At 55.9% G+C, this 53,257-nt stretch carries 42 protein-coding genes and 8 pseudogenes; 18 read left to right on the forward strand and 32 right to left on the reverse strand.

All coding sequences use genetic code 11. The features are described from left to right. Positions 1–96: 96 nt before the first annotated feature. A complete protein-coding gene (locus HWX00_RS37225) occupies positions 97–855 on the forward strand; it encodes a hypothetical protein (protein WP_279612831.1) in 759 nt (252 codons plus the stop codon). Between the two features lie 509 nt (positions 856–1,364). Here the strand turns inward: HWX00_RS37225 and HWX00_RS37230 are convergent. Continuing rightward, positions 1,365–1,457, reverse strand: a pseudogene (locus tag HWX00_RS37230) (ESPR domain-containing protein); the annotation flags it as partial. Positions 1,458–1,850: 393 nt separating this feature from the next. On the opposite strand from HWX00_RS37230, the gene HWX00_RS34880 reads away from it, so the two are divergent. The 3 genes and pseudogenes from HWX00_RS34880 to HWX00_RS37500 all read left to right on the forward strand — a co-directional run bounded on the left by HWX00_RS34880 (position 1,851) and on the right by HWX00_RS37500 (position 3,489). Further along, a complete protein-coding gene (locus HWX00_RS34880; RefSeq protein WP_175028710.1) occupies positions 1,851–2,423 on the forward strand; it encodes a recombinase family protein in 573 nt (190 codons plus the stop codon). A 339-nt stretch (positions 2,424–2,762) separates the two neighbouring features. Continuing rightward, a pseudogene (locus tag HWX00_RS34885) lies at positions 2,763–3,406 on the forward strand (transposase); the annotation flags it as partial. 14 nt (positions 3,407–3,420) lie between these two features. Next, positions 3,421–3,489 (forward strand): hypothetical protein, encoded by a 69-nt coding sequence (locus HWX00_RS37500; RefSeq protein ID WP_367651045.1) that lies wholly within the window; start codon positions 3,421–3,423, stop codon positions 3,487–3,489. Positions 3,490–3,504: 15 nt separating this feature from the next. On the opposite strand, the pseudogene istB reads toward HWX00_RS37500, so the two are convergent. Further along, positions 3,505–3,717 (reverse strand): annotated as a pseudogene (istB, locus tag HWX00_RS34890) (IS21-like element ISBmu3 family helper ATPase IstB); the annotation flags it as partial. Positions 3,718–3,800: 83 nt separating this feature from the next. On the opposite strand from istB, the pseudogene HWX00_RS34895 reads away from it, so the two are divergent. Then, positions 3,801–4,612 (forward strand): annotated as a pseudogene (locus tag HWX00_RS34895) (IS3 family transposase); the annotation flags it as partial. A 224-nt stretch (positions 4,613–4,836) separates the two neighbouring features. Here the strand turns inward: HWX00_RS34895 and HWX00_RS34900 are convergent. Continuing rightward, on the reverse strand, positions 4,837–6,123 hold the full coding sequence (locus HWX00_RS34900; RefSeq protein WP_060011748.1) for an IS110 family RNA-guided transposase: 1,287 nt from the start codon (positions 6,121–6,123) through the stop codon (positions 4,837–4,839). 82 nt (positions 6,124–6,205) lie between these two features. On the opposite strand from HWX00_RS34900, the pseudogene HWX00_RS34905 reads away from it, so the two are divergent. The 3 genes and pseudogenes from HWX00_RS34905 to HWX00_RS37510 form a co-directional block, all read left to right on the forward strand. Continuing rightward, positions 6,206–6,535: pseudogene (locus HWX00_RS34905) on the forward strand (integrase core domain-containing protein); the annotation flags it as partial. 77 nt (positions 6,536–6,612) lie between these two features. Beyond that, positions 6,613–6,935 (forward strand): annotated as a pseudogene (locus HWX00_RS37505) (IS66 family transposase). A gap of 14 nt (positions 6,936–6,949) precedes the next feature. Beyond that, positions 6,950–7,186 carry a transposase domain-containing protein gene (locus HWX00_RS37510; RefSeq protein WP_367651043.1) on the forward strand — a complete coding sequence of 79 codons (237 nt, stop codon included), beginning with the start codon at positions 6,950–6,952 and terminating at the stop codon, positions 7,184–7,186. Positions 7,187–9,921: 2,735 nt separating this feature from the next. On the opposite strand, the gene HWX00_RS36655 is transcribed toward HWX00_RS37510, so the two are convergent. The 19 genes from HWX00_RS36655 to HWX00_RS35010 form a co-directional block, all read right to left on the reverse strand. After that, positions 9,922–11,025, reverse strand: coding sequence for a fimbrial protein (locus HWX00_RS36655; protein ID WP_208456752.1), 1,104 nt, complete (start codon positions 11,023–11,025; stop codon positions 9,922–9,924). After that, on the reverse strand, positions 11,022–13,580 hold the full coding sequence (locus HWX00_RS34925) for a fimbria/pilus outer membrane usher protein (RefSeq protein WP_175028712.1): 2,559 nt from the start codon (positions 13,578–13,580) through the stop codon (positions 11,022–11,024). Before HWX00_RS34925 ends, HWX00_RS36655 begins: the two co-directional genes overlap by 4 nt. A 72-nt stretch (positions 13,581–13,652) precedes the next feature. After that, positions 13,653–14,429, reverse strand: coding sequence for a fimbria/pilus periplasmic chaperone (locus HWX00_RS34930; protein ID WP_175028713.1), 777 nt, complete (start codon positions 14,427–14,429; stop codon positions 13,653–13,655). Between the two features lie 77 nt (positions 14,430–14,506). Then, complete coding sequence (locus tag HWX00_RS34935; RefSeq protein WP_175028714.1) at positions 14,507–15,046, reverse strand: fimbrial protein; 540 nt, start codon at positions 15,044–15,046, stop codon at positions 14,507–14,509. Between the two features lie 616 nt (positions 15,047–15,662). After that, on the reverse strand, positions 15,663–16,379 hold the full coding sequence (locus tag HWX00_RS34940) for a prepilin-type N-terminal cleavage/methylation domain-containing protein (RefSeq protein ID WP_175028715.1): 717 nt from the start codon (positions 16,377–16,379) through the stop codon (positions 15,663–15,665). 75 nt (positions 16,380–16,454) lie between these two features. Further along, positions 16,455–17,519 (reverse strand): hypothetical protein, encoded by a 1,065-nt coding sequence (locus tag HWX00_RS34945; protein WP_175028716.1) that lies wholly within the window; start codon positions 17,517–17,519, stop codon positions 16,455–16,457. Between the two features lie 9 nt (positions 17,520–17,528). Next, positions 17,529–18,614, reverse strand: a complete 1,086-nt coding sequence (locus tag HWX00_RS34950; RefSeq protein ID WP_175028717.1) for a type II secretion system protein — start codon at positions 18,612–18,614, stop codon at positions 17,529–17,531. A 96-nt stretch (positions 18,615–18,710) separates the two neighbouring features. Further along, positions 18,711–20,018, reverse strand: a complete 1,308-nt coding sequence (locus tag HWX00_RS34955) for a hypothetical protein (protein WP_175028718.1) — start codon at positions 20,016–20,018, stop codon at positions 18,711–18,713. Positions 20,019–20,061: 43 nt separating this feature from the next. Continuing rightward, positions 20,062–21,315, reverse strand: a complete 1,254-nt coding sequence (locus tag HWX00_RS34960) for a type II secretion system F family protein (protein ID WP_175028719.1) — start codon at positions 21,313–21,315, stop codon at positions 20,062–20,064. Continuing rightward, the gene (locus HWX00_RS34965; protein WP_226194342.1) at positions 21,312–22,967 is read right to left on the reverse strand and encodes a GspE/PulE family protein; all 1,656 of its coding nucleotides are present in this window, start codon (positions 22,965–22,967) and stop codon (positions 21,312–21,314) included. Before HWX00_RS34965 ends, HWX00_RS34960 begins: the two co-directional genes overlap by 4 nt. A 98-nt stretch (positions 22,968–23,065) precedes the next feature. After that, positions 23,066–23,632, reverse strand: coding sequence for a hypothetical protein (locus tag HWX00_RS34970; RefSeq protein WP_175028720.1), 567 nt, complete (start codon positions 23,630–23,632; stop codon positions 23,066–23,068). Between the two features lie 67 nt (positions 23,633–23,699). Continuing rightward, the gene (gene mshL / locus HWX00_RS34975) at positions 23,700–25,325 is read right to left on the reverse strand and encodes a pilus (MSHA type) biogenesis protein MshL (protein WP_175028721.1); all 1,626 of its coding nucleotides are present in this window, start codon (positions 25,323–25,325) and stop codon (positions 23,700–23,702) included. Between the two features lie 426 nt (positions 25,326–25,751). Beyond that, a complete protein-coding gene (locus tag HWX00_RS37515; RefSeq protein ID WP_367651044.1) occupies positions 25,752–26,087 on the reverse strand; it encodes a prepilin-type N-terminal cleavage/methylation domain-containing protein in 336 nt (111 codons plus the stop codon). Further along, positions 26,084–26,734: a hypothetical protein gene (locus HWX00_RS34985; protein ID WP_175028723.1), complete on the reverse strand. Its 651-nt coding sequence runs from the start codon at positions 26,732–26,734 to the stop codon at positions 26,084–26,086. Before HWX00_RS34985 ends, HWX00_RS37515 begins: the two co-directional genes overlap by 4 nt. A gap of 4 nt (positions 26,735–26,738) precedes the next feature. Further along, a complete protein-coding gene (locus tag HWX00_RS34990) occupies positions 26,739–27,056 on the reverse strand; it encodes a hypothetical protein (protein ID WP_175028724.1) in 318 nt (105 codons plus the stop codon). 188 nt (positions 27,057–27,244) lie between these two features. Further along, a complete protein-coding gene (locus HWX00_RS34995) occupies positions 27,245–28,624 on the reverse strand; it encodes a hypothetical protein (protein WP_175028725.1) in 1,380 nt (459 codons plus the stop codon). Then, complete coding sequence (locus tag HWX00_RS35000; RefSeq protein WP_175028726.1) at positions 28,621–29,178, reverse strand: hypothetical protein; 558 nt, start codon at positions 29,176–29,178, stop codon at positions 28,621–28,623. The genes HWX00_RS34995 and HWX00_RS35000 overlap by 4 nt, the downstream gene beginning before the upstream one ends. Before the next feature lie 12 nt (positions 29,179–29,190). After that, on the reverse strand, positions 29,191–30,000 hold the full coding sequence (locus HWX00_RS35005) for a prepilin-type N-terminal cleavage/methylation domain-containing protein (protein WP_175028727.1): 810 nt from the start codon (positions 29,998–30,000) through the stop codon (positions 29,191–29,193). Positions 30,001–30,065: 65 nt separating this feature from the next. Next, complete coding sequence (locus tag HWX00_RS35010; protein WP_404823877.1) at positions 30,066–31,094, reverse strand: type IV pilus twitching motility protein PilT; 1,029 nt, start codon at positions 31,092–31,094, stop codon at positions 30,066–30,068. A 1,439-nt stretch (positions 31,095–32,533) separates the two neighbouring features. Here HWX00_RS35010 and HWX00_RS35015 point away from each other — a divergent pair. From HWX00_RS35015 to HWX00_RS35025, 3 genes and pseudogenes are all read left to right on the forward strand, one after another. Next, positions 32,534–32,806 carry an H-NS histone family protein gene (locus HWX00_RS35015; RefSeq protein ID WP_404824026.1) on the forward strand — a complete coding sequence of 91 codons (273 nt, stop codon included), beginning with the start codon at positions 32,534–32,536 and terminating at the stop codon, positions 32,804–32,806. 1,118 nt (positions 32,807–33,924) lie between these two features. Continuing rightward, a complete protein-coding gene (locus tag HWX00_RS35020) occupies positions 33,925–34,842 on the forward strand; it encodes a prepilin peptidase (RefSeq protein ID WP_226194340.1) in 918 nt (305 codons plus the stop codon). A gap of 51 nt (positions 34,843–34,893) precedes the next feature. Beyond that, a pseudogene (locus HWX00_RS35025) lies at positions 34,894–35,801 on the forward strand (helix-hairpin-helix domain-containing protein); the annotation flags it as partial. A 341-nt stretch (positions 35,802–36,142) separates the two neighbouring features. On the opposite strand, the gene HWX00_RS35030 reads toward HWX00_RS35025, so the two are convergent. Genes HWX00_RS35030 through HWX00_RS35040 form a run of 3 tightly spaced genes read right to left on the reverse strand, consistent with a single transcriptional unit; the run spans position 36,143 to position 39,013 of the window. After that, a complete protein-coding gene (locus HWX00_RS35030) occupies positions 36,143–37,417 on the reverse strand; it encodes a TraB/TrbI/VirB10 family type IV secretion system protein (RefSeq protein ID WP_175028730.1) in 1,275 nt (424 codons plus the stop codon). Between the two features lie 7 nt (positions 37,418–37,424). Continuing rightward, positions 37,425–38,300, reverse strand: a complete 876-nt coding sequence (locus HWX00_RS35035) for a TrbG/VirB9 family P-type conjugative transfer protein (RefSeq protein ID WP_175028731.1) — start codon at positions 38,298–38,300, stop codon at positions 37,425–37,427. Further along, positions 38,297–39,013 (reverse strand): VirB8 family type IV secretion system protein, encoded by a 717-nt coding sequence (locus HWX00_RS35040; protein ID WP_175028732.1) that lies wholly within the window; start codon positions 39,011–39,013, stop codon positions 38,297–38,299. Before HWX00_RS35040 ends, HWX00_RS35035 begins: the two co-directional genes overlap by 4 nt. A gap of 2,065 nt (positions 39,014–41,078) precedes the next feature. On the opposite strand from HWX00_RS35040, the gene HWX00_RS35045 reads away from it, so the two are divergent. After that, positions 41,079–41,960, forward strand: coding sequence for a replication initiation protein (locus tag HWX00_RS35045; RefSeq protein WP_175028733.1), 882 nt, complete (start codon positions 41,079–41,081; stop codon positions 41,958–41,960). A 116-nt stretch (positions 41,961–42,076) separates the two neighbouring features. Here the strand turns inward: HWX00_RS35045 and HWX00_RS35050 are convergent, their stop codons facing one another. From HWX00_RS35050 to HWX00_RS35060, 4 genes are all read right to left on the reverse strand, one after another. Beyond that, positions 42,077–43,108, reverse strand: coding sequence for a ParB/RepB/Spo0J family partition protein (locus tag HWX00_RS35050; protein WP_175028734.1), 1,032 nt, complete (start codon positions 43,106–43,108; stop codon positions 42,077–42,079). After that, positions 43,105–43,764 carry an AAA family ATPase gene (locus HWX00_RS35055; protein ID WP_027791981.1) on the reverse strand — a complete coding sequence of 220 codons (660 nt, stop codon included), beginning with the start codon at positions 43,762–43,764 and terminating at the stop codon, positions 43,105–43,107. Before HWX00_RS35055 ends, HWX00_RS35050 begins: the two co-directional genes overlap by 4 nt. Positions 43,765–44,948: 1,184 nt before the next feature. Further along, on the reverse strand, positions 44,949–45,323 hold the full coding sequence (locus HWX00_RS37340) for a tyrosine-type recombinase/integrase (protein ID WP_226230474.1): 375 nt from the start codon (positions 45,321–45,323) through the stop codon (positions 44,949–44,951). Then, the gene (locus tag HWX00_RS35060; protein WP_226194338.1) at positions 45,211–46,536 is read right to left on the reverse strand and encodes a site-specific integrase; all 1,326 of its coding nucleotides are present in this window, start codon (positions 46,534–46,536) and stop codon (positions 45,211–45,213) included. Before HWX00_RS35060 ends, HWX00_RS37340 begins: the two co-directional genes overlap by 113 nt. 140 nt (positions 46,537–46,676) lie before the next feature. On the opposite strand from HWX00_RS35060, the gene HWX00_RS37095 reads away from it, so the two are divergent. From HWX00_RS37095 to HWX00_RS35090, 6 genes and pseudogenes are all read left to right on the forward strand, one after another. Then, positions 46,677–47,081 (forward strand): hypothetical protein, encoded by a 405-nt coding sequence (locus HWX00_RS37095; protein WP_226194337.1) that lies wholly within the window; start codon positions 46,677–46,679, stop codon positions 47,079–47,081. Positions 47,082–47,549: 468 nt separating this feature from the next. Continuing rightward, the gene (locus tag HWX00_RS35065; RefSeq protein ID WP_226194336.1) at positions 47,550–48,191 is read left to right on the forward strand and encodes a hypothetical protein; all 642 of its coding nucleotides are present in this window, start codon (positions 47,550–47,552) and stop codon (positions 48,189–48,191) included. Continuing rightward, on the forward strand, positions 48,188–48,979 hold the full coding sequence (locus tag HWX00_RS37100) for an ATP-binding protein (protein WP_226194335.1): 792 nt from the start codon (positions 48,188–48,190) through the stop codon (positions 48,977–48,979). Before HWX00_RS35065 ends, HWX00_RS37100 begins: the two co-directional genes overlap by 4 nt. A 176-nt stretch (positions 48,980–49,155) precedes the next feature. Continuing rightward, positions 49,156–49,719 (forward strand): annotated as a pseudogene (locus HWX00_RS35080) (metallophosphoesterase family protein); the annotation flags it as partial. A gap of 22 nt (positions 49,720–49,741) precedes the next feature. Next, the gene (locus HWX00_RS35085; RefSeq protein WP_208456753.1) at positions 49,742–50,008 is read left to right on the forward strand and encodes an AAA family ATPase; all 267 of its coding nucleotides are present in this window, start codon (positions 49,742–49,744) and stop codon (positions 50,006–50,008) included. A gap of 201 nt (positions 50,009–50,209) precedes the next feature. Beyond that, positions 50,210–50,884 (forward strand): ATP-binding protein, encoded by a 675-nt coding sequence (locus HWX00_RS35090; protein WP_244131213.1) that lies wholly within the window; start codon positions 50,210–50,212, stop codon positions 50,882–50,884. On the opposite strand, the gene tnpC is transcribed toward HWX00_RS35090, so the two are convergent. Genes tnpC through tnpA form a run of 3 tightly spaced genes read right to left on the reverse strand, consistent with a single transcriptional unit; the run spans position 50,797 to position 53,150 of the window. Then, the gene (tnpC, locus tag HWX00_RS35095) at positions 50,797–52,368 is read right to left on the reverse strand and encodes an IS66 family transposase (protein WP_175029420.1); all 1,572 of its coding nucleotides are present in this window, start codon (positions 52,366–52,368) and stop codon (positions 50,797–50,799) included. The genes HWX00_RS35090 and tnpC overlap by 88 nt on opposite strands. Before the next feature lie 51 nt (positions 52,369–52,419). Then, positions 52,420–52,767, reverse strand: a complete 348-nt coding sequence (gene tnpB / locus HWX00_RS35100) for an IS66 family insertion sequence element accessory protein TnpB (RefSeq protein WP_038785480.1) — start codon at positions 52,765–52,767, stop codon at positions 52,420–52,422. Further along, on the reverse strand, positions 52,764–53,150 hold the full coding sequence (gene tnpA / locus HWX00_RS35105) for an IS66-like element accessory protein TnpA (protein ID WP_226194389.1): 387 nt from the start codon (positions 53,148–53,150) through the stop codon (positions 52,764–52,766). Before tnpA ends, tnpB begins: the two co-directional genes overlap by 4 nt. Between the last annotated feature and the right edge of the window lie 107 nt (positions 53,151–53,257).

Raw genomic sequence — 53,257 nt, forward strand, 5'->3', positions numbered from 1 at the left:
CTCAGCGACGTGACCGTGCTATTGGTCGTGCTCAGGCCCGTCGAGGCAGACGTCGACAGCGAGGTCAGGCCGTTGAGGGTGGCGGTTGACAGTGAAGTGATCGCACTGTTAGCCGACGACAGGCCGGTGGACGTCGACGTGCTCAGCGACGTCACCGTGCTATTGGTCGTGCTCAAGCCCGTCGAAGCCGACGTCGACAACGACGTGATCGAGCTGGTGGCCGAGGACAGACCCGTAGAGGCCGACGTGCTCAACGACGTGACCGTGCTGTTGGTCGTGCTCAGGCCCGTCGAGGCCGAGGTCGACAGCGACGTGATCGAGCTGGTGGCCGACGACAGACCCGTAGAGGCCGATGTGCTCAACGACGTGACCGTGCTGTTGGTCGTGCTCAGACCCGTCGAGGCCGAGGTCGACAGCGACGTGATCGAGCTGTTTGCCGACGACAGACCCGTAGACGCCGACGTGCTCAACGACGTGACCGTGCTGTTGGTCGTGCTCAGGCCCGTCGAGGCCGAGGTCGACAGCGACGTGATCGAGCTGGTGGCCGACGACAGACCCGTAGAGGCCGACGTGCTCAACGACGTGACCGTGCTGTTGGTCGTGCTCAGACCCGTCGAGGCCGAGGTCGACAGCGACGTGATCGAGCTGGTGGCCGACGACAGGCCGGTAGAGGCCGAGGTGCTGAGTGACGTGACCCTGCTGTTGGTCGTGCTCAGACCCGTCGACGCCGAGGTCGACAGCGACGTGATCGAGCTGGTGGCCGACGACAGACCCGTAGACGCCGACGTGCTCAGCGACGTCACCGTGCTGTTCGTCGTGCTCAGCCCTGTTGAAGCTGCGGTCGATAGCGAGTAAAGTTGGCCGCCATTAACCGCGTAAGTGCTTGTTGACGTAAGCGCTTGGGATGCGACTCCACTAATAGTGACACCAGCCGCTGCCGTTACAGCATCAGTGCTTTGCTTAAAGGTAATATAACTTGACCCGCCTGGACGAAGAAAAACAGACGATAAAGTATTGTCCAACACGAACGCAGAGGCCGTGCTGGACCCATCCACAGAATTCATACCCGTAGCAAAATCGGTGTTCGCCATACCACTAAAACCGGCCAAACCCACAGCCGAATTACACGCACCCGTATTTACCCCAGTACCAAGTATGTAAGTTCCACTACCAGATCCACAAGTTACAATAACACCAGCCCCACCACTCGCCCATACAGATTCCGATGCACTCACCAACAAAGTGGCAAAAAATGCCGCAAATAGAACATTAACTCCTTTCGAAATTTCAGATCGCATGCCTCGGAAGCGTTCATCATCGATGCAGATTTTGGTGAATATTCCAGACGAACACAAAGTTGACGTTTGCGATTTTCCCGACGCTGACGCAACAGATTCCGATACCACAACCCAACACGCACGCAATTTATTCCAGATAATTTTGTATATCTTGTTCATTACTCACCCCAAAAGAAAATGTTTATTTAAATCACGAGTCGTGGAGCGTCGCAAAAACGGTCGTTTTGGCTATCCTCGGATCGAGGACGCTAAAAATTTCGTAACTTGTTGTTTTTTCAAGAGGTTGCTGGAGGCGGTGAGTGATCGGACAAAAAGGACCGTTTTTGTCTAGTACAATTGAGGGGCTTCTTACAAAAATTTGCGTTCCCGGTGCACGATGGACTGCCGATTGGTTTACGGCTTTGCCAAGTCGAAAACGCAAACGTTTGCTTTTGTCGAGGCTTTCCTCTCTGCAAAGTCGGTCGAGTTCCTCACTGAATTCCTCACGCACGCAATACATCGGTCCAGTCGGGGATGTGCCATCCCGGATTGGCCCTCGATAGGTACAAAGTCATGAAAATTGGTTACGCACGCGTCTCGACTGACGAACAAAATCTCGACTTGCAAAAGGACGCCCTACGGCGCGCCGGCTGTCAGGTCATCTTTTGCGATCAGGGTGTCTCCGGCGCGACCTTCGATCGGCCCGGGCTCGAGCGCGCCCTGCGCCGCCTCAAAAAGGGTGGCATCCTTGTCGTATGGCGCCTCGACCGATTGGGACGCTCTCTTGGCAAGCTCGTCGACCTGGTTACCTACCTCGAACAGCAGAATGTCAAGTTCGAATCGCTCACCGAAAATATTTCAACCGACTCGTCCAGCGGCGTCTTGCTTTTTCATATGATGGCCGCCATGGCCCAGTTCGAACGGACCCTTATCAGTGAACGCACGAAGGCCGGAATTCAAGCTGCAAAAGCACGTGGGAAACGGCATGGACGCAAACCCGCCTTAAGTGCGACTCAACAAGAGCAAGCACTGGCTCTCATGAAGACAGAAACGATAACGTCTGTCGCTAGCCGCTTCGGCGTCAATCCGCGCACGTTGGTACGTATGCGCGCCCGATTCGCCAACGAACAAACCCAAATTCGATAAATTACAGATAACCAATAGCGTCGTCCGATTCTGCGATCCAAGGTCGGACGACGCTGGCGTCTGTGAGAGGTGGCCGCGCAAATTCGGACAGGCGGATAAGTGGGGCGGCCGGGGCCTTGAGCCAGCGAGAATGCTGGCAAAGGAACCGGAAAGATGACGAAGAGAACCCGACGGACGCACTCAGCGGCGTTCAAAGCGAAGGTGGCACTGGCAGCGGTCAAATGCGATTCAACCCGTCGATGCAACACACTAGACGCTGCGTATGCAGTGGTGACCTGCCCCCTGCAAACAGGGCCAGCCGGAGTCTAGTAAAGTTCGTTCTCGGAGAAGAAGACGAACATGAAGAAGCGCTTTACGGAACAGCAAATCATCGGGTTTCTGAAGGAAGCCGAGGCCGATATGCCGGTCAAGGAACTGTGCAGGAAGCACGGGTTCAGTGATGCGTCGTTCTACACCTGGCGTGCGAAGTTCGGCGGCATGGAAGTCTCGGAAGCCCGCCGGCTCAAGGACCTCGAGGTGGAGAATGCCCGGCTGAAGAAGCTGCTGGCCGAAGCAACGCTCGATATGGAAGCGTTGAAGGTCGTCGTCAAGGGAAAGCCCTGAGCCCGCAAGCCAAACGCGAAGCAGTATCGGCGATTCGGGAGAAGGTCAACATCTCCGAGCGCCGCGCCTGCCGGCTTGTCGGGCTTTCTCGCAGCGTGCTGCATTACGACGCGAAGCCAGACCACGAGAATGAGGTGCTAACGGCGCGTCTGGTGGAGTTGGCACACGAACGTCGTCGATTCGGCTACCGCCGATTGCACGCTCTAGTGGAGCGCGAAGGCACGCACGCCAATCACAAGCGCATCTATCGCCTGTACCGTGAGGCAGGGCTGGCTGTGCGGCGCCGTCGCAAGCGCCATGGCGTCATGATTGAGCGCGAGCAACTGGCATTGCCGGGCGCCCCCAACGAGGTGTGGTCAATCGATTTCGTGATGGATGCGTGCGGATTTCGGTGATGGTGATCAGCCGTTTCGGCGAACGTGATCATTTTGGAAGGTGGTGTTGCGCGGTCAATGGATTATAGCGAAGGTGATCGCGATCAGGATGCGGAGGACTGCTTGGCGTTGGTCTTCCGCATCGATTCGCCCTTCAACGGTAGCTTGTGGGCCTGATGGACGAGCCGGTCGAGGATCGCGTCGGCGAGCGTCGGGTCCTGCAGCCAGGCGTGCCAGTGTTCCAATGGCAGTTGGCTGGTAATGATCGTGGAGCGCGTGCCAACGCGATCGTCGAGCACTTCGAGCAGATCGTTTCGGGTGACCCTGACCCAAGAAATAGTCCGGTGCAAAGGTAGAGAAATTCGGCATGATGTGTCCACGCGGACACGAAGGCCATGCCATGAAGACGAGCAAGTTTACGGAAGAGCAGATCGCATTTGCCCTGAAGCAAGCCGAGCTGGGTACGAAGGTCGAGGAGATCTGCCGCAAACTCGGAATAAGCGAGGCGACTTTCTACAACTGGAAGAAGAAATTCGGAGGGCTGGGGCCTTCTGAGTTGCGCCGCTTGCGCCAGCTCGAAGAGGAAAACACGAAGTTGAAGCGGCTCGTGGCGGACCTGAGCCTGGACAAGGCCATGCTGCAGGACGTACTCGCAAAAAAGCTCTGAAGCCTGCCCGTCGGCGCATGTTGATCGATGAATTGCGTGATCGCTATCGAACCAGCCTGACGAAGACTTGCGCGTTGTTTGGCATGTCTCGTTCGCTGTATCGGTATCAGTCGGTTGCGCGTGATTCGTCGGCGCTGCTCATGCGTATCAAGGAGATCACCGCCACGCGCGTGCACTATGGGTATCGGCGCGTTCACGTGGTCCTGCGACGGGAAGGCTGGCGAGATAACTGCAAGCGCGTCTACAGGCTGTATCGGGCGGAGGGACTCTCATTGCGGCATAAGCGGCCACGACGCAACAAATCGGCTCGGCTGCGACAGCCCAAGCATATCGTGACCGCGATCAACGAAATTTGGAGCATGGATTTCGTTGCGGATGCACTGTTCGATGGGCGACGCCTTCGGACTCTGACCGTCGTCGACAACTACACACGGGAATGCCTGGCCATCGAGGTTGGACAAAGCCTGAAGGGAGAGCATGTGGTCGAAGCGCTGACGCGTATCACCGCCATGCGCGGGCACCCTGCCACGATCAAGGTCGACAACGTTCTAAATGCAAGCGGAATGTGCAACGCAAGGTAAAACGGGGCCGCGCACACGGCGAGATGCAGTGCGCGAGCTGTCAAAGAGCGAATGACAACCAACCAGTGGTCTTCCGCGGCATCGGGGAGACTTGCTGACCATAGTGGACACAAGATTCATCGCACACGGCGTGATCTTCACCGTACCTAAAACAGCATAGAAGCCCCAGCGGAAGGTCCGAGCATTATCTACGGGGTCGCCTGCGCCCCAACGGCAGCCGAGAGAGGGATCGATCCACTGGGTAAACCGAGTTCGAAGAACTGCCTATAAGGCTGGTTCTTCTTGATCATGCTGTAAGCCACGCGAGCCATCTTCGCTGCCACGGCGGTAAGCGCCTTGCGCTTGAGGTCAGCGTCGTCCGGATCTGCATGGACGTAACGTTCATATTTCGAGCGGAATGAGTTCTCCTTCATGCGCACGGCAGCCATGCCTGCCATCCAGAAGGCCAGCCGCAATCGTGCATTGCCGCGCTTGGAGAGTTGCTCGCGCCCCCGCTGGGTACCCGACTGTATCTTCGCCAGGTCGAATCCACAGTACTTCAGGAACTGACGGTGGTGACCGAAGCGGCGCAGGTCGCCGGCCTCGGCGAGGATAGTCATGGCGATCACCGAGCCGATGCCAGGCAGCGTCTTCAGATGGGCGAAGTCGATATTGTCGTGAAGCTCCGCCTCGGCGCGCGCCTCGATTGCCGCTCGCAGTACGTTGAGCTCCTGGTACCGGCGAAGGGTAATACGGAATGTCTCGACAGCCAGGCAATCCGGCGCGTGAGGCAAGGCAGCGGTGTGTGCAGCTGTTTCCCATATCTCTTCGAGTTTGGCGCGTTTGTTCACCTTGCGGCCGACCAGATCCCATGCAGCAGCCACAAAGCTCTCGCGATCCAGGGCGCGTACATGCGTCGGCGTCGGAAACTCGAGCAGGAAACGCACGAACCATTCGTTGCGGGTGGTGCACCAGTAGCGGTGCATCTCCGGGAAGTACAGGGGCAGGCTGTGGTTGATCAGAGAGTGCTGCACCTTGGTGCGTGCGCGGGAAACTTGGTAGTAGGTCTTTGCAAGTTCCTGCAGGTCATGATGGCCGGCGATCTGCGGGTCCACGTAGCGCTGATAGGTGCCACGCCTGAGCATTTCCAGGATGACCTGCGCGTCCTTGGGATCGTTCTTGTCCCAAGAGTTGAACATCGCTTCGCGATACCGCGCCTGTGCCACGGAATTGATGCTGACCACCTCGTGCCCAGCTGTGAGCAGGCGGTGAGCCAGCGGGCGATGGTAGTCGCCGGTCGGCTCAAGCGCTACCCGGCAATTGCCGGGTAGCGCTTGAAGGTAACTCAACAGCCGGTCGAAGTCAGGAGCGCTGTTGGTCATCCGGAAGCGCTGACGCTTCCCGTCCGACAACTCGATCAACACAGCGTTCGAATAACGGGCGATGTCGATTGCAACCAGGTTCAGGGGCAGCGTACCTTCCAGCAAGTCGGCCATTTCGGTTTCCTCCGGCGGGCGGTGAACGGGCAATCCAAAGGATGCCCGTTACCCCTGATGGCTGACATTCTGCATGTACTACGGCAGCGAGTTCATCTCGAAGGCAATGGATCGCTGGGCGTATGAACATGGCGTCGAACTGGATTTCAGCCGGCCGGGCACGCCTACTGACAACGCCAAGGTCGAAAGCTTCAACGGGCGCTTCCGGCAAGAATGTCTGAACGCGCATTGGTTCTTGTCATTGGCCGACGCGCAGAGCAAAATCGACGACTGGCGCACGTACTATAACGAGGTGCGTCCCCACTCCGCATTGCAGTGGATGACGCCCGCCGAATTCGCCCGTCAGGCAAGGGAATCCGCCTCGCCTGACAACTCAACCAAGCCGGAAATCTCCACTTCCGACCGGGACTAATTCTGGTTCAGGGTCAAGATGCCTTCGCCGGCTAGGCCGAGCTTTACAAGAGTGGGCGGATCCATGAAGCAGCCTGCATGGCGCACGCCCGACGCAAGCTGCACGACCTGCATGTCGTGAGGAAGTCGCCGATCACGACCGAAGCGCTCGAGCGCTTCGGCGCGCTGTACCAGATCGAGGCGCAGATCCGCAGCAAACCACCTGACGAGCGTCGGCGAATCCGGCAAACCCATGCGGCTCCGCTGCTCGACAGCCTGAAGCTGTGGTTCGAAGCCACGCTCAGACGCTGTCGGGGAAATCGGATACCAGCAAAGCGATTCAGTACGCCCTGAACCGCTGGGCCGCGCTCGTCTACTACTGCAGCGACGGTCGAGTGGAGATCGATAAACTGCCGGCCTAACGCGCGCTCACGGGGTGGCGATCGGCCGCCGGAACTATCTGTTCGCCGGTGCGGATTCCGGCGGCGAACGCGCGGCGGCGATGTACAGCCTCATCGGTTCCGCGCGCCTGAACGGGATCGATCCCGAGGCCTACCTGCATCGCGTCATCGACCGCATCGCCGATCACCCGATTAACCGCATCGACGAACTGCTGCCGTGGAACGTCGTGTCGCTGCTGCCGGCGAACGCTCGTACCACGCCGGTTCACTGAACCGCACATCTCCGTCCGTCAACTCCTGCCGCTACGGTACGAGTCGCACGCTTACAATTCAAGAGAACTAATAGCGTCGTCCGATTCTGCGATCAAAGGTCGGACGACGCCGGCGTCTGTTATCTATGATTTGTGGTTGCGTGGTATGGGCGAAGATGCGGCCAGTCTGATAAAGCGCGCTCGCGCGGCGCCGCTGTTTGCTAATGCCGCAGATTTCGCGCCGGGGGCGGCTTGATTGTCACGACCTGCAGGTGCTCGCAAACGAAGGAACTTCTCTCACTCAGACGGCAACTACGTGAGGCACCTTGGCTCGCGGCGGCTACCGTGCCCGATCGAGATCAACTGCACGGCACCGAAAGCGACGACGCGGTGCCGGCGCTGCTTCGACAGGAGGTAACGATCGTGCCAATCTATCGCGGGATGGACTTCATGCTCCGCCGGCATCGGAAATGGCACAACCAGCTTCGGCGCCGTCAATCTCACTAGGTGACCATAGCCTGGGGCACGCTTGCCCAGTAACGCGCTCCAGGTCATGCTTTCGGACCGATCACACACAACGGCAACTGCGCAATCAATGCGCTCCACTAGCTGCGGGATATAGTGACCTGGTCGACGCCGCTTTGCCGGCCTCGTCCACGTCGAGATCTGCAAACACGTTCTTAAGATCGACGCTGCTGCCCTCGGATGGAGAAGAGCTCTTCATTCCGCTAGATTTGACAGAAGGAATACGAATCCGCACTTCGACACGACATTCTCGGCCCGGGGTTGCTCATTGTTGGGGAGATTGGCTATCTGCCACTCTCGAGCGATCAGGCTACCCACTACTTCCACATCGTCGCTAAAATCAACGCTACGAGCGCAGTCCAATGATCCTGACCAGCAACCTGCCGACGAGGACTTCGGTGGCAAGCACCACTCCGATTGCAGCAATGCTCGACCGCATCCCTCACCACGCTACAAATTATGGCTCGAAGATACATACAAGAAACTGACGAGTCCATTACGCCAATTTTGGATTGGTATGAATTATCCAAGTCTCAAACTGGTAATTTCGACAGCTAGCGTACAAGGTTACGATGCTTTAATCTCAAATTGCTCTTGAAGCACCCAAGCCTGTCCCGCCCTTGCTTCTGCTAATGTTGCGGAAACAAGCCGGCGGGATTTTTTTATTTGGATCCATTCTTAAAATATTGTCTCAGGTAAACGCGACAAGCAGCGGAGTGACGGCCAATATACGAATACGCCTCATGGCGCTGTTGCATATGTATGCCATGAGGACGACGGAGTGCCTCTATTTAGATCTCTGACGATGCGGACTGACGTTTGCCCAACGGCGTTGTGATTGATCTGGAGTGCTCGGTCCAGGACGCCGCCATGGCCAAAGCAACAATCGTCGCGTTGGGAGCGAGTTGACGCTCCACCGCGACAACGATCTGCGGATCTATCTGCAATGCCAGTCGATCGACATCCCCCGGACCGCATCCGCCTGTGACGACGGTCGAACAGTCGATGCAGTTCGATCCACCGGCACAAGCCATCTTTGAAACCCACACCCTGGAAGGGTGTCGCATAGGCTGCCTCTCTATGATCGGCTCGGATTCTGGCTGATGCCGAATCGCCGCGAGTTCCGAGCGGCCCCGTCACCAGCAGGCGGTGATCGAGCTCACGGGCAACCGAATCCACTTGCTGCTCGACGGCGTCGATCACGACGCATTTCATCGGTTTCCGACACGACAGTACCGTTTCACGAGTTGAGGATCGGTATCGCGGACGTTGGTTGTGGATTCAATCCGTCGATGCAACGAATTGACGATAGAGGCGGCAAAGAGGGTACCACCGCGGTTCGTCGTCCAAGAACGCGGCGTACAGCTTCAAGACGCTCACGGGTCCGTGCTCACAGCACAACGTACTTGATATTCATGTCCTTGAAGTTGCCGTCCAAGTGGACGAGCTCAACAGCTGGACCGCGCTCGCCCGCGGTCCATCCATTTCGTCTGAGATCGCGAACAAAGGCACCACTTCGTCTCCATGCCTGATTTATTCAACAGCGTCGTTCACTTACCCTGATTTACCATGGCAAACATTGCCGCCTGAACGACCAGATCGGAGGGAACCCAAGTATCTTTTGACGGATTCCGCGAGCGTGAGCGTGATTTAACAAGCTTCTCTCGATGAACTCCTGCCTTATAAATCCGAGCCTGGTTAACTGACGAAAACCCACAAACGTGTATTTCGCCTCGATCAATCAGTCTCAGCAATATTCGCCGCATCTGCCCAATGCTAGCTGACACCTCAGCGCAAATCTCAGATGCAGTTCGCATTTTTTTATCGGCCATCAATTCTATCACGACACTTTCAAGATAATCCCCGCTAAATCGTGGCGCCATCATGACTCACCCCCAAATCACTCTTCCATGAATTTACACGTATGCGAGCAATCGCGAAGCAACATATTCTCTATACAAAAACACGCTCACCTACTCTCAGCGACATATTCGCGAGACGAGCGCACCCAAAAAAATCATCAATCACTTCGCTACTCAAGGCCCATGTGCCGTTGAATACGCCCCTCCAAACGCATCTGGCGATTACGACACGGCGACCGATTCACCCCAAGGCAACACAATCATGCGCCAACCCGCTCACACGGGAAATAAATACCGGAACGCATTCAGTTTCACATTCTATGCAGCAGGGCCCATCGCTATCTCAATTGAGAAATACGCACCCCAGATCTAATAATAGCTCATAGTGAACGTCATCAATGTATTGGCTAAGCCCGGCGTCACCGGGGCACTAGTCTGATAGTACCGAGCCCGGAAAGGAATTGTATAATTACCCCCAGATGCCGAATTGTATCCATTGAAAACTACCGGATTACCCAGTGGAACAGGGTTTCCAGAGCCATCGAGCAATTGCACCCCGATACCACCTGCGGTGGATGATGAGTCGAGTGCAACAACGGAGTTCGCAGCATTAACGATGGTCGTGACGGCATCAATTTCATAGTCCACCTCGCTCATACCGGCCGGACAATTAGTCAACGCTATATTGAATCCCACCGATGAACTGACGGAATTAACCCCTGTGAATTCAGAACTCATGTGCGTACCGAGAGCAACAGGAATATTGTTCGGGGTAGTACACGATGCCACGTTGAACGTCGGGTTGCCAACCGCGAAGACGTTTAATTGATTGGATACCGTTGATACCGGCCGTTCTGATATTGCGACATTGGCGATCGGACCGGACCACGTAACCATGCCCGGTGTAATCGGTCCTGTCTTCACGAACGCAAAGTTCATGCTTACGCCAAACACTACATTGCTGAACCCGCCTGAGCGGGAATAGGTACCACCAAAATTCCACCCAGTTGTACCGATAGCGTACTTGATGGGATACCATGCGGTACCCACGTAGCTATTGATCGCCATAATGACACCCACACCCGCGAGATTCGTATTAAATACTTCATATGTGAGCCCCGCCTCGGTGTACGTTTGCCCGGAATCTACCAATGCAGCCTGATAGATCGGGCCCAAAAACGCGTTGGTCGTTTCAGAACATGTCCATACATTTTGATTCTGCTGAACACCGATAAACGGCGTGATTCGAGTTCCAACCGGCGTATCACGCGGCACTGTATAGTGTCCATTCGGAACATTAAAGCTAAGTGCCCCACCACTATGTGAACAGTTGAAACTGGCAAAAGCAGGTTCACAAAACATCGCGCATAGCGCCAATAGCACTGCGCATATGTTTTGTGCCGCATTTCTGCAGCCCAACCATCTGTAATTGATCACCAGCGAAAAAAATTCCGTTCGATTCACAAGTTTCATTTGCAGACCATTCCTTTCGCCGAATATAGCGTCGAGCCTGCGACAGGCTTGTCAGGCAAGTTATATGTAACAGAACAGCGCTCGGATGGTGCATCGCCCCACTTCACTACCAGCTCACCCGTATTGGTGTAAAGCTTACGGGCAATAATCCGTCCAGACTGCGTCACGATACCAACACTCTGCCCATTACCATCCAATACATCGGCACCAAAAGGTAGCGGCTTCCCATCTACAGTGTGAGTTTCGAAGACTGCGGTATGCCCGACATTCTCAGTGACAAATTTCATTCGCACGATCGCGCCGGCAGTCGGTGCAACATGCTGCTCGGTCGCCTTGAGCTCAACCTGTATCGGTAGTCCCTTGGGATCGATTTCAATCGCGTTGCTTGCAAACGGCGTCAGACTCGACACAAGTGTGTGCCCCCACCGATCGATACGTAGACCGCTGCCATTGGCAATGCGCGCGCCGACGGCATCCTTCGCTTCTACGATCGCCATGGTCTCGCCCATGCTGGGCGTAAAGACTATCCCGTCTGAATATGCAACGATCCCGCCGGAAAGACCGGCTCCCACCTGGTTGTATGTGCGACTCGTGCTAGCATTAGCGGTAACCGTTGTCACGGGCGACAAATATGAGACGTTGCTGCCCACACTGGTATTCGCTCGAGAGCCATTTCCACCGCTTTGATCCGCACGCAGCCCGTATGTGAATGCATTATCCACGCCCAAGGAACCGGTGACCGATTGCTGAAGATCAAAGCCGCCGTGCGTATCACGCTGCAAACTTGTCGTCGAATACGGTGCGTGTGACCCGATCCCAAGCGGGATACCGACATTAATGAGGAACCGGTTGTCCCACCGTGATGCCGTCAAATCGAATTGGCGTGACGCGGATATCCCATACGTTATACGTCGAAAACTGTTATTGTAACCAATTTGAAATTGAGTATTTGTGCCGGAGCGATTCCAGTAATTCTGTGTGCTTCCTGACAGATAGAACGACCCATATCCTTGCGGTAACGGCTGACTCATCGTCAGTTGTAGTCGATTTCGCTGGATCCCCGTTAATGCAGCGTTTGATGTGTTGTTTTCGGCGTTGCTCAATGCCAAGGCATCAGTCAGACTGAGGTATCCGCTACTCGAATACCGGTAAGCAGCCAGAGCAAAATTGGTACCGGTCATCTCGAGGAGTTTGCTATATGCGAGGCGAATACTTGATCCATTCCGATCGCCCTGTCCTGGCAGGCGCGCCCAAGCTTGCGTCACATCCAGTCCGAACGCACCAACGCGCGTGTTCAACGCAACGCCAATCGCCGCAGATACATAGTCTTGAGCTGACAATACTCCACCGTACGCGGTGAGCAGGTTCGTCAAGCCGTGCTGAACAGTGGCCTGAAACATTAATGGACTGCGCACGGCGCCGGTGCTGCGATATTGCCCAGCCGTGACCTCGTAGCGTGTCACTCCGGGACGCAGAGCGTTGACAGCAGCCGCATATGGAACTTGGGAAATATGCACACTGCCATCCGCCTCGGTTACCACGACCTCGAGGTTGCCACCGTAGCCCGTCGGATAGAGATCGTCGATGACAAACGCACCAGGAGCAACTGTCGTCTCGTAGATCACGTTTCCGTTCTGACGCACCTGGACCCGCGCACTCGTGTTGGCTATGCCGTGAATTGTCGGTGCATAACCTCGCTGAGAATCGGGATACATTCTGTCGTCACTACCAAGTTGAATACCCCGAAAACCCACACTATCGAATACGACTCCATCGGTAAATGCATCACCCGCCGTGAATCGACTCCTCAGATCAGCAAAGCTTCTTTCCAAATATGTCTGGATAATCTGATAATGACTTCCATATCGACTCTCATAGCCCAGATTACCCAGATGTCTAAAGCGCCACGCCCCAAAATTGAACCCAGCGTTCAAGCCTAAATATCCAGATGTTGCCGATTGACCCTGCGACGAAAAGCTATAAGCGTTGAAGTTATACTGCAGCCGAGCCGCTGTAATCCCGTTATCCCAGTATTGGGGATCGACGTACCCTCGTGCGCTACGGACGAGCGACGCCTGCGGTAAGCTTATATCAAGCCGCTGCTCTCCCGAATCGAACTCCGCTACCGCCGCGGGTACCAAGTCAGGCAATGGTGCGCACCCCTGTGCAGCCAGGCGAGCCAACGCGTCGACCGACAACTTCGTCAAGTCAACACCCATGCGCTCTAGCAGGGGCCGATCAAAGCAGGCTTGAGCATTGAGCGCACTACCCTCGCCGGCGCGCATGAGTACTTCTGCACGACCGAACCAAACCTGGTTGAAATACAAGTCTGCACGGTAAGTTCCTGGAAGGACGACATTGCCTTTGTTAAAGCGGCTCACGTCGACGCGAACGCCCTCCATGGGATGCAAAAGTTGATCATTGAAATCAACCTCTGCTGTCGAAACCGTCGATCCCATCGACGCACCGCTTGCTGTCAAATGAATGGATACCAACACGCCAAGCAGAGCAGCATTAAGCGCTTTTAATTTAATGGAGGGCGAACGCAATAGCATTTGATGGCACCGCGCAAATTTAAGGCGTACGTAACGCTAAAGAAATTTAGCGCAGCACATGGATCATTTATATTATTTCGACGTGGAAGACGTCGATTCGTTGACGTCGACATCTCCTTCCGTCGGGCCGCCGAAATCATTGATTGCCCGATAATGCAACCGAATTGGTTGACCGGAAGGAATCTCACCAACGAGAGGAAAAATCTTGGTACTTTCTGGATCGATCATCCCGCCGTCGGCGACATGAGAAGCTTTCCCGTTTCTCGTCACGCCCAATTCAGAAATCGATACATGAAACGCGGTCGAATTTTTCGCCTCAACTGCGTAACGATTGCCCTCTTTCATCAATCGCCATTGCACCTTGGCTGGAGCGTCAGCAGCGTTCCCGACGAGACCCGAAGGTCGGTAAAACAGTTTAATTCTGGTTCGAAACGCCAATTGAAGATGGTTGATACTCGCTTCGTCGCCCGACGGTTTTGGCGGCACTTCCACGACATTTAACCAAAACACAGATTCCTTATCTCCGGGGAGCGAATCCCCTGTATAAAGTATCCGAAGCGTCTGCGCCTTATTGGGATCCAATCGGGCGAACGGCGGTGTCACCGTGAACGGTGGAGGCGCTACATCTGCGGGCGCCATCGAGGCCTTGCCGTCATCGATCCAAGTTTGAAGCAATGTAGGCTTGTCGCATTCGTTACTACTGATCTTGACGGTAACCTCGGACTCGCCCTGAACGTATATCAAGCGCGTTGCCCCGATAACGACACACGCTGTTGCAGCATTCGTGAGGAAAAAGGAGATTGCGACCCCCGCTGCAATAACGCAGGCTCGTCCGAACAATGTCTTCATCATAGGTAACAAGATAAGCGGTTCAGAGAAGCGGAGCGACGATGGTGTCGCCCGCCTCCCATTAAGGTGCTTACGATTTAGTTGTAAGCCAGCGTGTACATCACGCTCGTGGTGACGTTACCCGTGCCGGAAGCACCATTTACAGCGACATATTGCACGTAGTATTGCAGATTGGCGGATCCAGAATTAATCGCAACGGCCTTGGAGTTTTGATTAGCATCCGCATAGCCAGCGTTAATCTGACTGAAGTCTCCATTCAGCAAACCGAGCTCGAGATTGGTCACGCCAGTGCCGCTCAGATAACCAGTCGACAAATCAGTCGTCGGGCCCGGTTCAAAATATACGTGGACGTTACCCGAATTGGGTGTGCAGTTTGTCAGAGAGATCTCGAACGGCGTACGACCTGCCGTTTTACCCGCGCTCGACAAGCTCGAGGTGGAGACGGTCGGCAGCGTGACCGTAAAATTACTCGAACCGGTTCCGTTTCCGTTGATCGTGCAGGTTTGAGCGGTAATTTGACCGTTGAACGTAATCGTACCGTCAGCGGCAAATGCGCCGTGAGACGCGACGACAAGGCCCGCCGTAGCCAGACCAGCAAGCAATTTCCCCAATTTCATACGTATTCCTAATTAATTAAATTAAAATTTGTGACATTTTACTTGCCACACCTTTGCGCCCATCACGAATGACGTAACGATCGCGCACCGCCTTTCACCCGTCTTTTCGCCACATCGATACACTCAGCGAATCGAACAGACAAATGAAAAACAACTCCGAGAAATTTCCTTATCGGATTCTTATCGATGCATCATGACAGCCGAGATAAACCACAACATTACCACAGTAGAGTTTTGCTTCAAATCTGTTGAAGTAAAACTAAGCCCATGACGTTGCGAATTTCCCACATAGATAAAAACCGTTCAGAATTGTCAATTACCCTTAAATGCGAAATTCAATTTAATCGCAATTCGGACGATTTATAAACAACGCTTCACTCCGAGGATTTTCATAAAATCCAACCACACTCCACCACATAGCGGACACACCAGAAGAAACATATGCGAGCGGCATCACCAGTTGTGCCAATCGACAATTCCGGTCAATCGCAATTCTCACGAAGATCACCGATCCACTTTGATGCCTGGATTAGATATCAATCTAATTTAGTTAATTTTAATTTCAATAGCCACAACGGATACTAAAACTCCCTGTCAACCCAAATCACCGTTATCCCTAATTCAATAATAGATAGGCCTCCAGTTCGGCGGCCTGCCCCTCTCCAGATTGTCCGTCAAAAGTTGCATTTGGCGTCAGAGACCATGGCAATACAACGCCATTAGTATCCGCCGCCAACGTCGCGTCTCTCAAACTGCCCATGTTGCCCGTCACCGTTGGATCGATGACGCTGTCAAACTGCAACGCAAGGTCCGGCGTGAGACCGCGTATATCGAGCACATTTTTTTGCACTATCACATACGTGCCCACCGATGCACCCGGTACAGACCAATTCACCGTGGCAAAACACACCTGCATCTCGTGAGGGAAGCCGTTTCGATCTTCATATACATATTTAGTCGCATTGCCCGGACCACGACCTTGAGGGAGAGACACACCTTTCGACAACATACTATTACTCAGAAATGCGCCAGCCTGGCTGTCACACAGTACCGGCCCGCCATCAGGGCCCACAACCCGACCGATGGGATTCCCCGGATCGTCGCCTGGTTGAGCCTTGACCGCTGTCACATAACTTGTATAACTTGATACCCATGGTTGAATAAAGTCGGTGTAGGCTTTAATGCCTTTCGCACTTCGGTACAAATTAACTCCGACGGTCGAGATCGATACGATTACTGCGATAACCACCAGCACTACACTCAGTTCAAGCAACGAGAATCCACGCTGCCGACAAGGATTTTCGGAATAATGGTGCGAAACGCTATCATCCATCACAACCTCGAATTACGGTTATATTTCTTCAGAGCCAAATTATTTTTACTCGTCACATCTATGTTCATGTAGCCACTAGGGGGTATACACACCGCCAGCCGCACTTTCCATTGCTCGATTCTGGACAGCATCGAGCTGCGCAGCCACCTGAGCTGTCAAAGCTGTCATGGCAGACATGTTTGCCGAAGCGTTGCCTTGATTGATTACATAACGCGCCAGCCTTAGCGCGTTTAGCGTTTCATAGGCTGACTCTGTAGCCAAATCAGTTGCCGCAAACCCAACCGCACCGCATTTCGATGAGTCGACCAAACAGACACCGGTCGCCGCCTGAACTTGGGCCTTTTTGACATCGACCTTCATCGGTCCACTGGTTGAAACGATAAAAATTCCATATGCCAAATCTGTATTTGCAACCTGTAGTCCAATATTTTCAAAGTTCAAATAATCTTCGAAATTTCGCAATGTTGCTGCGAATGCAGCGACAGTATTGAAGTAGCCACGTGCTGCGCTGGATACCAATGCACCGCACGCCATTCGTGCCGCAAGGTCGTCCACCGACACCGAATATCCCGGAACAATACCGAATCCACTAGAAACTGAGACGCGAGATAGGCTATATGCTAAAGCGCCGCCGGAGCCGGACGCACGCGGCCGAGTCAATGCTTCGCAAAGTCCGAGCAAATTGAAACTTCCGCCGTTCGGTCCGCTTCCCTTCAGTGGAACAACAGATGCAGTTGGCTGATCGGACATCCGGAACTGCAAAACCCCAGGTACCGCGGTTTTACTCAGGTCAACGCTTGATCCATCACTGGCTGTGTATGCCTTGAGTGAATATGTAATACTTGCAGCCTCATAGTTTGGCAATCCAATCGTCAAGTACGGGACCTGCCCGGTCGTTGCCCCCGAGCAGTTCTCTACGCCACCGTCATCGGTGGCGGGGCAAGGCAAGCGATCATTCAATTGCGCAAACGCGACAATAGCCTCGTCAATCCTAGTGTAAAGGTCAGTTACATTCGATACCGCGTTGCGTTGACTAGTCGCCTGCTGAATCGTGGCGAATATCGCCGTCAGTAGACCGGCCACCATGACAGCTACGGCCATATCGATTAAGCCAAAACCTCTTTGATGAATTTTATTCATACCCCATCCTCAAAGACCGAGTAACGACCAAGAGTACGATAATTGCGCGTTTCTCAACGCAAACGCAGCATTATCTTGTACAACACTGGCGGCATTGACCGCCAGTTGGTCGCTCGCGACCCCGGACGGCAAGGCCGAAAGCTGTGCCTCAATCGTTACGATCTGGTCAGAGACCGTGGCGATATTTGCAGCCAGAACGCCAATCCCGACTATGGCGTTAGCCGCCTCGGCGGCACTCACTAGGGACCGCGCATCAGGCAAACTCATCGCTATCTGGACGGTCGTACTTATCATGTCTGCTCCAAGTACGGACAGCGTCGCTATTGCCAAGCCGAGTCGTAAGTTAGTACTGAAATCGCTTTGCTGATCCGATGCAAGTTGCACGGTCCGGTAATTCATAAGATCCGCTGCCCATGCCTGCAAGTCCGTCGCGATTGCGATTGATCTCATATTGGCGCTAACTGCGCTGAGTATCCGCGGGCAGTGCAGTTTTTCAAGTAACTCCCCTGGCCCCTGAGCGGAAACAGAAAAGCCTTGTGCGGCTAACTGCAATGCAGCAGAACTCCCCGGCAACGGTAACGTGGCCGGAACTGTCGCCCCACCTCCCGGGCTCAACGTTGCTAACACCATCGCAACGGGCACGCCCTGGATAGATCCGTTCGGGGATTGCTGAACAGTCTTGAGGGCGCCGCACAAATCAACCAAACTGAAAATTTGCCGTGATGGCAGATTGCCTTGTGTGAGATTGTCCGGGTCGGGTGTGTATGGGCTTGGATCAAGCAACCTCGAATCGATCCAATACCACGCTTTCGGGCTCGTCGCCATGCCAACGTCATTGGCCGGAAGTTGCCCAGGGATGAGCCCATTGATATCGATAGGCGCCGCCCCCACCGGAGAAGGAAAGACAAAATTGGCCAACGCAAATCCGACCACGGAGCGATCGGCCTCAGTTAGAGTCGCTTCCGCCGCAGTTTGACCAGTGGTCGACACCGGATTTGTCGACGCGTTCAACAACGTCACGATGACGCTAATGAGCGTACCGAACGTGATCAGAGCAAGCGTCAGCTCGAGGATAGTAAATCCACGTTGCCTCATTTCGACGTCCCTCAAGCAAATAAAAATTAAAGATGACCGTTTATCGATGCACCGGGTTAACATGGATATGAACCTGAAACCGATGGCAATCGAAAATCAGGGTGCGATAATTTGAAAGGTGGTTCCCAAAGTGTCAGCCTGTTCGAGAATATTAAGTCCGCCGTGCCAAACATTAGCCTGGCTAGCCTGACCAACGTAACTGGCGTAATCATTTTGGTACCACGCATCCGCAATCACCACCAGAGTTTGTGCCGCCGCATTCATCGTTGCTTGAATTACGCCATTCAAAATACCAAGACCCGCAAGGTCCAGCCCCATTTGCACGAAATTTAACGCCAAGCCATCTGCAGTTGCATCCGCGCCTGCATCTGCCGCTTTATAGGCTGCAATTGCCATTTGATTAATTCTGAATTGCGCGAAAATTGTGTCTTCGGCAACAATCTGAGCTACGAGATTATTTGCGATTTGAAGCAAGCTGACTAATCCCGATTTGGTATTTGCGTTATCATCCTCAAACGATAAAGCAGTTGCCAATACATCCATTGACTCGAGCGTCTGTGAGCACTGCATGCGCCGTGCCGCCGTCGGGATACTTACAGCCCAAACCTGGTCGCCATAAGCAGCACCAATGGGAGCCAGTGGAGATTCTGCGCCGACACCCGCATCGCCATTCAGACCGGCGAATGTCCCTGATCCGAAGCCGTTGGTACTTCCGGACGCTACGATCGCATACGCGACCTGTCGCGGTACGGCCGCTGAGTTCGATTGCGCGTAAGCCGAATCGGCTTGCACGAAGGCGCGCGAGGACGTTGATGGTGATGAAGCCGTGCCCAACGCCGTCCAAGGATCGTCCGATTGACGCAACGCGGCCAATTTTCCACAAAAGTCGAGATTACTGAGCGTCACCGGATAGCTGGCTGCACTGTCCCCCGGTAACATTGCGCTACTTGGGTTACCACTAATGTAATCAGCGATCGTAGTTCCGTTCGGCAACCGAGGGATATAAGCGTCCGTCGTGGTCGCCAAATCAGGATCGTTGTGCGTTCCAACGCCGCGATAAACAACATACTTAAGCGGCAACCAAGAAGAAAACGAGGCGGTACCGGGTAACAGCGTCGACGTCGGAAACCACCCTTTGGTTTTGATCCCGCAATCTTCAACGCCATTGACCGTCGCCGATGGGCACGGGTATCGCCCATTCGCCTGAGCAAATTGCCCGAGGAGACGATCAGCATTAGCCAACGCATCATGTTGATCCGTTGCGATTTGCAACCGACCACTCGATGATGTCGCCACGTAGACGACCCCGGCCAGCGCCATCACGGCGAGGATTCCAGCCGCAAAGCCCATCATCCCGAACCCACGTTGCCGTCTAACGCCCACCATTTCGCTAGTTTGATACACGAATTTTCTCCAGAAAGTGCAACCGATTTTACGCTCGCGACTCTCAGTAACGATTTATCATCGCTTGTTTCACAAGATCATATATTGGAAGCAACAGCGCGATAATGATCACAACAAAAAATGCGCCCGCCACAACGATAATCAACGGCTTCATTAACTCTGACAATGAACCGATTATTCTATCCAGACGTGATCTGTATTCTCTTGCCAAGTGTTGTAGTTGACGGTCAAGTGACCCAGAATTTTCGCCTACCGCAATCATTCGCACGATCATGCTCGGGAATCCACCTACACGCCGCATGGCTGCCGATATCCGCTCACCTCGCTCAACCAGATAACGGATCTCAATAATACGAGCCTTGTAATATTCATCCGTTATAGTTCTTTGCAAGATACTAAAGCTTCGCACAATATCGAGACCGGCACCGATCAGGATGGACAGATATTCAGCAAAAAATGCCAACCCGGAGCTTCGCAATATAGTCTTAGATATTGGCAATTTATGAAGCCCAACATAAACCAACCGCCTGAATCGGATACTGAACTTCCACGCCGAGACCAATAACAGCAATCCCGCCGCTACGATCCCAAGAATTAATGCTCCATTTTTTACGCACCAATCGGCGAACCCGAGCACTGCAATCGTCAACTTGGGCAACTTCACATTCATCTGCTTGAACAACCCAGACAAGTTCGGAATTACGTAGTAAATCCAGAATGCGGCCGCACCAATAATTGCAGAAAATACAAACGCCGGATATATAAGTGCCTGTTTTGCGCTCGAGCGCATGCCGATAATCCGCTCCAAGTGATCCGCCGCCTCGAGCAGACGTTTATCCATGGAGCCTGTCTCATCCCCAATAGCAATCAAACTCCGAACCGTATCCGAAAAAATCGCCGCTTGTCGATTGAACGCTTCTGTGACAGATACACCCGCTTCGAGGTCGTGCCGAATTTCTTGAATACGCGCATACATCGATCTGTTTCGGCTCATTTCCGTGTCGTCGAGGCATGCCGCGATTGACTCGAGAATTGGAATGCCGGCAGATGCCATCAACGCCAAATCTCTCAAAAAACCAGCTACGTCATTTCTCTTGATTCCAGGGAGAAAAATATCTCCTACGAACCGATAGATCGAAGCAACCCAAAGCGGGATCTGCCTCAATTTCACAACGATTCCCTTGTAACGCGCCTCCAGCCAGGTTCGCGCTTCGAAGTCGTCGCTCACGGGAATATCCGCCATCGCTGCCACGGTCACACCGTCATCGAAGAGAATGCGATAGTAAAAGTAGGTCAATGGAACACCCCTTCGCCCAGCACACGGACAGTCTCTTCAAAGGTAGTCTGGCCCAACAACACGCGTCGACGTGCAACTTCTGAAATACCGAGAAACCCCCTATTTATCGCAACGTTTCGAAGCTTCTCGCGTGGCACATTTTCGGCAATCGCATTCGCGAGCTCATCACCGACCGATAGAATTTCGTAGACCGGCAAACGACCGAGATAACCGGTTTGACGGCAGTTCGAGCACCCGTATGAGCGAGCCGACAAACTGTCGGCGTCGGGGTTAAGCAGACGAGCTTCCTGTTCCGACCAGGGCACCCGCACGACACAATGAGGGCAGTTTCGTCGAACCAAGCGCTGATTAATCACGATCACGAGATTCTCGGCGATAATCTGCGGACTAATTCCGAAAGGCAGCAGGCGCGGGAGCACGCCAAACACGGATGTCACATGCAAGGTCGACAAAACCAAGTGCCCGGTAGTCGCTGCTTCGAACGCAGCTTGTGCGGTTTCGGCATCTCGCATCTCGCCGACCAGAATCACATCCGGGTCATGACGCAAAAAATGTCGCAGTGCGGAGCTGAAGTCGTATCCCGCCCGTCGGTTGACCTCTGTCTGAGCTGCACCTGGGACACGATACTCAAGTGGATCCTCGACAGTAAGTACATTGCGTTCGATCAGGCGTTGCATTCGTAATCCCGCGTGCAAGGTACTGCTTTTCCCGGAGCCCGTGGGGCCCGTGATCAGGACCAATCCTGACGGATTGGCCATGCACGCATTAATTTGTGCAACATCGTCGGCAAAAAAACCAAGCTCTGCTAGGCCCTTGAGATCGTGTGCTTCTGGGAGCAGTCGCATTACCACGCGTTCGCCATGTTCGGTAACGATCGTGGATACGCGAACAGTAAAGTTGTCGTCGAGAATAACGGTGCGAAAGCTACCATCCTGCGGTCTGCGTTGCTCCGCAATATCCATCTCGGCCACCAGCTTGATATAGCTGATCAGTCGATCATATGATATTGGCAGTGCCTTGACTGGACAAAGTACACCGTCGATACGAAAAAGCACGTGGTAAACCACGCCACTCGGCGATACGTGAATATCGGTCGAGCGTTCACGAACCGCAAAGTGCAACAGGTGATTAAGCAAATTTTCAGGGCTAAGTGACCGACTGCTATCCGTCGACAAAAGCTTTATTTCGGCGTCTAGAAGTTTTTCCGGCGGATGCTGCTCGAAATAGAATCGATGCAGAATATGCCGTCTGACCGCGGAAAACTCCGAAACCAGTAGGCGACACCGACACGAGCAGCGTTGCATAATAGCTTCAGCGATGCGAACCGGATCTCCGTCGCCGATCACTGCAACAAGGGTTTGTTCTTCTCGATACAAGGGCAGGAAATTCAAGCTTAGACACTGCTCCTTTCGAAACAGTTTTAATACGTTTGAATCGCTCGGCGGCATCAAATCGATGTCGACAAACTCGAATCCAAATACGTCAGCAAGGACTTGTGCGACACGAGTCTCACTGGCCAGTCCTGTCTCGACAACTGTTCTCCACAGTGCTTCATCGACGACCGCGTTACGCTGTCGCGCGTATTCGAGCTGCGTCGAATCGAGCAGCCGCTGCTCCAACAGCGCATCACTGAATGCGTCCGATTTATTCATGACTCTCTATGACCACCCAAGAAGAAGAGTGCTGTCGCGTTGACCTGCACAACCTCTAATAACTCTTTATTGATTTATAATCGCAAGAAGCTATATTTCTAAAAGCCGATATGATCGCTATTGGATTCAGACGAGCGACGCATGACTGCCTCTACACGTTCAAGGTTGCGACGTGCATTTTCGTCGTCGGGCGCTACCTCCAGGACGCGGCGCAGCTTGGCCTGTGCCGCACGAATATCGCCCTTCTCTGCGGCATACATTGCTTGCAACTTCATGTAATCGAGATTCTCGACCGATTCGAGCGGCTTCATGGCATTAATCAGGCGTGCCGCTTCGTCGACGTCATGCCGTTCAAGGGAGACGAGAAGTGTTGCAAGAGACTGTGCCGAAATACTCTCGTTTGCCCGTGCGTTGCGTACTTTGACCGAAAAATCCTTCTCGGATCCACTCCTCACATTACCGCTACCTCCTTGGTCGGCGACGGCACTTGTTAGCGGCAGTGAGCCATCTCTCATTTCGGGCGGCAACGGTGGCAGCGGGGGAACACTCGCTGCCGCGCCAACTGGCGTAATGGAATCGTTCGCTGCCCACGCGTTAGGTGCGACGTACATCAGTACGAAAATGGCCCCATAAATAACTATTGTCGCGTTTCGGATTTTGATCATGAAGTCCTCCGACACGAAACCAAAAGACAAAATCGGTTGCTCTTATCGAGGTCTAATTGAGAGATGGTCATACCGAACGTGCTCGAATTACCAATATCAATTCGCGATTGGCCCGGCTCGATGAAGCATTGTCGAACATGTGACCAACAATCGGTATATCAGCAAGCCCCGGCAGCCCGTTGTTGGACGTCGTGGAATTCTCGTCGATCAGCCCTCCAATAACGATTGTGTCGCCATTGTTGAGCGCCAGGTTGGTCGTCATACCCTTCATATCCACGATAGGAAGCGTCACCTTATTTCCGCTCCCAACATCTTGCAACGCCAGGGTCGAGGCTTGAACTTGCGTCTGAATCGGTCGGACGAACAGCTCGATTTTTCCATCGTCGTTGATTGCGGCGGATACCCCAATCACGATTCCCGAAAACAACGAATCCGTGTCGACATTCAGCGATGTGACCGATGATGACCCACCGAGGTTATTGACTGAGCTATCGATACGCGATACGTACCGAATGTTCTGCCCAACACTTAGATACGCTGGCACGCCATTTCGTACTCGAATCACTGGATTGGAAAGCATTCTGACGGTACCAAACGTTCGCAGCGCATCAATCGTGGCCGAGAAATTCCCTTGCCTGAATGAGAGCCCACCGCTACTCCCATTGATGACTGCGCCAATATTTTCCTGAGGGAGCGTAATGCTTCGCCCTGCTAGTCCAGCTGCATCTGTCACCGAGGCCGCCGTTGCCACCCCTGAGCCAAGGTGACCGGCAAGGTTTTTAGTCAGGACATTCCAATCCACACCTAGCTGATACTGGTCATTTAATTGCACATCAATGATCTGGGCTTCGATCTGGACTTGTCGTCGGCGCGCTGCTTTACTGGAGGCGACAAACTCCTCGACCGCCCGCATTCTCGACGGCCTCGCCGTCACAAAAAGGGCACCAGTCAGATGATCGAGCGTAAAAAATCCCCCACTATCGACGCCGTCCTTGCCTGAAGCCTTCGCGTCGGACAGCAAACTCTGCAGGACCCGCGACAACTCCTCATAACCTTCGTCTTTTGACCCCACCTCCTCCTTAAACGTCGTCTGACCTTTGAGCTGAGCGCTATTCTGAGTTTGCTTTCCAAATCCACCGAATACGTCGCCGCCTTCATCCACATTAAGCGACGCTCTCGCTCCGAGCGAGCCAACGTTGAATGATTTTTTTTGCATCAGCGACACATAGACCTTCTTACCCAGCACCGATCCAGTGATATCGAAGGTATGAAACACATCTTCAAGCACTGTCTTTGCCGACGTTCGGTGCATCACAAACGTCGCTCGATCGCTCAATTTAGCGACCGCTGGATCCAGGACCAAATTGAGATGCAATTGATCGGCCAGCGCGCGCAGAACATCCGACACAGCAGCGTCTGCAACGCTGATATCGACGATCTTGTCGGATAAAGTATCGAGCGTCGGAGGATCGAGTTGCAATACAGGTTCAAGCCGTGGCGCCAGTTTGGTCACGCGTTCGTCCAACGTATCGCGCTCAGCCAGCATGTCTGCACTAGCCTTGCTTGCCACTTCAACTTCCTTGGAGCGAAGTCGCGCCTCCTGTGCATCGCTAGGCAGCTTTGAAGCGCTATTCGGAAAGTGCGAGCAACCAGCAAGCACGCAGGCCATCATGCAGATACTGAGCGTTTTCATTCAAAATCTCTCTTTTACTGAGCAATGCGATTCACAAAATCCAGTAGCTCTGGCACGCCCACCCAAACGTCTTGCTGAGTAAAGCACAATGGCCCTTTCGCACCCTTGGCGAGCGAGGAAAGCGACAACGCGAACGCGGGATTGAAGGCGGGTTGGCGGCATCCTGCGTTGGCGTCGCCGATAAACGGTAGGCTTGATGTGGCGGTTTGCGACACCCATCCGCGTATGACGGCCATCAACTCTAGCGTCCCGTCCGAGACAGTTCCCGATTGACTGATTGCGTCAGACAGTGGGCCTGTAAGACTTGTCGGCCGCACAAGATCCGCGTTCACTCCACGCAACACCGCATAGCGAATGGCCGGCGACGCCGTAGTAATGGTCGGCATCGTCAAGCCTAAGCTCACATATGGCAACGTTCCGGATAACTCACCATTTTGACAACTTCCCTCTCGACCCGATCCATTGGTGTCTGGACAAGGCAAACGCCGCTGCAGCCTCACGAACTCCAACAACGCGGCGCGTGCTTGCTGCAAACTGGCCTGTCCTGTCGTTTGCTGGACAGCAACCTGGGTCCCGCTGAGCAACTGCGCCCCCCCCAACCATCACTAAAGCTATGACCACCAGCACCACCGCAACCTCCAATAACGTGAAGCCCGCTGCACGTTTTTGATGCTGTGTGAGGTCGAACTTGATCTGTGAACTATCGCAGTACACGGTGACACACTCCACGCTTAAAGATGACCTTAACTCACCTCGAATCATTCCGACTTACTTTCTCCGATCGGCTTTTTCTGCACCACCGCATCGGGTCGCAACTCACTCGAAAGGTTCATCAGCTCGGCTCTCTTCTTCGCCAGACTCGCCTCCACCTCGGACGATGGCACACTGGCCGTTGCACTTTGCATTCCCTGCAGTTGCGAAGAAAGCTCCTGGATTTTGCTCACCACGATGAGGTTATGCTTGAGCACCTCGAGATCAGTACTGCCGAGAATGGTTGATCCGTTGGCGACCTCGAGTTTCTCCACGGCTTTGGCCACCGCGACTGGGTCACGCCGCTGCGCTTCGGTCATCCCTTCGAACTGGCTTATCGCGTCGTTCATCGCGCGACTCCTGCGTTCCGTTGGCGTGAGCTCGCGTTTCGGCGAAGACGCGGCACGCGCGGCCGAAGCAGCCGCCAGTGCATCACTTGCACGAAATGATGGCAAAGGCGCTACTACGTTCACGTTGAGGCCGCCTGAACTCGAGCTGTCGCTGGACGAATCGGGAGGCGAAGCAACATGAGGCGCTGTCTCAGACCTCGGAGCCGGCAGTTCGCCGACGTGTCGAGCGGTATGCCGCTGCCAGTAAATCGTGCCGCCGGCCGTCATCGCCGTTACTGCCAATATGAACACCACTGCCTTGCTATCCATCGCCTCACCTCTCCTTAACTTGCTGCTCAGGGAACAGCCGAGTTTCTGCTGCATCGCGTATGATCGACTTGACTATGGTCCCGCTGCGATCAACCGTCACCTGGCGAGGTTCAATGCGGGCGATCACGCTATTTGCGTCCAAATGGTCGCCTTGATGAACCAGTTTTCCATTGACGATCGCCGAAGCATGGCCCGGCGCCCATACGATTGCACTCACGGTTAGATCGGTCGGCTCTGTTTTTGGCAGTGGATCACTCTGAACGAGCGGCGGTTCGGGTACTGCAACGGCGCCTTCTGGTGTATTAGCGAGAATCGTTTCCACTTCGGTCAATTTGTGCTGAAGCACACTTGGATTCAATTCGTCAGGTGGACGCAAGCTTGGTATAGCCGCAGCCGAGCCTGAGTGCATCGGGACCGGGAACAACCCTGGGGCCATGATCATCAGTAGCACGCAAGATGCACAAACCGTCCATAGGAAAATCGGCGCGTACCTAGACTCGATCCATTGCCTCATGGCTGTTCCTCGCGGGTCGAAACCGGCACTTGTAACGCGTAAGTGAACATACGCGCTGCCTGGCCGGAACTACCCGGCGACGGCGGTGGCGCTTCGGACGATACGTCGTAACCTCCGGCGCGAAGAGCATTCACGAATTTTGCAAGACTGTCTGTTTCACTTACGCCCGCTCCCGACCCAAGCAACCCATCCACGGCGATACGTCTCACATCTGCCCCTTTTGACTGGTGTCGCTTCCCGGATTGGAGCGTATAGACTCGCACGACACGGATTCCACTTTCCGCTGCCGCGTGACTTACCACATTCATCACATGATTTAAATCTATGTCGTGAATTACGGAATATTGCGTATCAATCAACTTCGCCCATTCTTGGAAACCCACCGGAAATTTCGCTTTTGGCTCCAATTGGTGACGTTCGTGGTCCATTCGGACTACCGAATCCGCCATCCGCGCTACGTCAGCGTGGATTCCGTACGCTTGAAGGTATAATGTCAGTGCATAGACGAATCCAACGATGGCCATCGGCATCATGAAATACACGCACTCCCGAAGATAAGCTCCGGCCAGCCAAAGCACGCGGTCCTTCAGCGAAGACAGTGATCGAAAAAATAAGCTTCGCTTCACCCAGTTGGGCAATACCGAAATCCAATGCCCGTCCTTGAAATTGGTGATGAAGATTTTTCCGACATTTCCGGTCACGGTCAGTTGATCGAACAGCTTTTCAGCGACGGCAACCTCGTTCTCATAGCGCCAGTGCTCCGGACGTCTTGCAAGCATCGGGGCCCACTGAATTTTGAGTTCGGCAGTAGCCGTGAGCGCATCGCGCTCAGTTATTGATGCACGAACACGTTCGACCAATGCCATGCAGGCTGCCTCAAGATCTTCCTGCGTGTCACTGAATGCTACGGTCGACGCATAAATTACTTGACCGGATAATTTCGCCAAGAATAATAAATTATTTCCTATTTGACTTACCACGCCCTCCGATTCCTTAACTCGCTGCCAAAGGAACGACATTGCGTCTACAACCAAAATACTGCCTTTCTGATTTCGAACCCAAACTGAAATATGACTTAAGTCACTGCGTGGAATAGCAGAATAAAACACCCGATACCCAGACCCAAGTTTCGTGACCTGATGCAAGATGACATGAACAGGGCCATCCACGTCGCCCGCAAGCGACAACTTGCGCTCAATGATGGCGCTTGCGTGCGATCGGGCTCCACTCAGGTCCATCGAACCAGATATCGTACCGTCGAAATGAACAAGGACCACATCCGCTAACGCCGATTTCAGTGGGCCGTTGAGTTGTTTAAGCCCGGTTGTTTCAATTTCGAACCAGTCGGAGCTCGTCTTGAATCGAAAATGGCTCATTTCTCGCCCGCCGTACGGAAATACATCAGCGCGTTTAAACTCACCACAACGTCCTTGTCACTTGGCCGCGGTGTACCGAACAAACCCGCATCCGTATCGCGGGTTGCAATGTCGAATTCGCTCGCGCCGAACAATCGGTCCTTAGAGCGAACCGACTCGGAAAGGATCTCATTCAAGGAACTGCGCGTCATGATTGTCTGAGTCATTGCCAAGCGCCGAAAACTCCACGCACCCACCGTCAGAGAGTTGGCCTCTGCATCGTTCATGAGTGTCCGAGCCTTTTGGGCACGTACGACCTGCAATCGCGCGTGTGCGAGTTGACGCTCTGCCTCCTTCACCCTGGCCGTCTCTCGACCGAGAGAGTCGTAGGCATGCTGAACACCAGCACTGGCCCAGACCACCGTGCCAGCAGCAGCAGCAAGGGCAATCGATATCCCGAGCGCCAATGCAACCAGACGCCGCTCATCGCATCTGCCAATAAAATCCAGCTTCTGCAGCACCGATATAGAGCCATTCCCGGTATTTTTCCGTAGACGGAAGGTTGGCATTTTCATCGTGACCGCTGCTTACTGGATCATTTTGTAGTTGGCCACGAAGGTCAAGACTTGGGCTTCGCGTGTTCCCGCGGTGACCGTCGTCCCGTTAGCAACTTGTTGCCCATACGCTTGGGTATTGTTGCCTGTCCAATCGAGGGCTTCGCTATCTCCCGCGCCCGATGTCACACCCTCTTGACGGAAGCTACCGTTGCTTGAGCCGCCATTTCCGTTGATGGCCGATGCAAGCGAGCGTGCCAAATCAGCTTCCAGCCCGGTAACGACCATGACGTTCCCCGAACCAGACCGAGTGAGAGGCGCATTCCATTGGAAGCACACTTGAAGTTCTTGCGGGTTGCCGTTGGTGTCGGTGTATACATATCGGTCTTCTAGGCCTTGCTCACGCCCAGCAGGCAATTCAATACCGGCCTCCAACACCAAATCCCGCAAATCATAGCCGGCGGCTGTTTCCATTGGCCGCGCCATGCCGGGCCCCGAATTCTGATGGCAGATTGCGTTCGGTGGCGTTACTCCGGTCATGTTGCCGCCCGACAGTTGATTGCCATTGCCGGCAAAGTGGGCACCGTTTACCATCAACCGCGGAGCCTGCATATCGTCCCCGATCGGAACGCCCGTGCGTTGAAGATAGGCGTCGTAGACTTCGGCCCATTGATTAATGAAAGTTTGACGAATCTTGACGTATTGCGCATTGCGCTGCACGTCGCGCCCCACCATTACGGCTCCAAGAATCAGGCCAATAATGACCAATACAATCGCCATTTCGACGAGCGTAAAGCCACCCTGCTTCGCAAGGCGTTGACCTTGCCGCTTACTTGTGCTCATTTAACACCCTTAATTTATAAGTAGATAGTTAATGCGATGCAAAAAAAGATTAATTCACCTCGCGATCACCGCTTATATCCGCGCTTACCCACTGCCTCAATCACGCCCTTCTCCATCCGATCTTCCATGCACTGCTCCATCGTCAACATTCCGTGCTCTGCGCCCGTCTGAATAGCGGAGTATAGTTGTGCAGTCTTTCCCTCTCGGATCAAGTTACGCACCGCCGGCACGCTCACCATCACTTCCCAAATGGCCGTCCGTCCACCGCCACGCTTCTTCACTAATGTCTGACACACCACGCCTGCGAGGCACTCAGCCAACATTGCTCGCACTACCAATTTTTCCTCTGCAGGAAACACATCGACGAGCCGGTCAATCGTGTGTGCCGCCGAATTGGTGTGCAGTGTTGCGAGCACGAGGTGTCCCGTCTCGGCCGCAGTTATAGCCAAGCGAATGGTTTCCAGATCCCGCAGCTCCCCCACCAGAATGCAGTCTGGATCTTCTCGAAGGGCCGAACGCAGTGCGCCTGCAAAACTCTCGGAATGAAGGCCAACCTCTCGCTGATGCACGATCGACCGATGATTGGCATGAACCACCTCGATCGGATCCTCAATAGTGAGAATGTGAAGTGCATGGGCCTTATTGAGGTAATCCACAATCGCGGCCAGCGTCGTCGACTTGCCTGATCCCGTTTCCCCTGTCACCAGAACCAACCCCTTGGTTCGATTCGCCAGCGTTTCAATGACCGCAGGACACCCGATCCGCTCAAGTGACTGAATTTCAGGGGGAATCAACCGGAACGCTGCAGCCGGCCCGCGCAGTTGCTGAAATACGTTCACCCGGCATCGCGTTCCTCGATCTATTTCTATCGAAAAATCAAAATCGAGCGATGCCTTGTATCTGTCGAGCTTCCGAGCGTCGACGAGCTCGTCCAACATCGTCTGAACGTCTGCTTCTGACAACGATTCTCCAGTATCGAAGACGATATCACCGTCAATCCGGAAAGCAGGCGCAGCACCAGCCGACACGTGCAAATCAGAAGCCTTACGCTCGATCGCCCGATTGAGCCACGGGTAGATTTTCGTATCGGAAATTTTCACTACGCTCTTTCCCAAGCAAAAACTTTGCATAAGTTATTTTAATTATTCGCACATTAATCCAAATGCAAAAAAGTGCAAATTAATTAATATAAATCGCAATACTTTTGTGACTTAAATTCAAACGCAATAAATAAAAATGAGCTTATAATGCCAAGACAAATCTCATTGGTCATTCCATAAGACCACGCACCCACCAAGCTCTAGCTATTTCGTTCCGCCATTGCATTAACTCTCATTCTACATGAATGAGGCTATCCGTGGATATACCAATCAAGAGTGATCCAAGGCTCACTTTTAGACGTTATTTTAAATAAATCGATAAATTGACTGCAGAAATTAATTTATAGATTTATTGATTTGTTGAATTTTGACATTTGGATGCAGATTCACTTGCAAGCCCTGTCGTGCTGCTCATAATCATCATCCTGAGACCCCATCCCAGGAACTCAGCGTCAGGGAGAACAGGGAGAGTGCGGTTCCTGGATCAAGCTTGATGGACCGCTGCCGTCGGGCCCAACACGTTTCATAAGATGGCCTTTTTTGGTGGAAAAACTGCGCTGTAGCTACAAAGGATGGCGACATAGATGCGCGCGACGCCATGCTCTGGGCGGTCGAGAACCTTTTCCAAGGTGCGTTGCGAACGGACGACGAAATCGACTGGCTGAGAGAAAATGGTTATCACCACATTGCTGAACAGAGACTCAGCCTCTCGAGAGACGTCGGCCTGAATTACGTCTCGACACCGTCAAACGTCCGCGGAGCAACGGCACAGTCGAGACCTTCGCCAATATGGCGAAGCGTGATTGCGCGCCGCGGATGCGCCAAGTGAGACATCCGAATGGCTGCGCAACATCCGCCCATTGTGCTCCGCTACTGCAAGCAGTCGCGGCGACGCCGCGGCTTGAAGTGCTGTTCGCCGCCCGTGTTGTCCCAGTAAGCCAATTCTCCAATTTTGCGTGAGCTCGCGTCGGGTCATCTCATGGCAGGTCCATTGGGCGTGTTCTTGGAACCGTTTCTTAGGGACAGTACCACCCAAGGCAGGCGCATGGATTTCAGAATTTTTTTGTTCGTGGCGCGATCTTGGGGATCGACATGGCGCACGTTGAAATGGAAGAATGCTCATTTCTATTATTAATAATACATAAATATTGTTTTTATAAATTGACCTTTTATTACATCCGATTCTATGCCTATTGCATACACGCACAATCGGTGTATATTGATCTTGTCATGCCACCTTGCGTGAACGACGGACGTGTATGTTGAGTTGTGCCTGGTTAGCGCTATCGGTGGACGTGTTCCGGTGGCTATTTCTCATATCCCGCGATGCTTTGGTGATAGATTGTGAAGTTTTTAATCTTTCGCTGAATTGAGATCGTGGGTTTCTTTTTTATCATCTAGCGATGCCGACTTATCAAGAACTGCGGGCTAAAATGGCCCTCCTTCAGGAACAAGTTGAGGCAGCTCGACTTGCTGAGCGAGGCAAAGTATTGACCCAAGTGCGTGAACTCGTGGAATCCTATGCGCTAACCGAGAGTGAGGTCTTTAGCCGGCGACGAATAACGGCTCCGACACGCAAAGTGCCTCCGAAGTATCGCAATCCAGAAACGGGGGAAACGTGGACAGGCCGTGGGCGCGCGCCGGTATGGATTGATAACACCGACCGAGATCGGTTTTTGATTCAAACGGAGGCGCCTAAAACGTAAAAATTGCGAAGGTTTCGGCACGGCGCCTGATTCTATGTGTCCAAGGCACTTGGCCGGGATGCAGGCGCACCGGTGAGACTAGTCGCTAACCATGCAAGGCAACGTGTGACTTCCTGCTTGCCAAGGATTTTCGTGGATCTCACGCAAGTGTTGTCGAGATTGTACTGGCGACGCCTTTTGTATCAGCAAGACATGTGCTGCATGGAGCTACATACTCAGATTCTATTGGGATGCGAGACTAAGTCGTGGCGGAACCGCTGGCAACGGTTGTGCGCAAGAAGCGGCACCGAGCAACTCATAGGGTGTGCGTTATGCTGCTGCACATAGTGGAATCTTGACGGGCTCGACGGCACGGTACTTTTGCTGTTCGCCCGCCCCCCGTCGCCTGAAGAACTTCCAGTTTTCTACCGATCTGTACCTCGCCGAGAATTCCGGGCCTGATCCGACTCGCTGATCAACGCCTTGGTGCTGTGCATCAACGAAAGGATCTGGCGCCGAGTGCTGAAGTGTGCGCAGTCGGTAGTCGATGGGACAGAGCCGGTCACGGTCGAGTTTGCCTATGCTCCCGGTCGACGCCAGGCGCAGCTCACCGCAACGAAGCCGCCAATGTTATCGCGCGAGGCAATCGACGCGAGCGGAAGTAGCAAAGTGGTTACCACCATCGCTCGCCGGTCGAGAACGCGATGGTGATGCTCAAGGCAGTCGTGTGGACATGTAGTCCTGAGACCTGGGCGCCAGAAGTTGCCGGTAGCGCGGACGTGCTCTACCGCACCGCTGAACTCGCCGGCTGGCAATTCGTTCGATTGGCCTGAAATCATCAGCAAAGGCACCGCTTTGTCCTTGCGGCTGTTTGACGCAACTGAGCTAAGCCTTGCACGGACTGTCGGTTACCACTGTCCAGACAGCGACACCACGTGAGATCGCTTGCTCACACTACTTGTCAGCAGATCGCGCACGTCGACATGTACGACGAGTCGACCTTTCGTCCGTTGATCATAATGGAAATATACTCGCCATGGCGAATATACTAATTTAATAAATTCGATATTGCCAATCAAAGATACTCTCAGCCACACCAACCCTTCATCAGGATTATTTAATTTACCATCCACAATTTGATGCTTGATATGATTTTGGAAACGCATACCACTCATAATTTTCTGAATGAATTTCTGAATATATGGTTAACACTTCCAATCTGGGTAAAGTATGGAATAGCAATCACTTTCGGTTTGTGTGTCGGCAGCTTTCTTAACGTCGTTGCACATCGCGTACCGATAATGATGGAGCGTGCATGGCGGGCGGAACTCGCTGAAGCCACAAACACGAGGCGCGATGTCGGTCTCGTCCCTCGCTACAATTTGTTTTATCCGCCCAGTACATGCACACATTGCGATCATGTGCTAAGTGCGAGAGAAAATATTCCTCTCGTTAGCTATCTACTGCAACAAGGGCGGTGCCGCCACTGCACCCATGCCATTGGCATCAGCTATCCGATCGTCGAACTCGCGAGCGGGCTACTTGCCGCCTTCGCACTCGCCGTGTTTGGCCCGACCCTTGTTGCAATCGCCGCATTTGGACTTTGCGCCACATTGCTTGCCGTTAGTACAATCGACATCCAGACTGGCTACTTGCCGGATTTAATCACGTTGCCACTCTTGTGGGCCGGGCTCGTGCTGAACCTCAGCAATACATTTACGTCACTGGAGTCGGCCGTCATCGGCGCGATAAGTGGTTATATATTTCTTTGGTTTATCTACTGGCTATTCAAGTGGCTGCGCGGCATCGAAGGTATTGGCTTCGGCGATCTGAAGCTGCTAGCTGCCCTCGGCGCCTGGATGGGTTGGACATCATTGCCTCAAATTATTGTTCTCGCAGCTTCGGCAAGTCTGATCGTTGCGCCTATAGCAATATGGTCTGGCCGCGTGCGCGTAGACGAGCCCATCGCTTTTGGGCCGTTTCTTGCAATTGGCGGCGTTATCACATTGTTCTTCGGCTCCCCACTCTATTCATCACTCGGCTACATACTGCACTAGGTGACCTGCTCCCCCAGGGATTAATACGGTAACGCTGTCGCGTCCGTTCCAGAGCGCAAAGGCGGATTGGAGTCGTACCACGAACGTCTGGTGAGCGGCATGCTCGAGCGCGGTACGACCCCGAGTTCGCCGAGTCGATCTTCGCGCAGACCAAGGGTTTCCGCGACTACGGCTTCCCGGAGAGCCACGCGGCCAGCTTCGCCCTGCTCGTCTACCCGAGCGCGTGGCCGCGACGGCACGAGCCAGCGGTATTCCTCGCCGCGCTGCTGAACAGCCAGCCGATGGGCTTCTACACGCCGTCGCAGCTGCTGCAGGACGCGCGACGGCGGGGCGTTGAGGTGCTGCCCATCGACGTGAACGTGAGCACGTGGGATTCTGCAATCGAAGGCTCGACGACGTCGGCGCCCGTGCGGCTCGGTTTCTCTCTGCTGTGCGGCATGCGCGAAGACGTGGCCGGCCGCATCGAGCTCGCGCGCGCGAACGAGCTTCGCTCGTTCCCCGTGGCCAACCAACGCGCGGCGCGTTGGTTGGCCGCCGCTGCCGTGCCTGATCGGGATCTGCTGCGCGGCACCGAGCGCGACGACGCGGTGCCGGCGTTGCATCAAGCATCGGAGGGCCACGAGATCGTGACGGACTATCGCGCGATGGGCTTCACGCTCGGCCGGCATCCGCTGGCGCTGCTGCGTGAGCGCCTTACGCTAGATCGCCTGCAGTCGGCCGAGCAGCTGGCAACGTTGCGCAGCGGCCAGCTCGCGCGCAAGCAGCGTCTCGATCGCCTTGTAGGCTTCTTCGCGCGACTTGAAAAAGAAGCCCTGACCCGCAACGTTCAGGGTCCATGGCCACGCGCGGCCGCGGTAGTTCGATTCGTTCAGCGCGATGCCGGCGAGGATCTTAGGATCGACGTTGGTGTGCAGCAGCTCGAACGGCACGACCGCACGGGAGCACGCCCATCCACCTCGACGTTCGGCGAGTGCCGCCTGCGCGCCGTCATCCAGTACGAGCGGTTGGAGCCAACCGCGGTCGATAAACCGGTCGTCCAATGCGACATTGCGCCCATCGATCGAGACCGTGACGCCGGCGTCACTCGAGCTGCGCACGGGCTGGCCGATCAGCGGAGACGCCCATTCGACGAACGCATCGAGGCCGCAGTAATAGACAGGCTTCCCCGGCAGCATCGCGACGCGTCGCACCGCGCCGTCCTGGATGACGACACTCACGGGGCTGATGACCTGCGCGATCACGGCCGAATGCGCATAAGCACTCGCCGATGCCATCGCGGTCGCAAAAATCAAGTGCTTGATCATCGCGGCTCCCGGTACGGCTCGAGCACCATGTCGCGATTGATCTTCATCATGAAGTGCCGTTTGCCCGGCTTCGACGAGATTGTCGGCGGGATGTTTTTGTAGCGGTCGAGCACCGACTGCGCGGTTTGCGCCGCGATCTGCCCACCCGTGCTGCCCACAGTGGTGACGCCAAGCGGGCCGGACGTCGTGCTCTGATCGCTATTGCTGAAGGCGCGAACCAGAATGGCGGTCAGGAACGAGGTCGAGTAAATCTTGAAGAAGTGGTTGTTCACGTCACCACTGAAGCCGGCCGTGCCATCGCCGTCGGCACCTTGTGCGCCGTACAGCGGCACGTGCTTGCCGTTCGGCAGACGCATCTCCGCGCCGGCGACGAGAATCGATTCCTGCCCCGGCTGAATGTCTGAGCTATAGGGCGCAACGATCGTGGTGCCCCACGGAATCACGAGGCAACGCCCGTCGCCATTGTTCGCGTACACGTCGCTTTCGACGATCAGAGACGCGGTGCCAGGACGATCCGAGTTGAGCGCCTCGTTCGAGAGAACCGGAATCTTCGCTGGCGGCGAGAGCGTGCAGCCGTGCGACTGGCCGACAAATCCAGTTCGCGCGAAATCCTTGTCGCCCTCGCTCAGCTGCGCGATGTCGTGCATGAATGCGTTGTCGCGTTGTTGCGTCGTCATCGATCCTGCCGCCGGCCCACCGCGTGATGCGAGTGCCGCCTGCGCCGTAGCCTCTTTCATGGCAGCGTCCTGAGCGGCCGCCTGCTGAAGCAGCATCTGTTGCGGCGAGATCATGCCGTTCGGTAGTTGCGGCTGCTGCGGCTGGGCCTCCTTAATCTTGACGCCAGGGCGGAAGATCGGCGAAACAAAGATGCTGTCCTCGTCATTTGCAGCTTTGAGTTCCGCCGTGCTGGCGCTCGGCAGGACCGCGTCAGCCGACAGGGTCGGCTTCTTCGCATTCGCAGCCGCGGCAGCGCTTGCGGCGGCTGCAGCTTCCGCAGCGCGCCGACGGGCTTCGGCCTGTTGCTGCTCGATGATCTTGTCGACGTCGGCTTTGTCAGCGTTGCTCTTGTCGACGGCTTCGGCGGCACGTTCACGCTTGGCCTTCAGCGCTTCTGCCTCCGCCTTGTTTGCTTCAACGGTCTGCGTGTAGAAGCCCAGCGAGCCGATACCAAGGGCAGCAATCGCGCCGATCGCAATCATGACGTTGCGCGGCACCTTGCCCTTGAACAAGGCTTTCTCTTCCGGGCTGCTCGGATCGATCTGCTTTGCCATACCGATCTCAGAAGCCGAAGAGACCGCGACGGCCGCGGGTGATCGTCACTTCCTCGCCCGGTCGCGTGAGCTTCACCTCGTCCGCCAGTCGCTGAATGACGATGTACGGGCCGCGGCGGATGAAGTTCGGGCTGACGATGTCGCCACCGTCGTTGATGGTCGGCACGGCAAACGGCGTACGCGGCGGCATCCGAATCCAGATGAATGTGCCATCGTCGAAGACTGTCTCCGGTTTGAGCGAGCTCGTGCCGGAGACGGTGTATTCGAAGTTCAGCTTGTCGGGCGGCACACCGATCGGCCCGGAATCCGATTGACCAGTGTGATCCGCGTCGCGCTCGTCGCCTGCAGCGTTTCCGCGCGCGCGGACTTTCGCCATCAGCGAATTCGGGTAGTTGAAACGGACATTCTGATAAAACAGCCCGCCGAGCGGCGATGAGACGAGCGTCAACTCGTACTCGCGCTTGTTCGTGCTTAGGTGCAGCGTGTTGACGAGGCCCGACTTGATCGGCTTCACGTAGACGTGATTTGCTCCGTCGGTATCGACGATCCACTGCCGCGAGTCGCCCATCGCCGGATCGCTAGTCAGGCTCTCGCCGCGTTCCAGCTCGATCGTCGTGAGCTTCAGCGGCGCCGTCATCACGCGAAATATTTGGTCGTTGCTGTACGAAAACACGGCCATGCGTGCGTCGCCGGGCATCGTGATCGGATCGGTACCTGAGTTGTACGGATTCACCGGGCTCATCGCGTCGCCGATGATGCTGCCGACATCGAAACCGGGAATCGGCGAAACAGGACTCGCGGAATTCTTTGCAGCGAACGCATTGGCCGACGCCGCGATCAACGCGAGCGCGCTCCAGGTCAGGAGGGAACGTGGTCGTTTCATGCGCCGGTTTTTTGCAGAGTGAAGAACGGGTAGTAAAGGCCGTACGGATTCGTGCCGAGTACGTCTTCCGCGGTCGGAGGAATGATTTGGTAGCGCATCGTCAGCGCGAAGCGGACGTCGACGGGCTTGTCGGTGGGCGATTGCCGGGTCGAGGTTGTGAATTCGACAACGACGGTCGAATCCTCCAACAACGAGACGTTGGTGACCTTCGGCTCACGGACCAGCTTCGGATTGGTGGTGATCTGGTCGAACGGTTTGTCCTCGCTGATCCAAGACGCGAACTGGTTCTTCGCGTTACCGACCATCTTTGCTTTGACGGCGTTGATGTTCTTGGCGAGGCGTGAGGTGCGGATATCGTCGGTGAGGACCGGCTCGATCGTGAACCAGTGCTCGACGTCCTGTTTGATCGCCGTGCGTTTCGCTTGATCGTCGGGGTTGTACGCGGCCAGTTGCTTGACCAACGGATTACCGCCGGCATCGGACGAGACACCGTAGGCCCTCACCACCGACGGCGGCGGTTGCCGGGTGTACAGGGCGCCACCAGCGATGATCGCAAGGACGAAACAAAAGGTCTTCCAGTGATTGGCTTCGACGCGCAGACGGGTCCCCTGATCGAAGATGATCGTCTCGGGATCTTCGTTCGAGTAATGGCCGGGCGCCGGCGACAGGGCGACCTGCTTCTTGCTACGGGGAAAGAGTCTGGGGAGTCGCATCACGGAGTTCCAATTGGGACGGATCAATTGGAACAGCCGAGGCGACAACGGCACCTGGGAAAAGAGCCGTGATTTCAGGGACCTTTTCGAGCCGCAAAGAATCGCTGGCCATCGGTGCGACTGCGCGCAATCAGTTGAGGGGCGTACGGCAATAAGCCCTATGAAAATCGTGAGCTTTTGGGCCTTGCGTTTACGACTACATCGATAGAATTAGTACGCCGTCGTTGCACGCGTTGCACGCAACACCCTGGTGGTGACGAGACGGCAGCCATTCGTAAATCATTGTTTTCGCACGATTCTCAAGCCGGTCCTCGTTCGAGGAATCCTGATGCCCCCTCAACCGGTTGAGGGGCATTTTTCAGAAACAACAACAATTGACGATCAACGATCCTCGACTCGTATGACCTGTTCCAAATCGTGTAATAGTTCGGCCGCTGAGGAAACAGGCTTCTGCCGAGATCGGTTGGCCGCGGTCGCGCGACATGAGGATCTCCGTGGGGCCGGCGCTCCACCCGTTGTGCTGGGCACGTTCTATCGAGAGCAGTTAGACCGGCAGCTTTGGCCGAGTCAAGCATCGATGGCCGCCGCCTTCAAAGTGTCGAAGGCGATTGTCACACGATCAATTCAAGCGTCTTTGCTTCCGCCCGACGTGATCGCCTCGTTCGGCGGACCATGTCAAGTGTCATACCGGACAGCAGATATCGCTGCGAAATTGATCCAGAAGGTTGGTACGGACCTTGTCACGCGAAGGGCTCTAACCGTTCCGGCCAACATTGCTCCATCGAAAGTGATATCGATACTGTCTACGGGCGTGGTCCAACCCGAAGACGGTGTCGAACTTCGACTGTCTGTAGGTGCAAACGGAAGGTACCTCAGAATCGATGCGCCTCATATCGACCTTGTAGTTCCCCATCTTGCCGTACTGCAAGATCTGCTGAACGCTCTATTTCCGTCGGTCATTCCGCGGAGACGCTAACGGTATTGTCGAACGGGTGACGGATTCCGACCTCGAGGGAATTGCCAGGCGATGAGTGACATTTTCCGACCCAGTGCTTTCGGCAGACCGTGGAACATAATAAGTCGGCGGAGCGCAATGGTGACGGTTTCCGACCCGAGGCGTGCCGAGATGCCGAGAGGTGACATTTTCCGACCTGCAGCGACAGTTGCCAAAAGTGACGAATTCCGACCTGCTGACTTTGGCCGGAAAGTGACATATTCCGACCTTCTAACTCGACGCCTCAGAAGTGACGTTTTCCGACCCAGTGTGCGGTTCCAAAGGTGACACTATCCGACCTAGACGTAGAGCTGACGGTGACAGATTCCGACCTGGCAAGCATCTCGATAAGTGACAAATTCCGACCTGAGGTGGAAGATCTTCTTCTCTTTCATACGCCGGGATTTCGCACCGACAGTGACGTTTTCCGACCCAAGGGCCTGCCATTTCTATGACTTTTTCCGACCCGTCGCGATGGTTTTTCCGCCGATGACCCGCCCCAGCCGTGGGACTGGCCCTCATAGTTTGTGGAAAAGGTGACGTTTTCCGACCCGGCAGTCCGCTTCCTCATTGTTCTGGGGGTCTAGGCGGTCAAAGGTGAGTGAGTACTTAGTACCTTTGGGCCGGTCAGGTCGGAAAGCGTCACCTTTTCCGCTTGCAACCCAGTCTTTCCGGCCAATAGGACGCTGATCGGAGGTCCTAGAGCCGCGTGGAGGTCGGAAAATGTCACTTTTAAGTGACCCGGTGTGCGTTGGAGGCAGGTGTCAGGGGGTTGTTGTTGTATAGGAGCAACTTTCAAACAGTGCTTTTTGTAAGACAGTTTGTAGAACCGTTTGTAAAACCTTTTGTAAACGCTGTGCCCCGTCCCGCACAGGCTTGCCAGGTAAGGCTTTGCCGGACGTCACAGTCGAGAAACTGTGACGTTTGCCGACCCGGAGGTGACGCAATCCGACCCTAAGTAGACACAAAGCGGGCCGGCGGTGACAAATTTCGACCGTTATCCACAACGGTGACTTGCGCCCTGAGCATGTCACCTTATAATTGTGACACCCTCCGCTGAAGGTCACCTTTGTGAACAAAAAGGCAAAAAACCAGTCCGAGCCGGCTCAGGTCGAGATCGTAGAACTCGAACCTCTCCAGATCGAGCCGTTGGACGAACCTGCTCTGGACGGTGATGGCCGCGTACGGGGGACTGTTGCCATGAGCCGAGCTCTGGTCAATGCCCAGCAAGGCCTGACCCTAAACGAGAAGCGGGTCATGATGGCAGCGCTCCGATGCATAGATAGCAAGAAGTCACCGTACTTGCATGGTAAGGGTAACGGCTATGTAAGTGTTCGTGTTCGAGCCGACGAGTTCGCCGCGCTGGCAGCACTTGCTCCGCGGTCCGGCGAGAAGCAGGCCACTGCCGCGTATGAGGGACTGAAAGAAGGCTGTGCGAGTCTTCAAAAGCGTCAATTGACGTACATGGATGGCCCGAGGAAGGTGGTACTGAATTGGGTGTGGAAGGCGGTTTATCATGAACGAGAAGGATGGGCAGAAGTTTCCTTCTCTCCGGATTTAACGCCCCACATCTTCATGTTGCAGCGGCGTTTCGTCTCGTATCAACTCGAGTTTGCCCGAGGGCTACAGTCACTTTATTCGTGGCGGCTCCTCGAACTGTTGATGCGAGAGCGGGATCGGGGCAGGCTCCTGATCACGTTGGAGGATTTCCGCCACGTGCTTGAAATCCCTGCTACGTACCGCTTTGCCGACATCAAGCGTCGGGTGATTGAAACCGCTGTGAACGAGCTGAACGCAAAGGCGGATCTTGTAATTTCCTGGACACCGGTGAAACTCGGCCGCGCTGTGAATTCGCTCGATTTCAAGTTTATCCAGAATCCGCAAAGCCGCCTCGCACTGGACGGCGACTTGCCCTTTGAAGAATCAAGTGCAGCGGCAACTGCCGGAAGCTGAAGCGCGACGGCCTCGCAGTAGTTCCGTCGCGCTACATCGCTTGTAGTACGGCACGGGGTGAATGCCACTCTAGCTGTGTTGCCTACCCGGCGGACATACGTGGGTGTGGCACATCGCTACTTCAGTTGGTGGCCGTCTTCCGCAAGGAGCTTTTTGAAGGCCGCAACGTATGCCTCGGCTTTTTCGGCCGAACCTAGAGCGAGGTCCAGACGGACCTTCCCGTCGCCCCATTCCTTGATCGCACCGATCTCAGCCCCTTCAACAGTTGACACCTTGTACTGTCGCGAAAGGGACTTCCGTGGGGCTCGGCCATTTTCGAGACTTTCGCGTATAGCCTTCACCTTCTGAAACGGCAATTCCTCGTCACGAATGCGCTCGGCAAATGCCAAGGTGCGCTTCTCGTCCGATGCCTTGAGGAACAGGGTGAGCTCGTAGCTAGTTGATAAGCCGAATTGTTTGGGATGCGAACCGATCACGTCCAGGACTGACTGCGGCAGATCCAGCAGCGCGAGAATTTTGCTGACCTTGGATTTGCCTTCCTCCACCAAGACCGCCAGCTCGTCATTCGATTTTGCATGACCCTGATCGAGAAGTTTCTTGTACCCGAGTGCGACGTCCAAAATTGTTTCCTGCTCGCGCTCGTTGTTTGCGGCTCGGGCAAGGCGGTAGAAATCTATCGGGTCCAGGCCTTCGAGAAGCTTCACATCCAACGTCTCGAAGCGATTCCGGAGCGCACCAAGCTTTCGGAACTGGCCGTCGATCAAGATTGCGCGGTCGGGAAAGTCGGGGTGGCGTCCGGCAAGCACGGGGACGAGTTGGCCATCTCGGGCCATTGAGGCTGCGCGCGCGGCGATGAGCTCTTCTTTGTAGATAGTGCGACTGTTGAGCGGGTTATCGTCGATATGGCTTATTGGCATTGTTATATACCGCGCCTGCACCTTCCCTGCTTGCTCCAGGCCTGCCAAATACGCTTCTGCAGCCGATCTCGTCGGGGCAGCGACATTCTCATTGGGCTGATCCAATAGGCTGCTTCGGCCGCTCAATGCTTCATCAACGCGGTCGAACCTTGAAGGTGCCGCCGTCACGCGCATTGTCTGGTCGCGCTTTACACCTGCATTAAGCGCCGCAGAGAAGTCTTTCTTGCTCATGCTCGCACCTCCAGAACTTCAAGAATTTCGTCGACAAGATCATTCAACTCTTTGTGGGCGGCCTTGGCCGAGCGGAGTTGAAGGACAGTAGCACCAGATACCTCTGCTTCCTTGTAGGCGGTGCGGAAGCCGAGCTTCGTTTTCAGCATGGGAAGCTCATCGTCTCCAGCCGCAGCTTCAAAGATCTGCTTCACGATCGTGACGTTCTGGTTCATGTTTGCGAACGAACGAAGCTTGAGATCCGGGTTGCGGATCTGTGCCTCCATACCTAATTTTTTTGCCTCTTGAACCGCCCAGAGGTTGCCGCCCGACGCTGCGATGGGAATTAGGCCCAGGTCAGAAATAAGAAGGGCAACGGAGGGCGCAGCCGATTTAATGGCGGGCGGACAGTCGATGACAATAAAATCATAGTCATTCACGTACTTTGCAATCTCCCGATCCGGCCGAGGACTTAGCGCCAGGTTCGAAATAGCTGCCGGGTACGGTCGATCATCTGGGGCCGCGCCGACTGAGAGTGTTGCGGTGCCCTGCTCGTCCAAGTCGACTAGCATGGTTCGATAGCCTCGCAGGCCGAAGGCACCCGCGATATTGGTCGAGGTCGTTGTTTTCCCCGACCCTCCTTTCTGGTTGAAGACGGCAATAATTTTTGCGGCCATGCGTTCTCCTTATGCGCTCGGTGCTCGGACAGAAGCAGTTTCTACGTAGAAACTGCTCGCCAAGCGGGCTGCCAGAAATATTAGGATGTCATCCGAAAAAAATCAAGAAAAATGACGCGATTATGAGAAATTCTACGCTCCGATGCGACAGATCAACCGGAACTTGTAGAGTGGCGTGCTTCCAGGAGTAGTTTCTACGTAGAAACTTGGGTTTTGCCAGCAGCACCTTCGGCGGCTTAACGGTGGGGCGGACGGGTCGCGAATCGGACGCAAACGGAGCAATTGACATTCTATTGTGCGACCTCTTCGAATCGTGCGCAGTTTTTAGGCTTACGTCCTAGCGCCGTGGGCAGTTTCTACGTAGAAACTGCCGTCGCGTAATACGAGCTCGAAGGCAACGTTTTGCGATCGAGACCCTCGGACTGGCGCATCAGGGAATTCTTTTGGGATGCTCAGAAGGCGTTCAGTTTCTATATTGAGACTGAGTTGTCCCACCAATTGCGGACGTCGGAATCAATCGTCAACTCGCGCGTACTGAGCGGGACGCCGAATGCTCGCAGATATAGTTTCTACGTTGAAACTGCGGCCGATGCAGTCAGTGATACCCCTCGGAAACTTCTAATCTGATGCCCCTGGGGGCGTTCAGTTTCTACATGGAAACTGAACGAGCCAAGCAGTTACAGACATTGGTCGACCGACAAAGCTCGCATGCTGAACGTGATAGCGAACGCTGCCAGATCCAGTTTCTACGTTGAAACTGCGACCAGCGTCCACGACGAAAGCAATCACGAACCGTTTCGCCCGCGGAGAGGATGGGCCGCCGACTGACATTTCGGCGTATTCGGAATGTGGACTCAAAAGATTCGATTTTTTCTTATATACTGACTTTTCGCTACGCGCCCGTAGATGGCCGCAGCGTACGCTCCGTCGCAATGTCTAGGATTATCTGCGGGATCGTCGGCCTGTAAGGACGGAAGTCGTAGATGATCTGGTAGTTCGATAACACCCACGGAATTAACTCCGACTTAATGTAAGAGAAGTCGAAGGTGGATCGTCATCGTCACCGTTGATGATGTTGCGTCGGACACGTTCATATCGGCGGTCATAACAGCAATGTTGGCGTCGCAGATACTTTTGATTCTAGGGCGATTCGCCATCAATCGATTTTGACGACCCGAGCCGCGCTAAGAGGTAGCTAATCTAAGGAAGGTCTCCGCCTCTCGGTATTGGCGGCCAAGCTCCGCAGTTGCGTAGATCGATGTGGTGTCGAGCGAATCGTGACCTGCAAAATTTCGCGCGCTCCCGAGACTCATGCCATTGGCCAGCGCATGCGACACGAACGTGTGTCGCAGCCAGTGCGGACTGGCTGCGCTGAAAGCGCGTGCGTGTGGCGAGTCCTCACGTAGTGCCGCGGCAGTCGCCATCGCGAAAAACTGCCTAACCGCCTTATAAAGTTGAATCGGATGGATCGGCCCGGCTTGCCGCGCGCGCGGCAAGCTCAGGCGCCGGATCCGTTTTGCTGGCCTTCGCCGCGCGCCGGATCCGGCCGATCTCGGCATTCGACAGCAGCGCCGGGATCAACGGCGTGGCGGCCGGGCAGGCGAGGGGATCGCGCGGCAGGCCACGCGACTCCAGATAGTCGCCCATCAAGTCCAGCACCGCCGGCACCAGCGGCACGAAGCGTTCCTTCGCGCGCTTGCCGACCACGCGCAGCAACCGGATGGTCCCCAGCTCGGGGCCGGCGTAGCGTTCTTGCACGTCGTCCGTGAAGGCGCCACACAACTCGGCACGTCGCAGCCCGGTGCTGTACGCAAAGCTCAGCACGAAGCGCATGCGTGTCGCCGCGGCCGTGTCCGGCATCGCGTCGAGGACGCGCATCGCGAAGCGCCAGGCGTCGGAGGTGAAGCCGCGCTCGATCTGCAGACGCGATTTCGCGGCGACGCGCCGCTCGTTTCCGGCGGCGTCGTGTGTCGATCCAGTGAACACGCGCACCTTCGCGAACGCGTTGTGATCCAGATACTGCGCGTCGACCAGCTCCCCGAAGAATTTCTTCAGCGCGGACAGCGCATCCTGCCGGCTTTTGACCGACAGAGGCCCACGGAACGGCCGCCAGCCCAGATCGCCGCGATGCGCGGTGCCCGTCATGACCCATTGGCTGGCCGGCTGCGGATCGATCAGGAAGCCGTTGATGTAGTCGCGCGCATCATCGGTATCGAGGCTCGACAGCGCCTTGCGCTTCACGAAGATCGACCAGAGCAGCAGCCGCTCGGCTTCGGTGCGGTAGCGTTGGCGCGTATGCGGGTTCTCGTAGTCGGCGAGCCAGAAATCAATCGCCTCGCGGTCGTTGTTGGCGCGGCTGTTGTTCCTGACGAGATTGCGGTGTGTGCCATGCGAGCCGTCCAGCTCGGGCGGCAGCAAGAACCGTTCGAGCGGCACGATCGCGGTGACGGGACCGGCCGCGGCCAGCGGCGGGCCCGCCAGCGTGCGCTCGGACGGGTGGATTTGCACGCCGGCGGCGAGCTGCAGGCCGGTGACGTCCCCGTAGTGCGCGAGCCACGCGGTGATGCGGCGCGCGCCGACTTCGCCCAGGCGCGGCACGCGTCGGTACCAGCGGTAGCCGAGCGCGTTGATCGACTCGACCAGCTTGCCGATCGTGGTGAGGCCGACGTCGGCGAGACGCAGCGCGACGGCGGTATCGAACCAGCCGAGCACGTGGTGCTCAGGGCGTGGATCCTCGACCACCAGGCGCGCGAGCGCCTCGAGCGCGGCCATTTGTCGCGCGCGCAGGCGGGCGTTGCGCTGCTGCCGACGTAGGGTCGCGCCGGCGTCGGTGTTCGCGCCGGCGCGTCGGCCGCTGGCGTCGCGGCGAGGGCGGCCGGACGAATCGCAAGGAGCCGGGCGGTCGCGAAGTCGTGCCGCTTGCGGGCCGCGGGGACGAAGGCGGTGACCAGCCAGGTGCGGGTGGCGTCCGCCTTGCGCGCGTCGCGGCCGAATTCGAGGTACTGGCCGGCCAGCTCGGCGAGATCCAGTCCTTCCAGATAGCCACGGAAGAAGGCGAGGTGCTGCAGCCCGATCCGGCGCTGCGCGGCCGCGTCGCGGCGTGCGGCGCGCGAGCGCGACTTTCGGCGCGCAGCCGGCGTCGTCGCGCGGCGCCGCGCCGCTGGCAGCTCGCGGAAGTCGACATCGAGCACATCTGGATCGTCGGCGGTCGTCATCGGTGGCTTCGAGAGAATACGGAAACTGTATTGTTTGATACGTGTCCTGCGGCGCAGCGGCGTCCGCTCGCCTTTGACTTCGTCGGACGTCCGATGAAGTAAAGCTTGTACCGGCTCGACGGAGCTGATCCACGCGGAACGTGGTCGGTCGGGCTCAGATGAACAAGATTCGCTTCTCCGATTTCGGAAGGAAGCGTCGAAAATATCGATGTGGAGAAGGCAATGTTGGAAATCTCGGGCGGTCGACGGCATGGATATCGCAATCTCGTGGAACATCGTACAATGAGGCGTGCCTCGCCTAACGGATTGTTTCGAAAAGGCATTTCGCGTTTCATGTGTTGATGTTTCACGAACATCTTGAGTGAGGTGCGTTTTTTGGCGCCGGAAAGCCCACTGAAAAGGCCGCTCTTCTTATTGGATACCAGTCTGGATTTAATTCGTATCGTTTGGTACGTGTTTCGTAGTATTTGCTCGATTCGCCAACGCGCCTTCCTGCCCTAGCGGTTTCCCTATCCGTCACTCCCACCTTTCGTGTAGTAAAACGTGTGCATAGCTTGTATGGAGCGCGCGATGCGTTCACCACGTTTCCGAAAGGCGGCTACCGACGTGCGTCCGTACGGCGCGCATCGGTTCGACGTGTTCGGTCCCAAGGTCGGCAGGAGGCTGACGTTGTTTGGCCGAAGCGCGCTTCAGCTCTGGCTGCGGCTGGAATCCGACCCACAAGTGGTTATCTATTGCGAGCGACCGCTGCTCGTCCCGGAGGCAAGAGGGAGTCGGGCTGCGGACTTCTGGGTTTGCACGGACTACGGCGAGCAGCTGCATCTGGTTTTGCGATCATCCGAAGCGATGGTCGCTGCAAAGGGGCTTCGTGTGTACCCGGCGCTCGACGCGTGGTGTAGGGCGAACGCGATGACGATGCACACCATCGTCCCGAATCAACTCGACGATCCCGAGCCGCTGTGCCAGAACAGGCTCACGATGTTGCATTACCTCGCGGCGAACACCACAGCAGTCGGAGACGAATTTTCCCGTGCCATCTCGACCGCGTGCGATGGCGGCTTGATGCTGGCCGAATTGGGACAACGGTTTGACGCCCTTCATCCTGAACTCGTGCGTGCCGTCGCGTTTTCATTGGTCCTGAAAGGCATGCTGGACTGCCCAACTATTGCCTCACAGCCTCTCGGACCCAATAGCCGCCTGGTGACGCCATGAGATCGATTGCCTTCGGGACGCTACGCTTCGATCGCCGCTCCATTCCTGCTGAGCTGGTTGACCTCAGCCAGTGGCCTAGTGCCGACGACAGCGCCCTAGATGAGCAGGCACGGAAGCTCTTCGCGCGGCGGGTGCGCGCGATGACGCTGTTTGTCGACGGAAGCACGCCACTGCAGTCGATCGGCCGAGAAACGGGAGTGCGGATCAACGATCTATACCGGCTCTTCGAACGATGCATCGCACCTCACGAAGATGGCCGTATTCATGGTTGCCGGGCGCTGCTGCCCTGGCTGCATACCCGTCCGTATGAACGTCGGGCCCCCGTGACGACAGCCGGTACCGACGGCACGAGCGGCGCTTTCGGTCAGCTGCTGCTTCGATACCCGCAAATCGCGCGCTGGATCGAGCGTAACACGCTGGTTATCTTCGTCGACGAGGCACAACGACTTGAGATGGAGCACTACGAGTGGCTGCGTGACGTGCAGGACGAGCTTGGTCGCCGCGGTATCCGCATGTTTGCGTTCCTCGTCGGCCAGCCTGGCATTCTGAACCGCAGGAGCGCATTCCGGCAGAACGTCGACACCTCGCAGATCGTCGCCCGCTTCATGATTGACGAGATGCGGTTTGCGGGCATGCAGCAGGCTGCTGACCTGAAAATGTCTCTCGCCGCGTACGACAGCTCAATCTTTCCGGATGGCAGCGACTGGACCTATACGCGGTTTTTTCTGCAGCGTGCGTACGACACGGGCTTTCAGCTCGGCGCATCGTCAGTACGCCTGGGTTGTTGACCGGAATAGGATTTCTTTGATGTCGGACTCGGACCAATGCTCACTGAGCATCAAGATGCGGTGAAGCAGCCAAGCGCTTGAGCGGTGTTTCAAAGCGTTAAACTAATCGTGATCGGCGCGTTTAGTTCCCGCAGCGAGAAAACTCCTGCAATACATAGCGATCGGGGAGGGGCGACTTGATTTCAATTTTGCATACGGCCGACTGGCAGATCGGTCGAGTGTTCGCGCAGTTTGAGCCTGACGACGCTGCTGCGCTGTTCGAGGCCCGCTTTGCCGTGGTAGAGCGATTGGCTGGTATCGCGACCGATCGCGGTGTCGATGCCATCTTGGTCGCAGGCGACGTGTTTGACGCCCAAACGGTGGCTGACAAGACGATCCGTCGGCTCTTCAACGCGATGCAAGGCTTCACTGGGACTTGGGTCCTCATGCCGGGCAACCACGACGCTGCGCTGGCCGAGTCGGTGTGGAGCCGGGCGCGGCGCCTTGGAGTGATCCCGGACAACGTTATCGTATGCCTGGAACCGAAGCCCATTGTGGTGGCCGGCAAGTTCACCTTGTTGCCGGCACCCCTGACCCAGCGCCACACCTATATCGACCTAACCGAGTGGTTCGCGGCGTATGTTTCAACGAACGATTTGCCGCGGATCGGTCTGGCTCACGGTAGCGTGCAAGGAATCCTTCCCGAGGACGTGGACTCGGCAAATCCGATCGCTGCAGGCCGGGCACAAGGCGCGGGGCTGGCTCCGGGCTGGGAGCTGGTGCATGAAACTCAAGCGATTGCGAATCGAGAACTTCAAACGCTTTCGGGCGCCCCTGGAGCTGGGCAACTTCGCCGACGGACTGAACCTGTTTGTCGCCCCGAACGAGGCGGGCAAGTCCACCGTGGCCGAAGCCATTCGAGCGGCTTTCTTCGAGCGGTACAAGTCCAACTCGGTCAGTGGTTTGCGCCCGTGGAGTGATAGCTCCGCGACACCCTCGGTGGAGATCGAGTTCGAGCTCGGCGGCAAGCCCGCGCGGCTCAGCAAGTAGTTCCTGGGCAAGAAGCGATGCCAGCTGAGCATCGATGGCAAGACCGACAACAGCCACGGCCTGCAGCTCTCCGCGAACGAGCGGCTCGATCTGTACTTTGCCAAGCGACTCGATTTCCATCCGACCAAAGGCCAGAGCATCACACCGGGCAGCTACGCAGACAAGTCGCTGGACAAGTTCTTCGCGCGCTTCGAGGCCAAGGTGGAGCAGGACCGCCTGCAGTTTCTCTTCGGTCCGTCCGCCGACACGGCCACGCTGGTGGGGACCCTGAAGAGCCTGATCGGCTACGGAGACGAACAGTCAAACGTCACGATCGTCGACTTGAGCGGCGTCCCCTTTGAGGTCCTCAGCATCACCGTGTCACTGATCTCGCGAATTTTGTTCGAGTACGGGTACCACTACAAGGTGATGCGGACTGCGGCAAAGGAGAAGATCAACACCGACATGCCGCTCCTGCTCGTGTACGAGGAGGCCCACAAATACGTACCCAACAGCGACCTGTCGCGCTTTCGTGCGTCCAAGTTCTCGATCGAACGCATAGCCAAGGAGGGTCGCAAGTACGGTGTGACGCTGCTCCTGTCGAGTCAGCGCCCGTCGGAGATCTCCGAGACGATCTTCTCCCAGTGCAGCAACTTCCTCGCGATGCGGCTGACCAACCCGAGTGACCAGAGCTACGTCGCACGCCTGCTGCCTGACACGCTTGGCAATCTTTGCGACAAGCTACCGACCTTGGGTAAGCGTCCGAGCAGTACCGTAGTGCAGGTTGTTGACTGCGAAGCTCTGCGACGCTATCTGATGGGCTCGACGCGAGCAGTAGGCGGCAGCGACGGCGCCACGTTCCACGGAAGCAGCTCGTCGACGCGGTTAGCCGGATAGTCGGCGATGCGCTCGAGCACGTAGGCGAGATACGCCTCGGGATCGAGGCCGTTTAAGCGCGCCGTGCCAATCAGGCTATACATCGCGGCGGCACGTTCGCCACCGGAGTCGGCGCCGGCGAACAGATAGTTCCGCCGTCCGAGAGCGACGGCTCGCAATGCTCGCTCGGCAATCAGGTTGTCGATCTCCGCACACCCATCGCTGCAGTAGTAGACGAGCGCTGGCCAGCGATTCAGCGCGTACCGAATCGCCTTGGTCGTGTCAGATTTTGCAGAGAGCTTGGCGAGCGTCGCTTCGAACCAACGCTTCATGTCGTCGAGCAGCGGCACCGCCCGCGCTTGGCGCACACTGCGCCATTCGTCGGGCGGCTTGCCGCGGATCTGCTCTTCGATCTTGTAGAGCGCGCCGATCCGGCGCAGCGCCTCCTCCGTCACGGCGTTGGGGCGCACCGCATGCAGGTCGTGGATCTTCCGGCGCGCGTGAGCCATACATGCGGCTTCCTGGACGCGCCCGTCGAGATATAGCTCGGCATAGCCCGCGAACGCATCGGCCTGCAGCACACCAGTGAAGTCAGCGAGATGTCGCTGCGGATGCTCACCGCGGCGATCTGACGTGTAGGCGAACCAGGCCGCCGGCGGTTCGTCGGAGCCGCTCGGCCGATCATCGCGCACGTAGACCCAGAGACGTCCTGTCTTCGTTCGACCGTTGCCCGGCGCCAGCACCGGCAGCGGAGTGTCGTCCGCATGCACCTTACCGCAGGCCAGCGTGTAGCGGCGCACGGCGTCGACCAACGGTGCGAGCAGCGCCGTGATGCTGCCCATCCAGTAGCCCATCGCGCCGGGATCGATCTCGACGCCGTCACGCGCGTACATCACCGCCTGGCGGTGCAGCGGAAGGTGGTACGCGAACTTCGACACGGCGATGTGGGCGAGCAGCGCCGGACCCGGGATGCCCCGATCGATCGGGCGGCTCGGCGCCGCAGCCTGCACGATGCGATCGCAGCGCGCGCAGGCCAGCTTCGGGCGGCGATGACGGATCACACGGAAGTGCGCACGCACGTATTCGAGTTGCTCCGCGACGTCTTCGCCCAACGGCTTGAGCTGTCCACCGCAATCGGGGCAGTCATCATCGGCGGGCAGATGGACGCGCTCTTCGCGTTCAAGATGTTCGGGTAGCGGCTTGCGGCTCGGACCTTCGCGGCGCGGTCGCTTTGCCTCGGGAGCGGCTGCTACATCGGCGGCGCCTTCGTCGGCCTGCAGATCCTCCAGCCGCAATTCGAGCTGCTCGATCTGACGATCCAGCTTCTCCGATTTACGGCCGAACTGCATGCGGCGCAGTTTCGCGATCGTGAGCTTTAGGTGCTCGATCTCAAGTGAGCGCGACGAGAGTTGCTGCCGCAGCTCGGCGACCTGGGCGTCGCGCTCACGCAGCAACGCTTTCAAAGCGTCGATGTCGTCGGGCAGCGCGGTCGAGGTCGGTTCCATGAGGACAGTTTACGACCGCCCATGATCACGCGAGCACCAGTTAACAATGGTTTACAGCGCGCTGCGTGGGCGCGCGGCTTCGACCGGCTGCCGCCAATCGAAACCCTCGAGCAAGAGCGACAGTTGGGCGGTTGTTAGCGCGACCACGCCGGCGTCAGCACGCGGCCACGCAAAACGCCCCTTCTCGAGCCGCTTCGCCAATAAACATAGCCCGCCGTCGCTCCAATACAAGCACTTCAGCAGGTCACCGCGCTTGCCCCGGAACACGAACACGTGTCCAGAGAACGGATCTTTCTCCAGCACCGTCTGTACCTTCGCGGCCAACGAATTGAAGCCGCATCGCATATCTGTGACACCCGCCGCGATCCAGATCCGCGTGTTTTGAGGCAGACCGATCATCGTAAAATGCGATCGAGAACAGAACGCAGCACGTCCGGGTCTGGCGCGCCTTCGATGCGAATCGACGTCTTGCCATGCTGGATCTGGATCGAGCCGGACGGTATGTTGTCGGTCGCAGTCGGCACCTCGAGCGCCATCGACGGCTGAGACGGTTCGTTGACGACAACCGGAAGCATTGCGTCTGGAATCGCATCGTCCGTTAGCAGGCCTTGCGCATGGAGGCGACGCCATGCCCACACCTGATTGGCATTGATGCCGTTCTCGCGAGCAACACGGGCGACCGACGCGCCGGGCTCGAATGTCAGCGCGACGATGGTCCGCTTCCATTCCGTGGGATGTCGGCGAGTTTGCCGTTTCGGCGGGATCTCGACTGTCTGAGTCACTCTGTCCACAACTCCTATCGTGGACACGACTGGTCATTCGTGTCCTTCACAGGACATCATGGCACTCGTCACCGAGCGTTCACAGACGGTACTGGTCTCGTGCTTAC

Source organism: Burkholderia seminalis DSM 23518 (genome assembly GCF_902832885.1).
Lineage (GTDB): Bacteria > Pseudomonadota > Gammaproteobacteria > Burkholderiales > Burkholderiaceae > Burkholderia > Burkholderia seminalis.

Excerpts from the sequence above, each read along its gene's own strand:
- HWX00_RS34945 (WP_175028716.1), bottom strand. The coding sequence starts at position 17,519 with ATGAATAAAATTCATCAAAGAGGTTTTGGCTTAATCGATATGGCCGTA.
- tnpB (WP_038785480.1), bottom strand. The coding sequence starts at position 52,767 with ATGATCGGTCTGCCTCAAAACACGCGGATCTGGATCGCGGCGGGTGTC.
- HWX00_RS35065 (WP_226194336.1), top strand. The coding sequence starts at position 47,550 with ATGCGTTCACCACGTTTCCGAAAGGCGGCTACCGACGTGCGTCCGTAC.
- HWX00_RS35005 (WP_175028727.1), bottom strand. The coding sequence starts at position 30,000 with ATGAGCACAAGTAAGCGGCAAGGTCAACGCCTTGCGAAGCAGGGTGGC.
- HWX00_RS35085 (WP_208456753.1), top strand. The coding sequence starts at position 49,742 with ATGAAACTCAAGCGATTGCGAATCGAGAACTTCAAACGCTTTCGGGCG.
- HWX00_RS34985 (WP_175028723.1), bottom strand. The coding sequence starts at position 26,734 with ATGGATAGCAAGGCAGTGGTGTTCATATTGGCAGTAACGGCGATGACG.
- HWX00_RS37100 (WP_226194335.1), top strand. The coding sequence starts at position 48,188 with ATGAGATCGATTGCCTTCGGGACGCTACGCTTCGATCGCCGCTCCATT.
- HWX00_RS35050 (WP_175028734.1), bottom strand. The coding sequence starts at position 43,108 with ATGAGCAAGAAAGACTTCTCTGCGGCGCTTAATGCAGGTGTAAAGCGC.
- HWX00_RS35035 (WP_175028731.1), bottom strand. The coding sequence starts at position 38,300 with ATGAAACGACCACGTTCCCTCCTGACCTGGAGCGCGCTCGCGTTGATC.
- HWX00_RS34940 (WP_175028715.1), bottom strand. The coding sequence starts at position 16,379 with ATGGATGATAGCGTTTCGCACCATTATTCCGAAAATCCTTGTCGGCAG.
- HWX00_RS35020 (WP_226194340.1), top strand. The coding sequence starts at position 33,925 with ATGCTTGATATGATTTTGGAAACGCATACCACTCATAATTTTCTGAAT.
- HWX00_RS34950 (WP_175028717.1), bottom strand. The coding sequence starts at position 18,614 with ATGAGGCAACGTGGATTTACTATCCTCGAGCTGACGCTTGCTCTGATC.
- HWX00_RS34880 (WP_175028710.1), top strand. The coding sequence starts at position 1,851 with ATGAAAATTGGTTACGCACGCGTCTCGACTGACGAACAAAATCTCGAC.
- HWX00_RS35055 (WP_027791981.1), bottom strand. The coding sequence starts at position 43,764 with ATGGCCGCAAAAATTATTGCCGTCTTCAACCAGAAAGGAGGGTCGGGG.
- HWX00_RS35015 (WP_404824026.1), top strand. The coding sequence starts at position 32,534 with ATGGCCCTCCTTCAGGAACAAGTTGAGGCAGCTCGACTTGCTGAGCGA.
- HWX00_RS37515 (WP_367651044.1), bottom strand. The coding sequence starts at position 26,087 with ATGATTCGAGGTGAGTTAAGGTCATCTTTAAGCGTGGAGTGTGTCACC.
- HWX00_RS35040 (WP_175028732.1), bottom strand. The coding sequence starts at position 39,013 with ATGCGACTCCCCAGACTCTTTCCCCGTAGCAAGAAGCAGGTCGCCCTG.
- HWX00_RS34935 (WP_175028714.1), bottom strand. The coding sequence starts at position 15,046 with ATGAAATTGGGGAAATTGCTTGCTGGTCTGGCTACGGCGGGCCTTGTC.
- HWX00_RS35030 (WP_175028730.1), bottom strand. The coding sequence starts at position 37,417 with ATGGCAAAGCAGATCGATCCGAGCAGCCCGGAAGAGAAAGCCTTGTTC.
- HWX00_RS34995 (WP_175028725.1), bottom strand. The coding sequence starts at position 28,624 with ATGAGCCATTTTCGATTCAAGACGAGCTCCGACTGGTTCGAAATTGAA.
- tnpC (WP_175029420.1), bottom strand. The coding sequence starts at position 52,368 with ATGGAACCGACCTCGACCGCGCTGCCCGACGACATCGACGCTTTGAAA.
- HWX00_RS34970 (WP_175028720.1), bottom strand. The coding sequence starts at position 23,632 with ATGATCAAAATCCGAAACGCGACAATAGTTATTTATGGGGCCATTTTC.
- HWX00_RS36655 (WP_208456752.1), bottom strand. The coding sequence starts at position 11,025 with ATGAAACTTGTGAATCGAACGGAATTTTTTTCGCTGGTGATCAATTAC.
- HWX00_RS35060 (WP_226194338.1), bottom strand. The coding sequence starts at position 46,536 with ATGGCCGCGCTCGAGGCGCTCGCGCGCCTGGTGGTCGAGGATCCACGC.
- HWX00_RS35000 (WP_175028726.1), bottom strand. The coding sequence starts at position 29,178 with ATGAAAATGCCAACCTTCCGTCTACGGAAAAATACCGGGAATGGCTCT.
- HWX00_RS34900 (WP_060011748.1), bottom strand. The coding sequence starts at position 6,123 with ATGGCCGACTTGCTGGAAGGTACGCTGCCCCTGAACCTGGTTGCAATC.
- mshL (WP_175028721.1), bottom strand. The coding sequence starts at position 25,325 with ATGAAAACGCTCAGTATCTGCATGATGGCCTGCGTGCTTGCTGGTTGC.
- HWX00_RS34965 (WP_226194342.1), bottom strand. The coding sequence starts at position 22,967 with ATGAATAAATCGGACGCATTCAGTGATGCGCTGTTGGAGCAGCGGCTG.
- HWX00_RS34925 (WP_175028712.1), bottom strand. The coding sequence starts at position 13,580 with ATGCTATTGCGTTCGCCCTCCATTAAATTAAAAGCGCTTAATGCTGCT.
- HWX00_RS34930 (WP_175028713.1), bottom strand. The coding sequence starts at position 14,429 with ATGAAGACATTGTTCGGACGAGCCTGCGTTATTGCAGCGGGGGTCGCA.
- HWX00_RS37340 (WP_226230474.1), bottom strand. The coding sequence starts at position 45,323 with ATGCCGAGATCGGCCGGATCCGGCGCGCGGCGAAGGCCAGCAAAACGG.